This window comes from Kitasatospora sp. NPDC088264 (assembly GCF_040685715.1).
Classification (GTDB): Bacteria; Actinomycetota; Actinomycetes; order Streptomycetales; family Streptomycetaceae; genus Kitasatospora.
This window is the reverse complement of record NZ_JBFBIR010000012.1, coordinates 113,225-169,256: the sequence shown is the minus strand read 5'-3', so window position 1 is coordinate 169,256 and position 56,032 is coordinate 113,225. Positions and strand designations below refer to the sequence as shown.

General features: G+C 73.0%; 52 protein-coding genes and 3 riboswitches (1 of these 55 only partly in view). Of the genes, 31 read left to right on the top strand and 21 right to left on the bottom strand.

Annotation, left to right across the window (positions count from 1 at the left end; genetic code table 11):
- On the top strand, positions 1-574 hold the 3' portion of the coding sequence (locus AB0O82_RS13000) for a carbohydrate kinase family protein (RefSeq protein ID WP_363583016.1). 404 nt of this gene lie to the left of the window's left edge; the window shows 574 of its 978 coding nt (coding positions 405-978); its start codon lies beyond the left edge, outside the window; the stop codon is at positions 572-574.
- Here AB0O82_RS13000 and AB0O82_RS12995 read toward each other — a convergent pair.
- Positions 567-1,967 (bottom strand): aminotransferase class V-fold PLP-dependent enzyme, encoded by a 1,401-nt coding sequence (locus tag AB0O82_RS12995; protein ID WP_363583014.1) that lies wholly within the window; start codon positions 1,965-1,967, stop codon positions 567-569. The two genes, AB0O82_RS13000 and AB0O82_RS12995, sit on opposite strands and share 8 nt — an antisense overlap.
- A 368-nt stretch (positions 1,968-2,335) precedes the next feature.
- Between AB0O82_RS12995 and coxB the strand changes: the two genes are divergently transcribed.
- From coxB to AB0O82_RS12975, 4 genes are all read left to right on the top strand, one after another.
- Entirely contained in the window at positions 2,336-3,190 is an 855-nt protein-coding gene (gene coxB / locus AB0O82_RS12990; protein WP_363583012.1) for a cytochrome c oxidase subunit II, read from the top strand.
- Positions 3,187-4,962: a cytochrome c oxidase subunit I gene (gene ctaD, locus AB0O82_RS12985; RefSeq protein ID WP_063347291.1), complete on the top strand. Its 1,776-nt coding sequence runs from the start codon at positions 3,187-3,189 to the stop codon at positions 4,960-4,962. Before coxB ends, ctaD begins: the two co-directional genes overlap by 4 nt.
- Positions 4,962-5,378: a cytochrome c oxidase subunit 4 gene (locus tag AB0O82_RS12980; RefSeq protein ID WP_063347290.1), complete on the top strand. Its 417-nt coding sequence runs from the start codon at positions 4,962-4,964 to the stop codon at positions 5,376-5,378. Before ctaD ends, AB0O82_RS12980 begins: the two co-directional genes overlap by 1 nt.
- A 179-nt stretch (positions 5,379-5,557) precedes the next feature.
- Entirely contained in the window at positions 5,558-6,820 is a 1,263-nt protein-coding gene (locus tag AB0O82_RS12975; protein ID WP_363583010.1) for an Ig-like domain-containing protein, read from the top strand.
- A gap of 19 nt (positions 6,821-6,839) precedes the next feature.
- Here AB0O82_RS12975 and AB0O82_RS12970 read toward each other — a convergent pair whose 3' ends face one another.
- The 5 genes from AB0O82_RS12970 to AB0O82_RS12950 form a co-directional block, all read right to left on the bottom strand.
- Positions 6,840-7,211 (bottom strand): GntR family transcriptional regulator, encoded by a 372-nt coding sequence (locus AB0O82_RS12970; protein ID WP_063347288.1) that lies wholly within the window; start codon positions 7,209-7,211, stop codon positions 6,840-6,842.
- Positions 7,212-7,317: 106 nt separating this feature from the next.
- A complete protein-coding gene (locus AB0O82_RS12965) occupies positions 7,318-8,970 on the bottom strand; it encodes a ubiquinol-cytochrome c reductase cytochrome b subunit (protein ID WP_363583008.1) in 1,653 nt (550 codons plus the stop codon).
- The gene (locus tag AB0O82_RS12960; protein ID WP_363583006.1) at positions 8,967-10,019 is read right to left on the bottom strand and encodes a Rieske 2Fe-2S domain-containing protein; all 1,053 of its coding nucleotides are present in this window, start codon (positions 10,017-10,019) and stop codon (positions 8,967-8,969) included. Before AB0O82_RS12960 ends, AB0O82_RS12965 begins: the two co-directional genes overlap by 4 nt.
- Positions 10,020-10,027: 8 nt before the next feature.
- Positions 10,028-10,837 (bottom strand): c-type cytochrome, encoded by an 810-nt coding sequence (locus tag AB0O82_RS12955; protein ID WP_063347285.1) that lies wholly within the window; start codon positions 10,835-10,837, stop codon positions 10,028-10,030.
- 187 nt (positions 10,838-11,024) lie between these two features.
- Positions 11,025-11,645, bottom strand: a complete 621-nt coding sequence (locus tag AB0O82_RS12950) for a heme-copper oxidase subunit III (protein ID WP_063347284.1) — start codon at positions 11,643-11,645, stop codon at positions 11,025-11,027.
- 394 nt (positions 11,646-12,039) lie between these two features.
- Between AB0O82_RS12950 and AB0O82_RS12945 the strand changes: the two genes are divergently transcribed.
- From AB0O82_RS12945 to AB0O82_RS12935, 3 genes are all read left to right on the top strand, one after another.
- Positions 12,040-12,465, top strand: coding sequence for a hypothetical protein (locus AB0O82_RS12945; RefSeq protein ID WP_350886353.1), 426 nt, complete (start codon positions 12,040-12,042; stop codon positions 12,463-12,465).
- A 120-nt stretch (positions 12,466-12,585) separates the two neighbouring features.
- On the top strand, positions 12,586-13,662 hold the full coding sequence (trpD, locus tag AB0O82_RS12940) for an anthranilate phosphoribosyltransferase (RefSeq protein ID WP_363583004.1): 1,077 nt from the start codon (positions 12,586-12,588) through the stop codon (positions 13,660-13,662).
- Positions 13,663-13,769: 107 nt separating this feature from the next.
- A riboswitch (SAM riboswitch) is annotated at positions 13,770-13,887 on the top strand.
- Between the two features lie 53 nt (positions 13,888-13,940).
- Positions 13,941-15,320 carry an aminotransferase class V-fold PLP-dependent enzyme gene (locus AB0O82_RS12935; RefSeq protein WP_363583002.1) on the top strand — a complete coding sequence of 460 codons (1,380 nt, stop codon included), beginning with the start codon at positions 13,941-13,943 and terminating at the stop codon, positions 15,318-15,320.
- Positions 15,321-15,347: 27 nt separating this feature from the next.
- Here the strand turns inward: AB0O82_RS12935 and AB0O82_RS12930 are convergent, their stop codons facing one another.
- Positions 15,348-15,629, bottom strand: a complete 282-nt coding sequence (locus AB0O82_RS12930; protein WP_063347281.1) for an Lrp/AsnC ligand binding domain-containing protein — start codon at positions 15,627-15,629, stop codon at positions 15,348-15,350.
- Positions 15,630-15,670: 41 nt separating this feature from the next.
- Entirely contained in the window at positions 15,671-16,453 is a 783-nt protein-coding gene (locus tag AB0O82_RS12925; protein ID WP_363583000.1) for a rhomboid family intramembrane serine protease, read from the bottom strand.
- 201 nt (positions 16,454-16,654) lie between these two features.
- Between AB0O82_RS12925 and AB0O82_RS12920 the strand changes: the two genes are divergently transcribed.
- The 6 genes from AB0O82_RS12920 to AB0O82_RS12895 all read left to right on the top strand — a co-directional run bounded on the left by AB0O82_RS12920 (position 16,655) and on the right by AB0O82_RS12895 (position 23,960).
- The gene (locus tag AB0O82_RS12920) at positions 16,655-16,918 is read left to right on the top strand and encodes a hypothetical protein (RefSeq protein WP_363582998.1); all 264 of its coding nucleotides are present in this window, start codon (positions 16,655-16,657) and stop codon (positions 16,916-16,918) included.
- A 302-nt stretch (positions 16,919-17,220) separates the two neighbouring features.
- Positions 17,221-18,567: an NYN domain-containing protein gene (locus AB0O82_RS12915; protein ID WP_363583030.1), complete on the top strand. Its 1,347-nt coding sequence runs from the start codon at positions 17,221-17,223 to the stop codon at positions 18,565-18,567.
- 200 nt (positions 18,568-18,767) lie between these two features.
- Complete coding sequence (locus AB0O82_RS12910; protein ID WP_363582996.1) at positions 18,768-19,802, top strand: NlpC/P60 family protein; 1,035 nt, start codon at positions 18,768-18,770, stop codon at positions 19,800-19,802.
- 338 nt (positions 19,803-20,140) lie between these two features.
- Positions 20,141-20,290: riboswitch (cyclic di-AMP (ydaO/yuaA leader) on the top strand.
- Between the two features lie 10 nt (positions 20,291-20,300).
- Positions 20,301-21,446 (top strand): NlpC/P60 family protein, encoded by a 1,146-nt coding sequence (locus AB0O82_RS12905; RefSeq protein ID WP_363582994.1) that lies wholly within the window; start codon positions 20,301-20,303, stop codon positions 21,444-21,446.
- Positions 21,447-21,672: 226 nt separating this feature from the next.
- On the top strand, positions 21,673-22,719 hold the full coding sequence (locus AB0O82_RS12900; RefSeq protein ID WP_363582992.1) for an NlpC/P60 family protein: 1,047 nt from the start codon (positions 21,673-21,675) through the stop codon (positions 22,717-22,719).
- Between the two features lie 209 nt (positions 22,720-22,928).
- A complete protein-coding gene (locus tag AB0O82_RS12895; protein WP_363582990.1) occupies positions 22,929-23,960 on the top strand; it encodes a hypothetical protein in 1,032 nt (343 codons plus the stop codon).
- Between the two features lie 64 nt (positions 23,961-24,024).
- Here the strand turns inward: AB0O82_RS12895 and AB0O82_RS12890 are convergent, their stop codons facing one another.
- Positions 24,025-25,464, bottom strand: a complete 1,440-nt coding sequence (locus tag AB0O82_RS12890) for a glycosyltransferase 87 family protein (protein WP_363582988.1) — start codon at positions 25,462-25,464, stop codon at positions 24,025-24,027.
- Between the two features lie 244 nt (positions 25,465-25,708).
- Between AB0O82_RS12890 and AB0O82_RS12885 the strand changes: the two genes are divergently transcribed.
- Positions 25,709-26,845, top strand: coding sequence for a glycosyltransferase family 4 protein (locus AB0O82_RS12885; protein WP_363582986.1), 1,137 nt, complete (start codon positions 25,709-25,711; stop codon positions 26,843-26,845).
- A 61-nt stretch (positions 26,846-26,906) separates the two neighbouring features.
- Here AB0O82_RS12885 and AB0O82_RS12880 read toward each other — a convergent pair whose 3' ends face one another.
- The gene (locus AB0O82_RS12880) at positions 26,907-28,700 is read right to left on the bottom strand and encodes a long-chain fatty acid--CoA ligase (RefSeq protein WP_363582984.1); all 1,794 of its coding nucleotides are present in this window, start codon (positions 28,698-28,700) and stop codon (positions 26,907-26,909) included.
- 325 nt (positions 28,701-29,025) lie between these two features.
- On the opposite strand from AB0O82_RS12880, the gene AB0O82_RS12875 reads away from it, so the two are divergent.
- The 5 genes from AB0O82_RS12875 (at position 29,026) to AB0O82_RS12855 (ending at position 33,174) form a co-directional block, all read left to right on the top strand.
- A complete protein-coding gene (locus AB0O82_RS12875) occupies positions 29,026-29,487 on the top strand; it encodes an SRPBCC family protein (RefSeq protein ID WP_350884431.1) in 462 nt (153 codons plus the stop codon).
- Positions 29,488-29,511: 24 nt separating this feature from the next.
- Complete coding sequence (locus AB0O82_RS12870; RefSeq protein ID WP_363582982.1) at positions 29,512-30,684, top strand: ArsA-related P-loop ATPase; 1,173 nt, start codon at positions 29,512-29,514, stop codon at positions 30,682-30,684.
- 85 nt (positions 30,685-30,769) lie between these two features.
- Positions 30,770-31,147: a DUF5304 family protein gene (locus AB0O82_RS12865; protein ID WP_363582980.1), complete on the top strand. Its 378-nt coding sequence runs from the start codon at positions 30,770-30,772 to the stop codon at positions 31,145-31,147.
- A gap of 193 nt (positions 31,148-31,340) precedes the next feature.
- The gene (locus AB0O82_RS12860) at positions 31,341-32,285 is read left to right on the top strand and encodes an ROK family glucokinase (protein ID WP_363582978.1); all 945 of its coding nucleotides are present in this window, start codon (positions 31,341-31,343) and stop codon (positions 32,283-32,285) included.
- Between the two features lie 133 nt (positions 32,286-32,418).
- A complete protein-coding gene (locus tag AB0O82_RS12855) occupies positions 32,419-33,174 on the top strand; it encodes an endonuclease/exonuclease/phosphatase family protein (protein ID WP_363582976.1) in 756 nt (251 codons plus the stop codon).
- Here AB0O82_RS12855 and AB0O82_RS12850 read toward each other — a convergent pair.
- Positions 33,171-33,947 (bottom strand): hypothetical protein, encoded by a 777-nt coding sequence (locus tag AB0O82_RS12850; RefSeq protein ID WP_363582974.1) that lies wholly within the window; start codon positions 33,945-33,947, stop codon positions 33,171-33,173. The two genes, AB0O82_RS12855 and AB0O82_RS12850, sit on opposite strands and share 4 nt — an antisense overlap.
- Positions 33,940-34,734, bottom strand: coding sequence for an alpha/beta fold hydrolase (locus tag AB0O82_RS12845; protein WP_363582972.1), 795 nt, complete (start codon positions 34,732-34,734; stop codon positions 33,940-33,942). Before AB0O82_RS12845 ends, AB0O82_RS12850 begins: the two co-directional genes overlap by 8 nt.
- A gap of 256 nt (positions 34,735-34,990) precedes the next feature.
- On the opposite strand from AB0O82_RS12845, the gene AB0O82_RS12840 reads away from it, so the two are divergent.
- Genes AB0O82_RS12840 through AB0O82_RS12830 form a run of 3 tightly spaced genes read left to right on the top strand, consistent with a single transcriptional unit; the run spans position 34,991 to position 37,777 of the window.
- Positions 34,991-35,824 carry a lysophospholipid acyltransferase family protein gene (locus AB0O82_RS12840; protein ID WP_363582970.1) on the top strand — a complete coding sequence of 278 codons (834 nt, stop codon included), beginning with the start codon at positions 34,991-34,993 and terminating at the stop codon, positions 35,822-35,824.
- Positions 35,825-35,859: 35 nt separating this feature from the next.
- Entirely contained in the window at positions 35,860-37,119 is a 1,260-nt protein-coding gene (locus AB0O82_RS12835; RefSeq protein ID WP_363582968.1) for a DUF5931 domain-containing protein, read from the top strand.
- Entirely contained in the window at positions 37,097-37,777 is a 681-nt protein-coding gene (locus AB0O82_RS12830; RefSeq protein WP_063347264.1) for a response regulator transcription factor, read from the top strand. The genes AB0O82_RS12835 and AB0O82_RS12830 overlap by 23 nt, the downstream gene beginning before the upstream one ends.
- Positions 37,778-37,859: 82 nt before the next feature.
- Here the strand turns inward: AB0O82_RS12830 and AB0O82_RS12825 are convergent, their stop codons facing one another.
- On the bottom strand, positions 37,860-39,794 hold the full coding sequence (locus AB0O82_RS12825) for an anthranilate synthase family protein (RefSeq protein ID WP_363582966.1): 1,935 nt from the start codon (positions 39,792-39,794) through the stop codon (positions 37,860-37,862).
- Between the two features lie 301 nt (positions 39,795-40,095).
- Here AB0O82_RS12825 and AB0O82_RS12820 point away from each other — a divergent pair, with 301 nt between their 5' ends.
- Positions 40,096-41,445 carry a class II 3-deoxy-7-phosphoheptulonate synthase gene (locus AB0O82_RS12820; RefSeq protein WP_063347262.1) on the top strand — a complete coding sequence of 450 codons (1,350 nt, stop codon included), beginning with the start codon at positions 40,096-40,098 and terminating at the stop codon, positions 41,443-41,445.
- Between the two features lie 209 nt (positions 41,446-41,654).
- Positions 41,655-41,948, top strand: a complete 294-nt coding sequence (locus AB0O82_RS12815; RefSeq protein ID WP_363582964.1) for a (2Fe-2S)-binding protein — start codon at positions 41,655-41,657, stop codon at positions 41,946-41,948.
- Positions 41,949-41,952: 4 nt separating this feature from the next.
- Here AB0O82_RS12815 and bfr read toward each other — a convergent pair whose 3' ends face one another.
- Positions 41,953-42,432, bottom strand: a complete 480-nt coding sequence (bfr, locus tag AB0O82_RS12810) for a bacterioferritin (protein ID WP_363582962.1) — start codon at positions 42,430-42,432, stop codon at positions 41,953-41,955.
- Positions 42,433-42,653: 221 nt separating this feature from the next.
- Here bfr and AB0O82_RS12805 point away from each other — a divergent pair, with 221 nt between their 5' ends.
- Positions 42,654-43,283 carry a molybdopterin-dependent oxidoreductase gene (locus tag AB0O82_RS12805; protein ID WP_063347259.1) on the top strand — a complete coding sequence of 210 codons (630 nt, stop codon included), beginning with the start codon at positions 42,654-42,656 and terminating at the stop codon, positions 43,281-43,283.
- Positions 43,284-43,311: 28 nt separating this feature from the next.
- Here AB0O82_RS12805 and pknB read toward each other — a convergent pair whose 3' ends face one another.
- The 4 genes from pknB to thiO form a co-directional block, all read right to left on the bottom strand.
- On the bottom strand, positions 43,312-45,099 hold the full coding sequence (pknB, locus tag AB0O82_RS12800) for a Stk1 family PASTA domain-containing Ser/Thr kinase (RefSeq protein ID WP_363582960.1): 1,788 nt from the start codon (positions 45,097-45,099) through the stop codon (positions 43,312-43,314).
- A 119-nt stretch (positions 45,100-45,218) separates the two neighbouring features.
- Positions 45,219-46,016 (bottom strand): thiazole synthase, encoded by a 798-nt coding sequence (locus tag AB0O82_RS12795; protein ID WP_363582958.1) that lies wholly within the window; start codon positions 46,014-46,016, stop codon positions 45,219-45,221.
- A 1-nt stretch (position 46,017) separates the two neighbouring features.
- Positions 46,018-46,272 carry a sulfur carrier protein ThiS gene (gene thiS, locus AB0O82_RS12790; protein ID WP_363582956.1) on the bottom strand — a complete coding sequence of 85 codons (255 nt, stop codon included), beginning with the start codon at positions 46,270-46,272 and terminating at the stop codon, positions 46,018-46,020.
- Entirely contained in the window at positions 46,269-47,444 is a 1,176-nt protein-coding gene (thiO, locus tag AB0O82_RS12785; RefSeq protein WP_363582954.1) for a glycine oxidase ThiO, read from the bottom strand. The genes thiS and thiO overlap by 4 nt, the downstream gene beginning before the upstream one ends.
- Before the next feature lie 3 nt (positions 47,445-47,447).
- Positions 47,448-47,560: riboswitch (TPP riboswitch) on the bottom strand.
- A gap of 84 nt (positions 47,561-47,644) precedes the next feature.
- On the opposite strand from thiO, the gene AB0O82_RS12780 reads away from it, so the two are divergent.
- The 3 genes from AB0O82_RS12780 to thiE are packed head-to-tail and all read left to right on the top strand — an operon-like array spanning position 47,645 to position 49,911.
- The gene (locus AB0O82_RS12780; RefSeq protein WP_363582952.1) at positions 47,645-48,853 is read left to right on the top strand and encodes an FAD-dependent oxidoreductase; all 1,209 of its coding nucleotides are present in this window, start codon (positions 47,645-47,647) and stop codon (positions 48,851-48,853) included.
- Between the two features lie 42 nt (positions 48,854-48,895).
- Entirely contained in the window at positions 48,896-49,261 is a 366-nt protein-coding gene (locus tag AB0O82_RS12775; RefSeq protein ID WP_350884398.1) for an Rv2175c family DNA-binding protein, read from the top strand.
- Positions 49,261-49,911, top strand: coding sequence for a thiamine phosphate synthase (thiE, locus tag AB0O82_RS12770; protein WP_363582950.1), 651 nt, complete (start codon positions 49,261-49,263; stop codon positions 49,909-49,911). Before AB0O82_RS12775 ends, thiE begins: the two co-directional genes overlap by 1 nt.
- Positions 49,912-49,967: 56 nt before the next feature.
- Here the strand turns inward: thiE and AB0O82_RS12765 are convergent, their stop codons facing one another.
- Entirely contained in the window at positions 49,968-51,074 is a 1,107-nt protein-coding gene (locus tag AB0O82_RS12765; protein WP_363582948.1) for a polyprenyl synthetase family protein, read from the bottom strand.
- A gap of 220 nt (positions 51,075-51,294) precedes the next feature.
- Here AB0O82_RS12765 and metF point away from each other — a divergent pair, with 220 nt between their 5' ends.
- Complete coding sequence (gene metF / locus AB0O82_RS12760) at positions 51,295-52,215, top strand: methylenetetrahydrofolate reductase [NAD(P)H] (protein ID WP_363582946.1); 921 nt, start codon at positions 51,295-51,297, stop codon at positions 52,213-52,215.
- 218 nt (positions 52,216-52,433) lie between these two features.
- Complete coding sequence (locus tag AB0O82_RS12755; RefSeq protein ID WP_363582944.1) at positions 52,434-53,336, top strand: hypothetical protein; 903 nt, start codon at positions 52,434-52,436, stop codon at positions 53,334-53,336.
- Positions 53,337-53,354: 18 nt separating this feature from the next.
- Here the strand turns inward: AB0O82_RS12755 and AB0O82_RS12750 are convergent, their stop codons facing one another.
- Together AB0O82_RS12750 and AB0O82_RS12745 are read right to left on the bottom strand one after the other, a co-directional pair.
- Positions 53,355-54,851, bottom strand: a complete 1,497-nt coding sequence (locus AB0O82_RS12750) for an NAD(P)/FAD-dependent oxidoreductase (protein WP_363582942.1) — start codon at positions 54,849-54,851, stop codon at positions 53,355-53,357.
- 55 nt (positions 54,852-54,906) lie between these two features.
- Positions 54,907-55,548, bottom strand: a complete 642-nt coding sequence (locus tag AB0O82_RS12745) for a DUF4126 domain-containing protein (protein WP_363582940.1) — start codon at positions 55,546-55,548, stop codon at positions 54,907-54,909.
- Between the last annotated feature and the right edge of the window lie 484 nt (positions 55,549-56,032).

Sequence of the window (56,032 nt, the reverse complement as noted above, 5' to 3'; positions counted from 1 at the left end):
CGTCGGCGGCCTCGACCTCGTCCTGATCGGCGCCGACGACCCGCAGGGCATGGTCCGCCACACCCAGGAGTGCCGCACCCGCGGCTTCGCCTTCGCCGCCGACCCCTCCCAGCAGCTGGCCCGCCTGGAGGGCGACGACATCCGCGACATCGTCGACGGCGCCGCGTACCTCTTCACCAACGAGTACGAGGCCGCGCTGATCGAGAGCAAGACCGGCTGGGACGCCGAGGAGATCCTCACCCGGGTCGGCACCCGGATCACCACCCTGGGCAGCAAGGGCGTGCGGATCGAGCGCAAGGGCGAGGCGGCGATCCTGGTCGGCTGCGCCGCCGAGGAGGCGAAGGTCGACCCGACCGGCGTCGGCGACGCCTTCCGGGCCGGCTTCCTGACCGGCCTGTCCTGGCAGCTCGACCTGGAGCGCGCCGCCCAGCTCGGCTGCATGCTCGCCACCCTGGTGATCGAGACCGTCGGCACCCAGGAGTACGAGCTGCGCCCGACCGCCTTCCTGAAGCGCTTCGAGGGCGCCTACGGCGCCGAGGCCGCCGCGGACATCCGCGCGCACCTGGTCAAGTAGTCCGCCGGACGACGAGGTAGGCCGAGCCCCGGTCGCCGCCGTAGTCGGCGGCCGGGGCCTCGCCCGCGTACTCCTGGCCGCGCATCCCGCACCAGGCCGGGATGTCCAGCCGGGCCGCCTCGTCGTCCGCGAGCACGGCGACCGTGCCGCCCTCCGGCACCTCGCCGATCCGCTTCGCCAGCTCGATGACCGGCAGCGGGCAGCGCTTGCCCAGCGCGTCGATCACCAGCAGGGGCCCGGCCGCCGGCTCCGGCTCCGGGGCCGACAGGTCCAGCCCGAACGGCGCCCGGACGCCCGCCACCAGCTCCGGCAGCACGGTGAGGAAGCGTTCGACGTCGGCCTCGGCCGTCCCGGGCGGCAGCGAGACCCGGACGTTCCCCTCGGTGAGCACCCCCATCGCGGCCAGCACATGGCTCGGCGTCAGGGTGGAGGAGGTGCAGGAGGAGCCGGAGGAGACCGCGAAGCCCGCCCGGTCCAGTTCGGTGAGCAGCACCTCGCCGTCCACGTACAGGCAGGAGAAGGTGACGATGTGCGGCAGCCGCCGCACCGGGTCGCCGACCACCTCCACCTCGGGCACCAGCTGCGGCACCCGGGCCCGGATGCGTTCCACCAGCGCGTGGAGCCGGGCGTTCTCCCGCGCGGCCTCGGCCCGGACGGCCCGCAGCGAGGCGGCCGCGGCGACGATCGCCGGGACGTTGACGTAGCCGGGCACCCGCCCGCCCTCGCGTTCGTCGGCCGGCAGCGGCGAGGCGTACCGGACGCCCTTGCGCACCGCCAGCACCCCGACGCCGGGCGGCCCGCCCCACTTGTGCGCGCTGGCGGTCAGCAGCGACCAGCCGGCCGGGACGTCCACCCGCCCGACGCTCTGCGCGGCGTCGACCAGCAGCGGGACACCGGCCTCGCGGCAGTGTCCGGCGACCTCGCCGACCGGCTGGACCGTCCCCACCTCGTGGTTGGCGCTCTGCAGGACGGCCAGCGCGGTGTCCGCGCGCAGCAGCGCGGCGAACACGTCCGGGTCGACCCGGCCGGCGCGGTCCACCGGCGCCACCGAGACGGTGCCGCCGCCCGCCTCCTGACGTTCGGCGACGTGCAGCACGCTGGAGTGCTCGACCGCCGAGTGCACCAGGTGGCCGCCGCGCCGCCGGTGGCCGGCCAGCGCGCCCAGCATGCCCAGGTGCACCGCCTGCGTCCCGCTCGCGGTGAAGGCGATCTCGTCCGCCCGGGCTCCCAGGGCCTCGGCCACCGTCTCGCGGGCGGCGTCCAGCAGCATCCGGGCCTGCCGGCCGGAGCGGTACAGCCGGGCCGGATCGGCCCAGCCCTCGTCCAGGGCGGCGGTCAGCGCCTGTCGTGCGACGGGGTGCAGAGGGGCCGTCGAGGCCGCATCGAAGTACACGGTCACATTTAACGACACACCCGGAGGCTTTCCGGTCCGACGACGTCGCTTACCGGCCGTCAGTCGATCACCCCGAATGTCCGCTTCGTCCGCGTCCGACGGACCGTCACCCGCGTGGTTCGAGGTCATCCCCCGATCGGGCGTAAGGACCTCGAATGCCTACGATGACCTGCGGCGCAGCCCCTGCCGGGCCTGATCGGGCGACCGGGCGGCGCGTTACCGGGGGCTGCCCGTCAGGAGCGCATAAGGCTGGAGTAGGGTTTGGCCCGCATAAGCATTCAAACCGTGCCCGTGGACGGGTCGCCGGGGAGGCTCACAATCCTCCGCGGGGCGACGCGAAGGCGGGCGAGACTTCGGGAAGGCGCTACGTGAGTCCCAACGGCTCCGACCGCTCGCCGCGGCGCACGATGCGGCGGAAGCTGCCTCAGGCGCTGGCACTGGGCCTCGTCATCGCGACCGCCACCGGCTGCTCGGCCAACGACCTCCCCAGGCTTGGCCTCCCGAGCCCCGTCACCAAGGAAGGGCCGATGGTCCTCCAGATGTGGCAGGGCTCCTGGATCGCGGCTCTGGTGGTCGGCGTACTGATGTGGGGTCTGATCATCTGGAGCGTGATCTTCCACCGGCGCAGCCGCACCGGCGTGGAGGTCCCCCCGCAGACCCGGTACAACGTGCCCATCGAGGCGCTCTACACCGCGGTCCCCATCATCATCGTGTCGGTGCTCTTCTACTTCGTCGCCCGCGACGAGTCGAAGCTGATCGCCGTCTCCGAGAAGCCGCAGCACACGGTCAACGTGGTCGGCTTCCAGTGGAGCTGGGCGTTCAACTACGAGAACACCGAGAACCCCGACCCGGCCAACAAGGACGCCGCGTACGACGTCGGTACGCCCAAGGAGGTTCCGACCCTCTGGCTGCCGGTCGACGAGTCGGTGCAGTTCCGGCTGACCTCGCGTGACGTCATCCACGACTTCTGGCCCGTCAACTTCATGATGAAGATGGACGTCGTGCCGGGCGTGGTGAACCGGTTCGAGGTCACCCCCACCGTCAAGGGCGAGTACATGGGCAAGTGCGCGGAGCTCTGCGGCACCGACCACTCGCGCATGCTGTTCAACGTCAAGGTCGTCGACCGCGCCGACTACGACAAGCACCTGGCGGACCTCCGGGCCAAGGGCCAGACCGGCGCGTTGCCCTCCGGCATCACGACCATGGGAAGTGAAGAGAAGTGACCATCCTCAACGAGCCCGCCGCGGCCGGCGGGGGCGCCGGGGCCGTCACGGTCGGGGCGCAGCGGACCCGCAAGCCGGGTTCGACCATCATCAAGTGGCTGACCACCACCGACCACAAGACGATCGGCACCCTGTACCTGGGCACGTCGTTCGCCTTCTTCCTGATCGGCGGCATCCTCGCGCTGGTCATGCGCGCCGAGCTGGCTCGTCCCGGGACCCAGATCCTGTCGAACGAGCAGTTCAACCAGGCGTTCACGATGCACGGCACGATCATGCTGCTGATGTTCGCGACGCCGCTGTTCGCCGGCTTCGCGAACTGGATCATGCCGCTCCAGATCGGCGCCCCGGACGTGGCGTTCCCGCGTCTGAACATGTTCGCGTACTGGCTGTACCTCTTCGGTTCGACCATCGCGGTGGCGGGCTTCCTGACCCCGAACGGCGCGGCCAACTTCGGCTGGTTCGCCTACTCCCCGCTGTCGGACGCGGTCCGTTCGCCGGGCGTCGGCGCCGACATGTGGATCATGGGTCTGGCCTTCTCCGGCTTCGGCACGATCCTCGGTGCGGTCAACTTCATCACCACGATCATCTGCATGCGCGCCCCCGGCATGACGATGTTCCGGATGTCGATCTTCGTCTGGAACGTCCTGCTGACCGCCGTGCTGGTCCTGCTGGCCTTCCCGGTCCTGGCCGCCGCGCTGTTCGCCCTGGAGGCGGACCGAAAATTCGGGGCCCACGTATTCGATCCCGCCAACGGCGGGGCGATGCTGTGGCAACACCTGTTCTGGTTCTTCGGCCACCCCGAGGTGTACATCATCGCGCTGCCGTTCTTCGGCATCGTGTCGGAGATCATCCCGGTCTTCAGCCGCAAGCCGATGTTCGGCTACTCCGGCCTGATCGCGGCCACCATCGCGATCGCCGGTCTGTCGGTGACGGTGTGGGCGCACCACATGTACGTCACCGGGCAGGTGCTGCTGCCGTTCTTCTCCTTCATGACCTTCCTGATCGCGGTCCCGACCGGTGTGAAGTTCTTCAACTGGGTCGGCACCATGTGGAAGGGCTCGCTGAGCTTCGAGACGCCGATGCTCTGGACGGTCGGCTTCCTGGTCACCTTCCTCTTCGGTGGTCTGACCGGTGTGCTGCTGGCCTCCCCGCCGATCGACTTCCACGTCTCGGACTCGTACTTCGTCGTCGCCCACTTCCACTACGTGGTCTTCGGCACCGTCGTCTTCGCGATGTTCGCCGGCTTCCACTTCTGGTGGCCGAAGATGACCGGCAAGATGCTGGACGAGCGCCTCGGCAAGATCACCTTCTGGACGCTGTTCTTCGGCTTCCACACCACCTTCCTGGTCCAGCACTGGCTCGGCGCGGAGGGCATGCCCCGCCGCTACGCCGACTACCTGGCCTCGGACGGCTTCACCACGCTGAACACCGTCTCGACCATCGGGTCGTTCGTGCTCGGCGCCTCGATGCTGCCGTTCCTCTACAACGTGTGGAAGACGGCCAAGTACGGCGAGAAGGTCGAGGTCGACGACCCGTGGGGTTACGGCCGTTCGCTGGAGTGGGCGACCTCCTGCCCGCCGCCGCGGCACAACTTCCTCACCCTGCCCCGGATCCGCTCCGAATCCCCGGCCTTCGACCTCCACCACCCGGAGATCGCCGCGCTGGACTACCTGGAGAACCACGGTGAGCCGGCCAAGCACCTCGCCGGCGTGACCCCGGCGAAGTACGACGCCCCGAAGCTGGACAAGGGCAAGAAGGAGGGCGACGTCTGATGAAGGAACAGGGAAAGATCTTCCTCGGCCTGGCCGTCTTCGTCCTCGCGATGGCCGTCACCTACGGCCTGTGGACCAACCACTCGGAGCACGGGATCGAGGCGGCCGGCACCACGGCGCTGTTCCTCGCCTTCGCGCTCTGCGCCTTCATCGGGTACTACCTCGCCTTCACCGCCCGCCGGGTGGACAGCGGCGCGGGGGACAACCCCGAGGCCGAGGTGGCGGACGACGCCGGCGAGCTGGGCTTCTTCGCCCCGCACAGCTGGCAGCCGCTCTCCCTGGCGATCGGCGGTTCGCTGGCGTTCCTCGGAGTGATCTTCGGCTGGTGGCTGCTGTTCTGGTCGATCCCGATCATCCTGATCGGCCTCTTCGGCTGGGTCTTCGAGTTCTACCGGGGCGAGAACCAGAACCAGTAGGTTCCCGGGTTCCGCCGACGACGACAGGGCCGGTCCTCCCGCACGGGGAGGACCGGCCCCGTTGCGTCTCCAGGGTGACGAAACCACTCACCCGGGTGAACGCGGGGTCGCTCCGATGTCGCTTCGGCCAGCCTCGTTCCTACGATCTGAGCAATCGTGCGGACCCTCGGAGGCGTTTCATGGCCGACAGGCGCGGAATCGCAGGTATCGGCGGCATCTCGCTGACCCTCGCAGTACTGGCCCCGCTGGCCGCCTGCTCGTCCGGCGGCGGCGAGGCGGTCGGCCCCCACCGGATCGACGCGGCCGCGTTCGTCCACCTCTCGGCCGAGGGCGGGGGCAAGGTCGACCCCTCCAAGCCGCTCACGGTGACGTCCGTGCCCGGCAGCCGGCTCACCGACGTCACCGTGACCGGCCCGGACGGCCGGGTGGTGGCCGGTCAGCTCGCCGAGGACCAGCACAGCTGGCAGACCACCGGCCGGCTGAAGGCCGACACCGACTACTCGGTGCGGATCGCCGCCGACGACGGCAAGGGCGGCCGCGGCGACACCACGGCGGACTTCAGCACCCTCGCCGCCCAGCGCCTGCTCACCGCCAAGCTGGGCCCGGACTCCTCCGGCAGCGGCATCTACGGCGTCGGCCAGCCGCTCACCGTGCAGCTCTCCGAGGCGGTGCAGGACCCGCAGGCCCGCCAGGAGGTCGAGCGCGTCCTGACCGTCAGCTCCCAGCCCGCCGTCACCGGCGCCTGGTACTGGGTGGGCGACAAGGAACTGCACTTCCGCCCGCAGGAGTACTGGCCGGCCGGCACCACCGTCTCGCTGGCCTTCGACGGCACCGGCGTCCGGATCGAGGACGGCCTCTACGGCGGCGACCGCAGCACGCTGGGCCTGCGGATCGGCGCACGGGTCGAGACGGTGGTCGACGCGGCCGCCCACGTGCTCACCCTCAGCCGTGACGGCGAGCTGGTCCGGAGCATCCCGGTGACCACCGGCAAGCCCGGCTTCGACACCCGCAACGGCGTCAAGGTGGTGCTCGGCCAGGAGCGGTCCGTCCGGATGAACGGCGAGACGATCGGGATAAAGGCCGGGAGCTCGGAGTTCTACGACCTCAACGTGGAGTGGGCCACCCGCGTCACCTGGAGCGGCGAGTACGTCCACGCGGCGCCCTGGTCGGTCCGCTCGCAGGGCCTGGAGAACGTCAGCCACGGCTGTACCGGCATGAGCACCGAGAACGCCAAGTGGTTCTTCCAGAACACCAGGGTGGGGGACCTGGTGACGGTGGTGAACAGCCGCGGCGCCACCATGGAGCCGTTCGGCAACGGCTTCGGGGACTGGAACATCTCCTGGACGGACTGGGTCAAGCACAGTGCCCTCGGAGAGCCCGTCAGCACCACCGCGCCGGCCTCCCAGGCCCACGCCTCGGGGATGATCCGCCCGGAGGCCTGAGGGCCCCTGGAGCGCCTTCTCAGGCCTCCTGGTAGGCCAGCCGCAGGGCGGCGTCCACCGCGGCCAGCGCATCCGCCCGCGGGAGCCCGAGCCGGGTCGCCCGCTCGGCGTACTCGGCGGCGGCCGCGGCGGCCAGCCGGTGCGCGGTGTCGCCGGTGGCCGCGATCAGCGTGCCGCGCCGGCCGTGGGTCTCCACCACGCCGTCCGCCTCCAGTTCCCGGTACGCCCGGGCGACCGTCCCGGCGGCCAGCCCCAGCTCCTCGGCCAGGGCCCGGACGGTGGGCAGCCGCAGCCCGGTCGGCAGTTCGCCGGAACGGGCCCGCTCGGCGATCTGGGCCCGGATCTGCTCGTACGGGGGAGTGGCGGCGGCGGGGTCGACGGACAGCTGCACGGGAGCTCCTGGAGGGTGCGGACGGGGGACGGGAAAGCCCGAGGGCCGCTGACCAGAAGAACTCTGGTCAGCGGCCCTCGGGTGTGACGCTGCGGGGCGTACGGGATCAGTGGTGGCCGTGGCCGCTGGTGATCTCGTGGTGCTCCTCGGAGGTCGGCTTGGGGATCTGGGCGCTGCCGCCGTAGAAGCCGCGGGACAGCTTGGCCCGGGTGCGGCCGAGCAGGCCGGCCTTGCTGGCCACGCCGTTCTCGTCCGTCTGGGCCGGCAGCTCGACCGGCTGGACCTGCTCGTGCGCGGTGAGCTTGTACAGGTCCTTCTGCGGCAGCTGGGCGTGCACCTCGACGAACTCGCCGTGCGGCAGGCGCTTGATGACGCCCGTCTCGCGGCCGTGCAGCACCTTCTCCTTGTCCCGGCGCTGGAGGCCGAGGCACCAGCGCTTGGTGACGATGAAGGTGATGACCGGCACCGCGAAGAAGCCGACGCGGACGAAGTAGGTGATCGAGTTGATCGACAGGTGCAGGTGGGTGGCGAACAGGTCGTTGCCACCACCGACCAGCAGCACCAGGTACAGGCTGATCCAGGCGGCGCCGAGCGCGGTGCGGACGGGCGCGTTGCGCGGGCGGTCCAGGATGTGGTGCTCGCGCTTGTCGCCGGTGATCCAGCCCTCGATGAACGGGTAGACCGCGATCGAGACCAGGACCAGCGGGAAGATCATCAGCGGGATGAAGACACCCAGGTTCAGGGTGTGGCCCCACAGGCCGACCTCCCAGCCCGGCATGACGCGGATCAGGCCTTCGGAGAAGCCCATGTACCAGTCGGGCTGGGCGTCCGTGGACACCTGGTCCGGGCGGTACGGGCCGTACGCCCAGATCGGGTTGATCGTGGCGATCGCCGAGATGGCGGCGATCAGACCGAACACCAGGAAGAAGAAGCCACCGGCCTTGGCCATGTAGACCGGCATCAGCGGCATGCCGACGACGTTCTTCTCGGTCTTGCCCGGGCCCGCCCACTGGGTGTGCTTGTGGTAGAAGACCAGGATCAGGTGCGCCACCAGCAGGCCGAGCATGATGCCCGGGATCAGCAGCACGTGGATCGTGAAGAAGCGCGGCACGATGTCGTGGCCGGGGAACTCGCCCCCGAACAGGAACATCTGGATGTAGGTGCCGACCAGCGGGACGGCGAGGATCGCGCCTTCCATGAACCGGATACCGGTACCCGACAGCAGGTCGTCCGGCAGCGAGTAGCCGAAGAAGCCGTCGAACATGCCCAGGATCAGCAGCAGGAAGCCGAAGACCCAGTTGATCTCACGCGGCTTGCGGAACGCGCCGGTGAAGAACACGCGCATCATGTGCACGAGCATCGCGGCCACGAAGACCAGGGCGGCCCAGTGGTGGATCTGCCGGATCAGCAGACCGCCGCGGACCTCGAAGCTGATGTCCACCGTCGAGGCGTACGCCTCGGACATCCCGATGCCCTTGAGCGGCACGTACGAGCCGTTGTAGACGACCTCGGCCATCGACGGCTTGAAGAACAGCGTCAGGTAGACACCGGTCAGGATGATGATGACGAACGTGTAGAGGCAGATCTCGCCCAGCATGAAGGACCAGTGGTCCGGGAAGATCTTGCGCAGGTTGGCCTTGGCGAGGGAGTAGATCCCCACCCGGCCGTCCGTCCAGTCAGCAGCGGCCTCCCACTTGTTGGCGGGCTTGGCGCGCGTGCTGGCGGGCTTGGCGGCACCGGTGGTGCTGCTCGTACTCATCGAGCACGCTCCCAGTAGCTCGGGCCGACGGGCTCGTCGAAGTCGCCGGTGGCGACCAGGTAGCCCTTCTCGTCAGTGATGATCTTCAGCTGCGGCAGCGGGTGGCCGGCCGGGCCGAAGATCACGCGCGCGCCGTCCGCCAGGTCGAAGGTCGACTGGTGGCAGGGGCAGAGCGCGTGGTGGGTCTGCTGCTCGTACAGGCTGATCGGGCAGCCGACGTGGGTGCAGATCTTGGAGTAGGCGAGGATGCCCTCGAAGGCCTTCTCCCGCGACCGGTCGTCCTTGATGTCGTCCGGCGCGATGCGCACCAGCATCAGGGCGTCCTTGGCGATCGCCTGCTGGAAGTCCTCGTCGTGGACGTGCAGACCCTCGGGCATGGCGAAGGTCAGCGAGCCGATGACGATGTCCTCGGCCTTCATCGGCAGGTTGGTGCTCATGTTGATGAGCTGCAGGGGCTTGGCCGGGGTCGCCTCGTTCCAGCCCGTCTCCTTCAGCTTCTTCTCGGGCAGCGGCCCGAGGTCGCGGAGCAGGACCACGCCGGAGAGCGGGACCAGCGCCATGGAGCCGATGAGGGTGTTGCGGATCATCTTGCGGCGGCCGAAGCCGGACTCGGCGGCACCGGTCTTGAACTGCTCGATGACGTCCGCGCGGACCTCGTCGTCAGCCTCGATCGGGTGGCGCTCGGCCGGCAGCTCGACGTCCGACATCAGCGTGCGGGCCCAGTGGACCGCACCCGCGCCGATCATGAACAGCGCGACGCCCAGGGTCAGGCCGAGCGCGAAGTTCAGCGCGCTGACGTGACCGAGCGGGAAGATGTAGACGATCTTGTCCGGGTCGATGGCCACGTACGAGGCGATGAAGCCGATGGTGGCGAGCATCGAGACCACGAACATCAGCGAGACCTGACGCTCGGCCCGCTGGGCGGCCCGCTCGTCGATGTCGGTGCGGCGGGGCTCGTGGGCCGGAAGGCCCGGGTCGGCGAACGGGTCGCCGTGCGCGGCGACGTCACCGGCGGAGCCGTGTGACTCCGGAAGCTTCTCTTCTGACATGTCGTGGCTCATGACTTCTTGGCCTTGGTGGTGTGGGCGGCGACCCAGATCGCGACCGCGATGAGCGTGCCGAGACCGAAGATCCAGCCGAACAGACCCTCGGTCACCGGACCGAGGCTGCCGAGCGTGAGACCACCGGGGTTGGGCTCATCGGAGGTGGTGTGGCGGACGAAGGCCACGATCTGCTTCTTCTGCTCCTCGGGCATGGTGGTGTCCGGGAACGACGGCATGTTCTGCGGGCCGGTCTGCATGGCCTCGTAGATGTGCTTGGCGTCCACGCCCTCCAGCGACGGGGCGTACTTGCCCTTGGTCAGGGCACCGCCCTGGCCGGCGAAGTTGTGGCACTGGGCGCAGTTGGTGCGGAACAGCTCGCCACCCTTGGAGATGTCGTCCGGGTTGGTCGAGGTGTACTGCTCCGGGGTCGGCGTCACCGGGCCGGGGCCGAGCGAGGCGACGAAGGCGGCGAGCTGGTCGATCTCCGCCTGCGAGTAGATGTTCTTCTTGCGCGGCACCTGGGCGCCGGGCTGCTGGGCCGGCATGCGGCCGGTACCGACCTGGAAGTCGACAGAGGCGGAGCCGACGCCGACCAGGCTCGGACCGTCGCTGCTGCCCTGGCCGTTCAGGCCGTGGCACGAGGAGCAGCCCACGGCGAAGAGCTTCTTGCCCTCATCGATCGCGAGCGACTGCGCGGCGACGTCGGCCTGCGCCTTGTCGGCGGGCGCGAACGCGGCGTACAGCCCCCCGGTTGCCGCCAGGGCGAGAAGTAGGACGACCAGCGCCGCCAATGGGTGGCGCCGTCGTGCGGAGAGCTTTTTCACGGAATAACCCCGGTGTCAGGATCTGGTCGACTGGTGGGTGCACCCGGCGGCCGGTCTGGCCGGCACGAGGCTGCCTGTCTAGGGCTGCGCGCGCGGTCGGTCGGTGGGAGCGTCGCCACCGGCAGAATCGGCCCGACGCCGGTGAGGGCGGGGACCGAAGCCGGTGGCCAGCGACCTGATCAGCTGGTTACTTGATCAGGTAGATGGTCGCGAACAGGCCGATCCACACGACGTCGACGAAGTGCCAGTAGTACGACACGACGATCGCGGCGGTGGCCTGCTCGTGCGTGAAGCGCTTGGCTGCGTACGTCCGTCCCAGGACCAGCAGGAAGGCGATCAGACCACCCGTCACGTGCAGACCGTGGAAGCCGGTGGTCAGGTAGAACACCGTGCCGTACGGGTCGGAGGACAGCGAGAGGCCGTCCTTCTTGACCAGCTCGGTGTACTCGAAGATCTGGCCGCCGATGAAGATCGCGCCCATCACGAAGGTGATGACGAACCACGAGCGGAGCTTCTTCACGTCCCCGCGCTCGGCAGCGAACACGCCGAGCTGGCAGGTCAGCGAGGAGAGCACCAGGATCGTGGTGTTGACCGAGGAGAAGGGCACGTTGAGGGCGTGCGCCTTCTCGGTCCAGAACTCGGCTCCCTTGACGGAGCGGAGCGTGAAGTACATCGCGAAGAGGGCCGCGAAGAACATCAACTCGGAACTGAGCCAGACGATCGTTCCGACGCTGACCATGTTCGGCCGGTTGACCGATCCGTGCGCGTGCCCGGTTTCTACTGCTGTTGCTGTCGCCACGACGGACATTATGTCGGTCCCTTATTCCGTCTTCACGCCGGGGGGTGTCCCTCGGAGTGTCCGGTGCGTGCGGTATGCCCCCCTGGAGGGCGGTGGGGGGCCCCAATGGCGGCTGAGCAGCGGCGTGTCCCTTTTCTGACGGTTCCTCGAAGGGGCCCGCGACCCCGTTGCCCAGCGCGTCGTTGCACGCTTGGCGGAGCCTCCGGGGGTAATGCGCGGGCCCCTTATCGGCCGTACGGGTGGTCTGGACGGGTCCGGGTGACGGGCCGTCCTCCGGGCGGGTGAGTCGCGGGCGCGGCGGCTGAGGAGGAAGGTCCGCGAGGGGGACTCGGCGACGGGTGATCGGGAGTAGCATCCGGATCAGGCGAACGTGGTCCGGATCACACTTGAGGGAGCAGGGCCCATGGCGTACACGACCGACGAGACGCTCACCGTCCTCGTCTACAGCGATGACCGCAACACCCGAGAGCAGGTGCTGACGGCACTCGGCCGCCGGCCCGTCGAGGACCTTCCGGAACTGTCCTACCTGGAGTGCGCAACCACCCCCGCGGTGCTGAAGGCACTGGAGAAGGGCGGCGTGGACCTCTGCATCCTGGACGGCGAGGCGGTGCCGGCCGGCGGGCTCGGGCTCGGCCGCCAGCTCAAGGACGAGATCTACGGCTGCCCGCCGGTGCTGGTGCTGATCGGCCGGCCGCAGGACTCCTGGCTGGCCGCCTGGAGCCGGGCCGACGCCGCGATCTCGCGCCCGGTGGACCCGGTGGCGCTGGCCGAGGCGGTCGCCACCCTGCTGCGGGCGCGGCTGGCCAAGCGGGCGCCCGTCAGCCGCTGAGCGGTGCCGTCTCAGGACTAGAGAAGACGCCGCCGCGGGAACCCCGCCGGTCGATAGGCTGACTCCATCCGTACGGACGTCCCCCCGACGCGGGGAACCCGACAACAGCTGGAGTCAGCCATGGTGAACGTGAACCCTGCGAACGGTGGTACCGCACCCGCGCAGGTGGTCCGCACCTGGCCGGACGTCCTGGCGGCGCTGTTGAAGGGGGAGGACCTCGACCGCTCGGCCACCGCGTGGGCGATGGACCGGATCATGAGCGGCGAGGCGTCCCCCGTCCAGGTGGCCGGGTTCATGGTGGCGCTGCGGGCCAAGGGCGAGACGGTCGACGAGATCACCGGCCTGGTGGACGCGATGTACGCGCACGCCGAGCCGCTGGACATCCCCGGCCCGGCCGTGGACATCGTCGGCACCGGCGGCGACCGGGCCAAGACCGTCAACATCTCCACCATGTCGGCGATCGTCGCGGCCGCGGCCGGCGCCAAGGTGGTCAAGCACGGCAACCGGGCCTCCTCCTCGGCCAGCGGCTCCTCGGACGTGCTGGAGAAGCTCGGCGTCCGCCTCGACCTGTCGGCCCGGCGGGTCGCCGAGATCGCCGAGGAGGTCGGGCTGACCTTCTGCTTCGCGGCCAAGTTCCACCCGTCGATGCGGCACGCCGCCACCGCCCGGCGCGACCTCGGGGTGCCGACCGCGTTCAACATCCTCGGCCCGCTGACCAACCCGGCCAAGGTCACCTCGCACGCGATCGGCTGCTTCGACACCCGGCTCGCCGGACTGATCGCCGGCGTGCTCGCCCGGCGCGGCTCGACCGGCCTGGTCTTCCGGGGCGACGACGGCCTGGACGAGCTGACCATCACCACCACCTCGCAGGTGTGGATCGTGCGGGACGGGACCGTCACCGAGACCGCCTTCGACCCGCGGGACGTCGGCGTCGAGCTGGTCGGCATCGAGGCGCTGCGCGGGGCGGACCCCTCGTACAACGCCGAGGTCGCGCGGCGGCTGCTGGCCGGCGAGCGCGGGGCGGTGAGGGACGCCGTCCTGATGAACACGGCGGCGGCGCTGGTCGCGCTCGACCTGGGTGAGGCGCCGCTCACCGAACAGCTCGCGGCGGGCATGGCGCGGGCCGAGCGGGCCATCGACTCGGGCGCGGCGCAGGAGCTGCTGCGGCGTTGGTCGGAGGCCACCAGCCGGGTGTGAGGCGGTACTTGGGAGCCCGTGCCGGAACGCCGGCGCGGGCTCCTCGGCTGTCCGGATGGTGGATGCCTGTTTGACCACTCGCTGGGCGCGACCTAGAGTCTTGGCCAGGTCATGAGTGACAGCGTCAAGCCCCAGCTTGCTGTCCGGCAACCCTCCGTCCGTGGCGGGGTGCCCTGGGTGAGGACCGGGTCGCTCGGCGAATCGTCCGTGCGGCAAGCGCGGACGCCCGACGACTTAGCACTCCCGGGGTCCCACACCCCCAGAAGGAGTGCATCCTCATGTCGATCGCCACCGAAATCTGCGCCCCCCTCGCCGTCCTCGGCCACGACGTCCAGGTCCCGCTCGCCAGCGGCGAGAAGGTCGGGTACGCGGCCCTCGACTACGCGGCCAGCTCCCCGGCGCTCCAGCGGGTCTGGGACGACGTCTCCGCCTACGCCCCCTACTACGGCAGCGTGCACCGCGGCGCGGGGTACCTCTCCCAGCTGTCCACCGACCTGTTCGAGCAGAGCCGCCGCACCGTCGCCGAGTTCCTCGACCTGCGCGAGGGCGACCAGGTGGTCTTCACCCGGGCCACCACCGACTCGCTGAACCTGCTCGCCTCGGCCGTCCCGGCCGGGACCCGGGTGTTCGCCTTCGAGACCGAGCACCACGCCTCGCTGCTGCCCTGGGCGCACGCCGGGCTCGACGTCCACTACCTGCGCGCGCCGCGCTCGCACGCCGAGGCGGTCGCCGCCCTGGACGCCGCGCTCGCCGAGGCGCCCGAGGGCCCCAAGCTGCTCTGCGTCACCGGAGCCTCCAACGTGACCGGCGAGCTGTGGCCGGTCGCCGAGCTGACCGGGACCGCGCACCGGCACGGCGCCCGGGTGGTGCTGGACGCCGCCCAGCTGGCCCCGCACCACCGGGTCTCGGTGCGCGAGCTGGACGTCGACTGGATCGCCTTCTCCGGCCACAAGATCTACGCGCCCTTCGGCGCCGGCGTGCTGGCCGGCCGGGCGGACTGGCTGGACGCGGCCGACCCGTACCTGGCCGGCGGCGGGGCGACCCGGACGGTGGCCCGGGGGACCGACGGCTCGGTGGCCGTCCAGTGGCACTCCGGTCCGGCCCGGCACGAGGCCGGCTCGCCGAACGTCATCGGCGCCTACGCGATCGCCTCGGCCTGCCGGGCGCTGAGCGAGGCGGGCTTCGACGTGCTGGAGGCCCGGGAACGGCAGCTGATCGCCCGGCTGACCGCCGGGCTGGCGGAGATCCCGCAGGTCAAGGTGCTGACCCTGTTCGGCGCCGAGGCGGCCCGGGTGGGCGTGCTGTCCTTCGTCGTCCAGGGCTGGAACAGCTCGCACTTCTCGGCCGCGCTGTCCGCCGAGTACGGCATCGGGGTCCGCGACGGCCTGTTCTGCGCGCACCCGCTGCTGCGCACCCTGCTCGGGGACGAAGAGGTCTCCCCCTCCGAGTGCGGGGCGCCCGAGCCGTCGCTGCCCGGCGAGCGCAGCCTGAACGCGATCCGGGTGAGCTTCGGGGCCGGGACCCCGGACGAGCACGTCGACCGCTTCCTGACCGCCGTGCGCGAGCTGGTCACGGACGGTGCCGCGTGGAACTACCGCAACGAGGGCGGGCGCTGCGTCGCCACCGTGCAGGTCGACCGGGGGCGTCAGCAGGGCTGAGGGGCCCGGTCTGCGGGGCCGAGGGGCCTACTCGTCCAGGCCGAGGGCGAAGGCGGCCTCGAGGTCGTGCTGGGAGTAGGTGCGGAAGGCGATCTGGGTCTCGGTGTGGGCCACGCCCGGGACCTTGTTCAGCCGGCCCGGGATGACCGCGGCCAGATCGTCGTGCCGGCGCACCCGGACCATCGCCACCAGGTCGTAGCCACCGGTCACCGAGTACACCTCGCTGACGCCCTCGATGGCCGCGATGGCTTCGGCGATCTCCGGGATGCGGTCGACACTGGTCTTGATCAGGACGATGGCGGTGATCACTGTTCGGGCTCCTTTGTGGGGTGCCGCCAGCGTATCGGGCGTCAGCCGGGTCGTCTCGGGGGGTGGCTGACCGCCGTGCAGGCGTAGAGGAAGCCCGCCGAGAAGCCGATCACGTGAACCAGATAGGCCACCCCGGGCCCGGCCGAGTGGACCGACCACCACTGCAGGGCGAACCAGAGGCCGAGCACCAGCCAGGCCGGGAAGCGCAGCGGCAGGAACAGCAGCAGCGGGACGAGCGTCGTCACCCGGGCGCGCGGATGGAAGCGCAGGTAGGCGCCGAGGACGGCGGAGATCGCGCCGGAGGCGCCGATCAGCACCCGGGTGGAGCCCGGGGAGTGCGCCTCGGCGAGGGCGAAGCCGTACGTGGCCAGGCTGCCGGCGGCCAGGTAGAAGACGGCGAACCGGGCCCGGCCCAGCCGCCGTTCGACGGTGGGGCCGAAGACGTGGAGGAAGAGCAGGTTGCCCAGCAGGTGCAGCCAGCCGGCGTGCACGAAGAGCCCGGTGAGGACGGACAGCGCCGGGTGCTTGCCCGGGGTGGGCGCGGCCGGGCAGCCCGGGGCCGGGTCGGGGGCCTGGGCCAGCTGCTCGGCGGTCAGCGGGCGGCCGGCCAGCACCTCGGTGGGGATGACGCCCCAGCGCTGCTCGTACCGCTGCTCCGCGCAGAGCCGGGACTGGCCGGTGCCGTACAGCGGGTTGAGCCCGGCGGCCGGGCCCAGCAGGAACACCAGGGTGTTGACCGCGATCAGGGCGTAGGTGACCGCCGGGGCGGGCACGGACGGGTGCTCGCCCCGCGCGTCGGTGTGCCCGGGGGCCGTCAGTGCCATGCGGCCAAGCATCCCTCCGTGTCGGGCGTGTGACACGGCCTTGTACGGCAGGTGGACTAGCCCGCTCGTTCTCCTGACTGGTGGCCGGGATGGTTGCCTCAGGCAATAGGCTTGGGGCGGGCAATCCCGCCTCCCGCCGCCGACGCCGGGGCTCCGGGGGGAGCGCCTAGCCCACCCAGGGACCACCCGAGAGGACCCCCGATGACCGTCCCCGCCCTGACCGCCGAGACGCGCTGGCGCTGCACCCTGTGCGGAAACCTCACCCGCTTCGACGTGACCCGCACCGCGCGGGTCACCGAGTTCCTGCACTTCGACCTGGCCGGCGAGTCCAAGGTCGAGGAGACCGAGGTGCTGAGCGAGACGATCGAGTCGGTGCGCTGCCGCTGGTGCAACGCCGTGGACCAGGTCGAGCTGGTGGCCCGTCCGGGCGCCGAGAACGCGGAGGCCTCCGCCGACCAGGGCTGACGCCCGACGGCGCGGGGGCGGGTGCGCGGCGCGCCTGCCCGCCGCGCTGGGACAATACAGACAGGACGCACGGAGCGTGACGACAGGGCGGCGGCCGCGGGCCGTGACCCCGTAGGACCAGGATCGGAGCCGAGGACGTGGTGGACGCAGCGAGGGAGCCCGCCGAAGCGCAGGGGCTTCAGCCCGCTGCGGCCGTGCAGGCGCGGGCCGCCGACGCGGCTCCGTCCGAGCCCGCGGCCGTCGGCGGGGCGGCGGGTTCCGATGAGTCGGTGGGCTCCGGCGGGGCGGCGGGTTCCGGCGAGGTGGCGGGTTCCGGCGAGGTGGCGCCGGAGCGTGGTGCCGAGAAGCTGGACCGGCCGCTGCCCGAGGGCGTGCGCCGGCGCGTGGTCGGCCTGGCCTCGGACGCGCTCGGCGGGCTGCCGCCCGGCGAGCTGCCGCAGAGCCTGCGCCAGTACGTCAAGTTCACCCCGGCCCGGCGGGCCAAGTACGCGGCCACGGCGCTGGCCGCGGCGCTGGAGTCGGAGCCGGCGTTCCGGGTGCGGATAGCGGAGCGGCTGAGGCTGGGCCAGCCGGACCTGGTGAAGGCGTTGGAGTCGGGCAGCGTTCCGGGCGCCGCCGATCCGATGGACGTCGCGGCCGCCGCCTACCTGGTGCGGTCGGCCGGCTGGAGCCGGCTGGTGGCCGAGGCCGGGGAGGAGGCCGAGCGGGCCGGCGCCGAGGGCGCGGCCGCCGAGGCCACCCGGCTGGCGGAGAAGTTGCAGGCGGAGCTCGCCGAGCTGCGGTCCGCCGCCCGGGCGGACCTGGAGCGGCAGCGCGCGGAGTCCGAGGACGTCCGCCGGGAGGCCGAGTCGCTGCGGAAGAAGGTGCGCTCGCTGGAGAGCGACACCCGCCGGGCGCAGGCCGAGACCAGGCGGCTGACCGCCGAGCTGGAGGCCGCGAGGGCGCAGGCGGCCGCCGAGCGTGGCGCCGCGGAGTCCGAGGCGCGGCGGCTGCGGCACCGGGTCGGCGAGCTGGAGACGGCGGCCGAGCAGGGCCGCCGGTCGGCCCGCGAGGGCCGCAGCGTCGAGGACATGCGGCTGCGGCTGCTGCTGGACACGGTGCTGCAGTCGGCGCAGGGGCTCCAGCGGGAGCTGGCGCTGCCGGTCTCCCAGATCCGGCCGGGGGACCTGGTGGAGGCGGTGGTGCCGGGTGCGGCCTCGCCGCACGACGTGGCCCGGCGCGGTCTGGCCGACGACGATCCGGCGCTGCTGGACCAGCTGCTGGCGATCCCGCAGGTGCACCTGGTGGTGGACGGCTACAACGTGACCAAGACGGGCTATCCGACGCTGCCGCTGGAGCAGCAGCGGATCCGGCTGCTGGGCGGGCTGGCGATGCTGGCCCAGCGCACGCAGGCGGAGGTCACCTGCGTGTTCGACGGGCAGGACCTGGACGTTCCGGTGATCATGGCGCCACCGCGCGGGGTGCGGGTGCGGTTCAGCCGGACCGGCGAGACCGCGGACGAGCTGATCCGCCGTCTGGTGCGGGCCGAGCCGCAGGGTCGTCCGGTGGTGGTGGTGTCCACCGACCGGGAGGTCGCGGAGGGCGTGCGGAAGGCCGGCGCGCGCCCCGTGGCTTCCGTTCTGCTGCTGAACCGGCTGGCGCGGCCCTGACGGCTGCCGCGGTGGGATGAGGCCTGGTCAGCGCCCGGTTTGCGGCGGTGTGCACATCCAGTGAAGCCTGCGGGGGAAGTGGAGTTCACGCCTTCGGGGGAGTGGCAAAACCCGTGGATCTTCCCTAGGGTGTGGCGTCAAACCTATTTTCCGGATTCTCACCTGATCGGGTGAGGCCGATGGAAGAAGGAGCAATTCCCTTGGCCTCCCACCGCCGTCCCAAGCAGCCGAGCCGCGCCCGGGTCTCCGTGCTCACCGCTGCCGCGGCGACCGCGGTCGCCCTCTCCGCGCAGGTCGCCGCGCACGCCGCGCCCCAGCCGAGCAAGACCGACGTCAAGGCGCAGATCGACCAGCTCCAGCAGGACCAGGAGCAGGCGGCGGAGAAGTACAACGGCGCCAAGGAGCGGGCCGACCAGCTCCGCAAGCAGTCCGACCAGCTGCAGGACAAGGTGGCCCGCAGCCAGGACGAGATGACCCAGCTCCAGACCGGCCTGGCCGGCGTGGCGGGCGAGCAGTACCGCACCGGCGGCATCGACCCGTCCGTCCAGCTGATGCTCTCCTCGGACCCGTCGGGCTACCTGGAGAAGGCGTCCAGCGCCCAGCAGGCCAGCGCCAGCGAGTCGGAGGCGCTCAAGGGACTGCTGGACCAGCAGCGCCGGCTGGACCAGGAGAAGTCCGAGGCCGCCGCCGTCCTGGCCTCGCTCGACTCCACCACCAAGGACCTGAACCAGGCCAAGACGGACGTCAACCAGAAGCTGAAGGCCGCGCAGGACCTGCTGAACTCGCTCAGCGCCTCCGACCGCGCCGCGCTGCGGGCCCAGCAGCAGCAGGACGACCGCGCCTCGCGCGGCAGCGACCGTGCCGACCTCGGCAGCCTCCCGCAGGCCGGCGGCTACGCGGGCGTGGCCGTGGCCAAGGCGATGAGCAAGCAGGGCTCGCCGTACGTGTGGGGCGCCACCGGCTCGACCACCTTCGACTGCTCGGGCCTGATGGTCTGGGCGTACGGCCAGGCCGGCGTCTCGCTGCCGCGCACCTCGCAGGAGCAGGGCAACGTCGGCACCAAGGTCTCGCTGGACCAGGCCCAGCCGGGCGACCTGGTCATCTACGGCGCCGACCGGCACCACGTCGGGATGTACATCGGCAACGGCATGGTGGTGCACGCGCCGCACACCGGCGACGTGGTGAAGGTGATGAAGGTCGACGCGATGCCGATCAACACGATCCGCCGGGTCTGACGGCCCGACACGCCCGAAGGGCCCCGTCCGGGCCTGTGATCCACGCCACCCTCCGACCGGGGGTGGCGTTCGGGTTTTGTCCGCAGCGCGAGTCCCCGGTGAAGAGTGATCAGCTTTGCGTACGGCGGTGATCACTATGTGTCATATTCACAAAAGAACTTTGGTCTTCTTCCGTCTTTTTTCTGACAAGGATTTGAACGGATCACGGTTCAGTTACTAGGGTCGTGCCCCGAACCACCGCACTCCCGATCGCCCAGCCAGGGTGACGGCGGTGGTTTCCGTCGAGTTCGTGACGCAGCGGGGCGGGCCCAGTGCCTGCCCGACGGGGAGCCCAGCAGTCGGGGGTGCTGTCGAACGGAGCCGGGGAACCACGTTCCTCCGGGGTGAATCGGCGCCAGGTCGGCCGGTGGAACGGCCGTGAGGCGTCGTAGGGCACGCTTCCGGCCCGAACCCGTCAGCTCACCCGGTAGACGGCGTAGGAAGAAGGAGTCCGCCTTCGTGGCGTCCCATCGTCGTCCCAAGCCCGCCAGTCGCACCCGGGTCTCGATCCTGACCGGCTTCGCCGCGGCGGCCGTCGCGCTGTCCGCGCAGTCCGGCGCCCACGCCGACCCGCAGCCGACCAAGGACCAGGTCAAGGAGCAGGTCGACCAGCTCAACGAGCAGGCCGAGGTCGCGACCGAGAAGCTCAACGCCGCCCAGGAGAAGCAGCAGCAGCTGCAGAAGCAGGTCACCGACCTGCAGGACCAGGTGGCGCGGCAGCAGGGGCAGGTGACCGACCTCCAGGGCGGCCTGGCCGAGATCGCCGGCGAGCAGTACCGCAACGGCGGCATATCCCAGACCGTCCAGCTGATGTTCTCCGCCAGCCCGGACACCTTCCTGAGCCAGGCCGACACGCTGAACCAGGCCGGCGGCACCCAGAAGGGCCAGCTCAAGCAGCTCCAGGACGAGCAGCGCAAGCTCGACCAGGTGCGCTCCGAGGCCCAGGGCAAGCTCGCCGAGATGGAGACCACCACCCAGCAGCTGAAGAGCGCCAAGGACGAGGTCCAGGGCAAGCTCAAGGCCGCGCAGGACCTCTTCAACACCCTGTCCGAGCAGGAGCGCCAGGCGATCCGCGCGGCCGAGGAGAAGGCCGCCGCCGAGGCCAAGGCGAAGGCCGACGCCGCCGCGAAGGCCGCCCAGCAGCAGGCGGCGGCCCAGCAGGCCGCCGACCGCTCCTCCCGCGACAACAGCCGCACCGACCTGAGCGCGTCGCAGGCCCCCGCCGCGCCGGTCACCAAGCCGAGCGCCGGCAGCTCGCGCGGCGCCGCGGCGCTGTCCATCGCCGCCTCCAAGATCGGCAGCCCGTACGTCTACGGCGCCTCCGGCCCCGGCTCCTTCGACTGCTCGGGCCTGATGGTCTGGGCGTTCAACCAGGTCGACGTCTCGCTGCCGCGCACCTCGCAGGAGCAGGCCCACGCCGGTACCCGGATCGGCACCGACCTTTCCCAGGCCCAGCCCGGCGACCTGCTGATCTTCTACGGGGACGCCCACCACGTCGGCATCTACGCGGGCAACGGCCAGGTGCTGCACGCGCCCAAGCCGGGCGCGTCGGTCCGCTACGAGGCCGTCGGCAACATGCCGCTGACCTCCATCGTGCGGGTCTGATCCCCGCTCAGGCCCTCCCAGGCCCGGCCTTCCACCACGGAAGGCCGGGCCTGCGGCTTTTCCGGCGCATCGGACTGATGTCCGATTGCGGGTCAAATATTCGGGTTGGCAGGGGTTTGGACTCGGTTGCCCGGACTCGCTAACGTCTGCCACCGGACTCCGCTTCCAGGGCCGCCCGCGTTGGGGCGGCGGCGGGGCCCACCGCCGGATCGGAGCCGCTGCCGCCATGCCCGTGCACCGTCGTTCCCAACTGCTCGCCCGTGCGCTGGTGCTGACCGCGGCCGCCGCCACCGCCCTGGGTGTGACGACGGGCGGCAGCGCCCAGGCCGCCCCCGCCGCGCCGGACACGCCCACCCGCAAGGACGTCAAGGCGCAGGTGGAGCAGCTCTACGGCGAGGCCGAGCAGGCGTCCGAGAAGTACAACGCCGCCCAGGAGGCGCAGCAGCGGCTCCAGGGCGAGACGACCGTCCTCCAGGGCGAGATCGCCGTCGCCCAGGACCAGCTCAACCAGTTGCGCGGCGACCTCGCCACCGTGGCCGGCGCCGAGTACCGCGGCGGCGGCATGGCCCAGACCGTCCAGCTGATGCTCTCCACCGACCCGGAGGGCTACCTGTCCCGGGCCCGCACCCTCGACCAGGCCGCCGAGCGGCAGCAGGAGACCCTGCACGAACTGGCCACCCGCCAGCGCCGGCTCGACCAGCGCCGCACCGAGACCGCCGGCAAGCTCGCCGAACTCGACCAGGCCCGCCGCTCGCTCGCCGACAGCAAGCAGCAGATCCAGCAGCGGCTCACCGAGGCCCAGCGGCTCCTCAACAGCCTGGGCGTCGCCGAGCGGGCCCGGATGGCCGCCCAGGACGCCCGGGAGGCCGAGCAGCGCGCCACCCGGGGCACCGACCGGCTGGACCTCGGCACGGCCCCGCCCGCCTCCGAGCGCGGGGCGGCCGCGCTGGCGGCCGCGGTGCGGATGATCGGCTCGCCCTACCTCTACGGATCCACCGGGCCCCGCGCCTTCGACTGCTCCGGTCTGATGTACTACAGCTGGCGGCAGGCCGGAGTGACCCTGCCGCGCACCTCGCAGGCCCAGGCGTACGCCGGGCAGCGGGTCAGCCTCTCCGAAGCGCGGCCGGGAGACCTGGTGATCTTCTACCGGGACATGCACCACGTCGGGATGTACGCCGGCGGCGGGGTGATCGTGCACGCCCCCTACCCGGGCGCCAAGGTCCGCTACGAGAGCGTCAACGCGATGCCGGTCGCGGGGGTGGTCCGGCTCTGAGCCCGGCACCGTCCGACCCCGACGCCCCCCACCCGATAGACGATGCCCCCCACCCGATAGACGGCGCCCGCCGGACGCTGTCCCGGCGCGGTGCGCTGCTGCTCGCGGCCGGCGGGCTGGCCCAGCTGTCGCTGCCGCCGGCGGCCCCGGCGGCCCCCTCCGCGGCCGGGCGGGCGTCGGACCGGTGGGCGTCGGACCGGCGGGCCGAGGTGGCCGCGCTGCTGGACGCGCGGGCCCGGGCGTTGCCCTCCTGGTCCGGACCGGCGGCGATCGAGGCCGGCTACCGCAACCTGGTGCTCGGCGCGGACGCCGGACCGGAGCGGCTCACGGCCGCCGCCGACCTGGCGGTCCGGATCACCGGGTACGACGACTACCCGGTGGTGTACCCGCGCCGGATCGACCTGGTCCTGGCCGGCGGCGGCTGGCGGGTCGACCGGGAGGAGAGCGCGAGCGGGCCCCCGGCGCTCTGGGACCTCGGCTCCGCCCGGTCCGCGGCGGGCGCGCACTGCCTGGTGCTCGGACTGGCCGACGGGCCCGACCCGGCCGGTCTGGTCGCGGTGGCCGACCGGGCCGCACCCGCCGTGAGCGAGGTCTGGGGCACCGGCTGGGCGGGCCGCCTGCTGCTCGAAGTACCCGCCACCGCCGAGCAGTTCGCCCGGCTGCTGGAGGTCGACCCGGCGGGCTGGGCGGGCATGGCGGCGGTCACCTCGGCCGCCCCCGGCGCGCCCTGGCACACCCCCGCCGACCGGGTGCTGGTCAACCCCGGCACGTTCGGGCGGCTCAGCGACTTCGGCCGGCAGGTGGTCGTCACCCACGAGGCCACCCACGTCGCGACCAGGGCCGACACCCGGGCCTGGACACCGCTCTGGCTCTCCGAGGGCGTCGCCGACTGGACCGCCTACCGGGGCTCCGGCCGGCGCCCGCAGCAGATCGCCCCCGAGCTGGCCCGGGACGTCGCCGCCGGCCGGCTGCCCACCGCGCTGCCCGCCGACCGGGACTTCACCGCGGGGGCCGACGGCATCGCCCAGGCGTACGAGCAGGCCTGGCTCGCCTGCGAGCTGCTCGCCCGGCGCTACGGGCCCGAGCGGCTCGTGGCGTTCTACCGGGCGGTCGGCGCGGCCGACGGGGAGGGGGCGGACCGGGACCACCGGCTGGACCGGCTGCTCCGGGCCGGACCGGGCGTCGGCCTGGCCGAGTTCACCCGGCTCTGGCTGGACGAGGTGGCCGCGCTGCGCGATTAGGTCCTGTCCGGCGTCGCGGGCCCGGCAGGATCGGCCGGACAGAGCCTGACGGCGCGCGCGGCGTTCAGCGCCGCTGCCTGGCCGGGGTGCCGGGCCGCTGCCTGGCCGGGGTGCTGGGCCGGTCGATGCCGTCCAGCAGGTCCTGCTCGTAGGCGATGCCGGGGCGCACCGGGTAGGCGCCGGCGGGCACCGGCTCGGGCTTGGCCAGCACCACCGTCGCCGGGAGCTGTGCCGGGCCGCGGGTGGCGCGCCAGAGCCGGACGCAGGAGAGCACGGTGGCGGCCAGCAGCAGCAGGTTGCGCAGGCTGAGCACGGTGACGCCCCAGGGTTCGCTGGCGAGGATCCGGCTGAACATCAGCGGGAACTCGGCCAGCGTCAGCGGGCAGGCGAGCAGGATCAGCAGGGCCACCGGCCGCTGGCTGCTGTTGCGCACGGTCAGGCAGACGGCGGCGACGCCGATCAGCCAGACCAGGTACTGCGGGCTGATCACCCGGCTGGTGACGGTGAAGATGAGCAGCGCGCTGAGCGCCGCGTCGTACATGGTGGCCGCGTTGCGGCGCTTGGCGGTGAAGCGCCAGAGCAGCAGCCAGGCGAAGCCCAGCACGGTGCCGGCCATCATCACCTTGCTGATCACGGGGACCCACGGCCCGAGCATCTCCGGGGAGCCGTAGTTCATGGTGACCCTGCCGTCCCAGGCGTCCGCGAGCCGGGCGAAGTGCAGCGGCAGCGCGCCGAGCGACTCCACCTCGATGCCGCGCTCCTTCTGGAAGGCGAGGAAGCCGAAGGCGCCGTTCATCCCGGCCGCGAGCAGGAAGCCCACCGAGACGGCGGTGGCCGCGGCCAGCGTCCAGGCGCGGCGGGTGCGGCGGCCGGAGGGGGTGCCGATCAGGGCGAGCAGCGGCCAGATCTTGATGATCCCGCCCAGGCCGAGCAGCATCCCGCCGATCGCCGGGCGGCGGATCAGCGCCAGCAGGCCGGCCAGGGCGATCGCGGTGACGATGATGTCCAGCCGGTTGTAGACCATCGGGCCGAGCAGCGGCACGGCCACCACCCACATCCAGGCGCCGGTCAGTGCCCGGCCCCGGCGCAGTCCGGTGCGGACCAGCAGGGCGGTGGCGGCGACGTCGGCGATCCCGCAGATCACCCAGAAGGAGACCAGGTACGACCAGGGCAGCAGGCCGGGCAGCAGGATCACCAGGGCCGCGCCGGGCGGGTACTGCCAGGTCACGTCGTCGAACGGGAAGGTGCCGGTCTGCAGGACGCCGTACCAGGCGTGGTAGATCATCCAGACGTCGGCGGTGATGTCCCCGCCGAGCCCCTTGACCACGCCGGTCATCAGCAGCACCAGCACCGTCCGGGTGGCCACCCAGGTGGCGCCGAGTGCGGCGAGCGCCCCGAACGGCCGGCCGGGGGCACGGGCCGGCTCCTGCCGGGCGGCCGGCGTCGGGCCGGGGCCGGCGGCGCCGCTGGGTGTACCGGACTCGGTGGCCGGGGCCAACTCCACTGCGCTCCCTCGTTCGTCTCGGACGTCCCACCGGAGGCGCCGCGCGACGGACGCCCGGGCGGTCGGAGGGGCGGGCACGGCACGCTGGGCCGGGCCGCCACCGGCCGCCTAGGTTCTAGGACTGACCCGGGGGTGAAACGGTTGCCGTGCGCGGATCCGTTCCCGGCGGGTCATGGTGTTGACCTATCGTACGGATCACCCAGCGGTACACCGAGCACCCCCCGACAAGCGAGCCGTGGCCTGAATGCACCGAACCTTGATCGTCACCAACGACTTCCCGCCCCGCCCCGGCGGCATCCAGGCCTTCGTGCACAACATGGCTGTGCGTCAGCCCGCCGGGAGCATCGTGGTGTACGCCTCCACTTGGCGGGACGGCAGCGAGGTGGCCCGCTTCGACGCCGAGCAGCCGTTCCCGGTGATCCGGGACCGGACGAAGGTGATGGTTCCCACACCGCGGGTCACCCGGCGGGCCGCCGAGATCCTGCGGGCGGAGAAGTGCGACTCGGTCTGGTTCGGCGCCGCCGCCCCGCTCGGGCTGATGGCGCCCGCGCTGCGCCGGGCCGGTGCGGCGCGGCTGCTCGGCATGACCCACGGGCACGAGGCCGCCTGGGCCCAGCTGCCGGCCGCCCGGCAGCTGCTGCGGCGGATCGGCGCGGGCACCGACGTGCTGACCTACCTGGGGGAGTACACCCGGTCCCGGATCGCGGGCGCGGTCGGGCCGCAGGCCGCGGCCCGGATGGTGCAGCTGCCGCCGGGCGTGGACGAGACGACCTTCCACCCGGGCTCGGGGGGCGCCGAGGTGCGTCGCCGGCTCGGGCTGGCGGACCGGCCGGTGGTGGTCTGCGTCTCCCGGCTGGTGCCGCGCAAGGGCCAGGACACGCTGATCGAGGCGATGCCGCAGATCCTCGCCGACGTGCCGGACGCCGTGCTGCTGATCGTCGGCGGCGGCCCGTACCGGGCGGACCTGGAGAAGCTGGCCGACGCCAAGGGGGTCCGGGCCTCGGTGCGCTTCACCGGCTCGGTGCCGTGGGAGGAGCTGCCCGCCCACTACGGGGCCGGGGACGTCTTCGCGATGCCCTGCCGGACCAGGCGCGGGGGGCTGGACGTCGAGGGCCTGGGCATCGTCTACCTGGAGGCCTCGGCGACCGGTCTGCCGGTGGTCGCCGGCGACTCCGGCGGCGCGCCGGACGCGGTGCTGGAGGGCGAGACCGGGTACGTGGTGCCGGGCGGCTCGGCCGCCGCGGCAGCCGAGCGGATCGTCCGGCTGCTGGGCGACGAGGAGCTGCGGCGGCGGATGGGCGAGGCCGGGCGGCGCTGGGTGGAGCGCTCCTGGCGCTGGGACCTGCTGGCCGGGCGGCTGACCTCGCTGCTGGCGGCCTAGACCGGGCTCGGACCCGTGAGCGGGCCCCGTCTCCTTCGCCGGAGGCGGGGCCCGCACCCGGCTACTTCTGGTAGATCGCCTCGATGTCGGCGGCGAAGTCCTTCAGCACGAGGTTGCGCTTGAGCTTGAGGGAGGGCGTCAGGTGGCCGCTCTCCTCGGAGAACTCGGTGTCCAGCAGGCGGAACTTCTTGACCGCCTCGGCGTGCGAGACGGCCGCGTTGCCGTCGTCCACCGCGGCCTGGAGGGCGGCCAGCAGGTCCGGATCCTGGCTCAGCTCGGCCACCGTGGCGGTGGCGGGCTTGCCGTTGAGCTCCTTCCACTTGGGGAAGAAGTCCGGGTCGACGGTGACCAGGCAGGCCACGAAGGGCTTGCGGTCGCCGACCACCATGACCTCGCCGACCAGTGCGTGCGCCCGGATGCGGTCCTCGATCACGGCCGGGGCGACGTTCTTGCCGCCCGCGGTGACGATGATCTCCTTCTTGCGGCCGGTGATGGTCAGGTAGCCCTCGGAGTCGAGCGAGCCGAGGTCGCCGGTGGCGATCCAGCCGTCCTTGAGGGTGTCGGCGGTGGCCTGCGGGTTGTTCCAGTAGCCGGTGAAGACGTGCGGGCCCTTGAAGAAGACCTCGCCGTCCTCGGCGATCCGCACCGAGGCACCGGGGACCGGCTGGCCGACCGTGCCGATCTTCGGCTTGTCCCACGGGTTGAAGGCGGTGGCCGCGCAGGTCTCGGTCAGGCCGTAGCCCTCCAGGACGGTGAAGCCGATGCCCCGGTAGAAGTGGCCCAGCCGCTCGCCGAGCGGGGCGCCGCCAGAGATGGCGTGGGTGGCCCGGCCGCCGAGGGCCGCACGCAGCTTGCTGTAGACCAGCTTGTCGAAGACCGCGTGCTTGATCCGCAGGCCCAGGCCCGCGCCGCCGGCGTCCAGCGCCCGGCTGTAGGCGATCGCGGTGTCGGCGGCCTTGTCGAAGATCTTGCCCTTGCCGTCGGCCTGGGCCTTGGCGCGGGCGGTGTTGTAGACCTTCTCGAAGACTCTCGGCACGCCCAGGATCAGGCTCGGCTTGAAGGCGGCCAGCTCGGTGGTGACGTCCCTGACGTCGGAGACGTGGCCCAGCTTGATCGGCGCCATCGCGGTGGCGATCTCGGCGATCCGGCCGAGTACGTGGGCCAGCGGCAGGAACAGCAGGACGGAGCTGTCGCCGGTGCGGAACAGCGGGGCCAGGCGCTCCACCACGTTGCCGCACTCGGCGAGGAAGTTGGCGTGCGTCAGCTGACAGCCCTTCGGGCGGCCGGTGGTGCCCGAGGTGTAGACGATGGTGGCGATCGAGTCGGCGGTCGCGGTCGAGCGGCGCTCCTGCACCGTCTCGTCCGGGACGTCCTTCCCGGCCTCGGCCAGCGCGGCGATCGCGCCGCCCTCGATCTGCCAGGTGTGCTTCAGCCCGGTGAGCCGGCCGCGGACCTCGTCGACCACCTTGACGTGCTGGTCGGTCTCGGTGACGACGGCGACCGCGCCGGAGTCGCCGAGGATCCACTCGACCTGCTCGGCGGAGGAGGTCTCGTATACCGGGACGGTGATCGCGCCGGCCGTCCAGATCGCGAAGTCCAGCAGCGTCCACTCGTACCGGGTGCGGGACATGACGCCCACCCGGTCGCCCGGCTCGATGCCCGCGGCGATCAGGCCCTTGGCGGCGGCGTGCACCTCGGCCAGGAACTGCACCGCGGTCAACTCCTGCCAGCGGCCGTCCACCTTCCGGCTGAGCACCGCGACGTCCGGGTGCTCCGCCGCGTTCCGGTGCACAGGGTCGGAGAGATTACCGCCGCCGGGTACCTGATAGAGAGCCGGAAGGCTGAAGTCGAGCAAGACTGCTCCTCGTTCGCGACGCTGCGGGACGGCAGGACGTTACTGCCCGGTAGGCAGCTTCGACCAGGGGGGTCGGCTCCGGTGTTCGAAGTGTCACACCCGGCCGGGTCCGACCAGGCCGTGACCGGGTCGTTCGAATGGCACCCTACGACAGCCCCGAGGTGACCGGCCGGTAGCATGCCCCGCCGACCGGCGCCGGGCCCCCGCCGAGCCGCGGCCCGCGCGGCCGAGCCGATCGCTGGTCGCGGTAGCCTGCTCCGGGCGGACAAGGCCGAGCACGCTCGACCGGACCGGCAGGCAGAGGGACGACGCGGAGGGCCATTCCATGGCGGAGCACACCAGGTCGAGCATCACCATCGACGCGACCCCGGCCACGGTCATGGCCGTGATCGCCGACTTCGCCGCCTACCCGGCCTGGACCGGCGAGGTCAAGGAGGTCGAGGTCCTGGAAGCCGGCGAGGACGGCCGCGCCGCCCAGGTCCGCCTGCTGCTCGACGCCGGCGCCATCCGCGACGAGCACGTCCTCGCCTACACCTGGGACGGCGACCGCGAGGTCGGCTGGACCCTCGTGCGCAGCCAGATGCTCCGCTCGCTGGACGGCTCCTACTCCCTCGCCCCGCTCTCCGGCAGCCGCACCGAGGTGACGTACCAGCTCGCCGTGGACGTCAAGATCCCGATGCTCGGCATGATCAAGCGCAAGGCCGAGAAGGTCATCATCGACCGCGCCCTGGCCGGTCTGAAGAAGCGCGTCGAGGACGCCGACGGCAAGAAGCCCGTCCAGGGCTGACGCGGCGGAACGGGGGCCGACGGCATGACGGCGACACGCACCATCCTGGTCAGCGGCGACGCGGGCGCGCCCGTGGTGGCCGCCGCCACCGCCCTGCACGCCGCCCGGCGCGGCCACCGCACCTGGCTGCTGGCCGCCGACGACCCGCACCGCGCCCTGGACGGCGTCCTCGGCACCCGCCTGGAGCCCGAACCGGCCCGCTACGCACCCGGCCTGACCGTCTCCCGGATCGACGAGCAGGCCGCCTTCCGGTACGCCGCCGGCGAGCTCACCAGCCGGCTCAAGCCCGCCCTCGACCTGCTCGGCGCCGAGCAGCTCGACCCCGAGGAGCTGACGGCCCTCCCCGGCATCGCCCGGATCGCCCTGCTGCGTGCCCTGCCCGCCGCCGACCAGGACGTCCTGGTCGTGCTCGCCCCGCCGCCCGCCGAGCTGATCGCCACCCTCGCCCTGCCCGAGCAGCTGGAGCGCTACCTGGACCGGCTCGTCCCCGAGCAGCGGCAGGCCGCCCGGGCGCTGCGCCCGCTGCTGGCCGGCCTGGCCGGCGTGCCGATGCCCGCCGAGTGGCTGTACGAGGGGCGGACCAAGGCCGCCGCGGTGCTCGCCGAGTCCCGCGCCGCGATCGCCGCGCCCGGCACCAGCGTGCGCCTGGTCGTGCCCGCCGACGGCCACCCGTACCGGGAACTGGGCTGGATCCGGGCCGGGTTGGCCCTGCACGGCCACCGGCCGGACGCCGTCGTGGTGCACGGAGTGCTGCCCGAGGGCGCGGCCGACTCGCCGGACCCGTGGCTGGCCGCGCTGGCCCGCCGCCGCCGGGAGGAACTGGCCGAGCTCGCCGCCGAGACCGACGCCCCGGTGCTGGCCACCGGACTGGCCGAGGCCACCCTGGAGGCCGTCGCCGACCGCCTGTACGGGGGCGGGCCCGGCCCGGAGCGGCTGGCCCCCGAGCCCTGGCCGGTCGAGGACCGCCTCGCCGAGGATGGCCTGCTGGTCTGGCATCTCGCGCTGCCCGGCGCCGACCGGGCCGAGCTGGACCTCGTCCGGCGCGGCGACGAACTGGTCGTCGGCCTCGGCGCCCACCGCCGGGTGCTCACCCTGCCGTCCGCGCTGCGCCGCTGCACGGTGGCCGGCGCGAGCCTGCACGATGGGGCGCTCTCGGTACGGTTCGCGCCCGACCCGGCGCTCTGGCCCCGGGGCTGAAGCCCTTTCGGGGCCCCTACCGGCTGTCCGGTAGCGTCGGGCCCGAGGGCCGCGGGGTGCGGCCACGGCTGAGGAGGCGCCCGCGATGACCAGCACCGACGACCGGACCGAGCCCACCGCCGAGCCGGGCGGCCCGCAGGCCCACCCGTTCGGGCCGGAGCTGGGCCCGCTGGTGGACGAGGTGCGCAAGCTCGCCTCCGCCGTCGGCCAGAAGGCGCAGGAGGCGAGCGCCGACACCCTGATCACCCTCTCCGGGCTGGCCGACCGGCTGCGCACCCAGCAGCCCGAGGTCTACTCCCACCTCGCCGCTGCCGGCTCCGGACTGGCCGCCGCGGGCACCGAACTGCTGGCCGCCTACCGGGCCGCGGTGGCCGGCCACGAGCACCGCTGGACGGCTGGCGAGGGCTCCCCCACCGAGCGGATCGACCTCGACACGCCTGACGAGGCGTCCGCCAAGCAGTGAATCCGTAACCTTCGAACCGTGATCGCGTTGCTCTGGTGCGTGACGAAGCGGGCGATTAGATACGACTTTTGAAGCTTGGCGGCCCGGTTGGTCCATGATTGTCTTCGGTTAATGTATGCGAGGCTGTGTACGGGGGGCAGGGTTGGGCGGTACCGTTCCGCCCAGCGGGAACGAGTGAATAGCTGAGGGACACATGGCTCTGACCATCGGCGTCGATGTCGGCGGGACCAAGATCGCGGCAGGCGTGGTCGACGAGGCGGGCGCGATCCTGGCCCGGACCAGGGTGCCCACCCCGGCCGACCCGCAGTGGGCGGTCGATGCCATCGCGCAGGCCGTGCGCGAGCTCAAGGAGCAGCACCCCGACGTCACCGCCGTCGGCGTCGGCGCCCCCGGCTTCGTGGACAGCAACCGTTCCACGGTGATCTTCGCTCCCAACATCGACTGGGAGAACGAGCCGCTGCGCGGCCGCATCGAGGAGCTCGCCGGCCTGGACACCGTCGTCGAGAACGACGCCAACTGCGCCGCCTGGGCCGAGTTCCGCTTCGGCGCCGCCGCCGACCACCGGGACATGGTGCTGATCACCGTCGGCACCGGCATCGGCGGCGGCATCGTCCTCGACGGCCGGCTGCACCGCGGCCGGTTCGGCGTGGCCGGCGAGATCGGCCACCTCAACATGGTCCCCGACGGCCTGGCCTGCGGCTGCGGCGGCAAGGGCTGCTGGGAGCAGTACGGCTCCGGGCGGGCGCTGCGCCGCTACGGCCGGGAGAAGGCCGCCGCCGACCAGGTGCGCGGCCGGCGGATGCTGGAGCTCAACGACGGCGTCGCCGAGACCATCCGCGGCATCCACATCACCGAGGCGGCCGAGGAGGGCGACCCGCTCGCCCTGGAGTGCTACGCGGAACTGGCCGACTGGCTCGGCCGCGGCATGGCCGACCTCGCCGCGCTCTTCGACCCGGGCGTCTTCGTCCTCGGCGGCGGCGTCTCCGACTCCGGCCGCCTGCTGCTCGACCCGGTCGCCAAGGCCTTCGAGCACTACCTCACCGGCGGCATCCACCGCCCGCGCGCCGAGGTCGTGCTGGCCTCGATGGGCTCCGCCGCCGGCATCGTCGGCGCCGCCGACCTGGCCCGCACCGCGTAGCCACCCCCCGAACCCGCCGGCGGCGGTGCGACCGGACCCCGACCAACCCCGGACGCGCCGCCGCCGACGCACGCCCCCGGCCCTGCCGTACGGTCGTCCCACGCACCACGTACGTACGGGGAGGACCAGGACCATGACCACGGCACCCGCCGAACCGCCGCCGCCCGGCCCGCGCCGACTGCGCCTGCTCAGCTACAACATCCGCTCGCTGCGGGACGACCGGCGGGCGCTGGCCCGGGTGATCCGGGCCTGCGCGCCCGACCTGGTCTGCATCCAGGAGTCGCCGCGCTACTGGCGGCCCGAGGGCCAGGCCGCCTGGCTGGCCCGGAGCACCGGGACGGCCGTCCTGGCCGGCGGCGGCCGGACCGCCGCCGGGCCGCTGCTGCTCGGCCGGCCCGGCGCGGCGCAACTGCTGGGCGTGCACGACCGGCTGCTGCCCAAGACCCGCGGCCTGCACGCCCGGGGCTTCGCCACCGCGCTGCTGCGACTGCCCGGAGCGGCGCCGTTCACCCTCACCAGCTGCCACCTCAGCCTGGACGCCGACGAGCGGTACGGCCAGTTCGAGCTGCTGCTCGACCAGCTCGGGATCGCCGAACACGGCATCGTGGCAGGGGACTTCAACGAGCACCCGGACGGCAGGGGCTGGCAGCTGCTGGCCGCGCGGCTCCAGGACGGGTACCCGACCGCGCCCTGGGGCGGCGAGTTCACGTCCGTCCCCGAGCGCCCCTACCAGCGGATCGACGCCGTGTTCGCCACGCCCGGGATCACCGTCCTCGGCTGCGGGGTGCCGCACGGGCTGCCCGGCGTCACCGAGGCCGACCTGCGCGCCGCGACCGACCACCTGCCGGTGCTCGCGGTGCTGGAGCTGCCGGAGGCTCCGGCAACCTAGACGACCGCGCCGTTGTCCGGGTCCTCGGGCTCGTCCTCGTCGCGGTCCTTCATCCGGGTCACCAGGGTGACGAAGCCGCCGAGGAAGGCGGTGATCCCGACCCAGGCCGGCCAGCCGGCGATCTCCCGCCACACCACCGCGTCGAACAGCAGCAGGGCGGGGCCGCCGAGCACCGCGAGCCAGGCGAACTTCGCGGTGACGTCGGCGGTCGGCAGCGGCGGGGGCTCCGGCGGGACGTAGTGGTCCTCGTCGGTCTCCTCGGCCAGCTCGAAGTCACGCGGGCCCGAGCCCGCCGCCGGCATCACCGGCCGACCGGAGCGGGGGCGGGGCTGCGGGGCGAGGTCGGCGAGGTCGTCCGGGTCGGTCCGGGAGCCGGGGGCGTCCTTGAGGCCGCCCTTCAGCTCGCTCTGCGCCCGGAGGTTCTCGACCTCCGGCCAGTTGGGATTGGTGAGGTCCACGGGGTCGTCGAACTGGGCGACCAGGGCGGCGAAGATCTCGTCCTGCTCGGCCTGGCTGCGCTCGGGGGCGCGCCGGGTGCGGGGCTCCGCGGGCGCGGTGGCGTCCGGTTCGGCCGGGCGCCGGTCGGCGGCCGTCGCTTCGGGGGCCTCCGCGGCCGGGGCGGTGACGCCGTCCGCCCCCGGACGGTCCGCCGGGGCGCCGCTCTGCGCGGTGCCGTCCTTCGCCGTGCCGTCCTTCGTCGCGCCGTCCTCGCGGGGTGCCTCGTCCCCGCCGCCCGCCGTGCTGCTCTCGTGCACTTCCGGCCCTTCAGCCATGGTGATCGTCGGATTCGACCCCGGTGACGCCCACCGCGTGCGCGGGGGCCAGCCGTCGGATGAAGTCCTGGCTGGCCGCGAATATTTCCGCCGCGTCGTGGTCCAGCGTCGCGACGTGGAAGCTGCGCTGGCACAGCCGCTCCGTCACGTCGGTCGAGGATATCCGGGCCAGCACCAGTTCCGAGTTGGCCGGCGAGACGACGTGGTCCTGCGGACTGCGGAAGAGCAGCACCGGCTGGGTCACCTGCGGCAGCCGCCGTCGGACGTCCCGCCACAGCCGGCCCAGCGACCAGGCGGCGTTCAGCGGCGTCCGGTCGTAGCCCAGCTCGACCGCGCCGGGCTTGGCGATGTCGTCGGCGATCCCGGGCACGCTCGGCACGAGGTGCCGCAGCACCGGCAGCAGCACACTCGCGGGGTTGTCCGAGCGCACCGACGGGTTGACCAGCACCAGCCCGGACACCGCCGGACCGTGCAGCGCGGCCAGCCGCAGCGCCAGCGCGCCGCCCATCGACAGCGCGCAGACGAAGACCTGCTCGCACTCGGCGGACAGCGTCAGCAGTTCGTGCTCGACCTCGGCGTACCAGTCCTCCCAGCGGGTGACCTGCATGTCCCGCCACCGGGTGCCGTGTCCGGGCAGCAGCGGCAGCGACACGCTGAACCCGGCCGCGGCCAGTTCCTCCGCCCAGGGCCGCAGCGACTGCGGCGACCCGGTGAAGCCGTGGCACAGCAGCACCCCCACCGGTCCGCCGCGGTGGCGGTACGGTTCGGCACCGGGCAGCAACGGCATGGCGGACTCCTTCGCGGGCGGGTGGCGCTGGGGGAGGGACGCTGGAGGGGGAGGCTGCGGGAATCCGCATCGTCCCACGGCCCCGCCCGGGACGTACACCCCTCATGGCGGCTCCCGCGCGGGCCGCACACCCCTCGCGACGGCCCCCGCGCGAGTGTCTGCGGGAGTCCGGCGGCGGCCCGCCGGGGCGGGGCGGGGCGCGGGCCGAGCCCACGGGGCATTAGGATCGACCGGTCCGCATAACAGGAGGCCCGGGTTGTTCTACCGACTGATGAAGATGATCGTCGCGCCACTGCTTCGGATCTTCTTCCGGCCGTGGATCGAGGGTGAGGAGAACATCCCCACCGAGGGCGCGGCCATCATCGCGAGCAACCACCTGTCCTTCTCGGACTCCTTCTTCTTCCCCGCGCTGATCAAACGCCGGGTGACCTTCATCGCGAAGGCCGAGTACTTCAACACCCCGGGCATCAAGGGCCGGCTGACCGCCGCGTTCTTCAAGGGCGTCGGCCAGCTGCCGGTGGACCGCTCGGGCGTGCGCGGCGCGGGCGAGGCCGCGATCCGCAGCGCCATCGCGGTGCTGGACGGCGGCGAGCTGTTCGGCGTCTACCCCGAGGGCACCCGCTCGCCCGACGGCAAGCTGTACCGCGGCAAGGTCGGCGGCCTGGCGCGCGTCGCGCTGGCCACCGGCGCGCCGGTCATCCCGGTCGCCATGATCGACACCGAGAAGGTCCAGCCGCCCGGTCAGGTGATCCCCAACTTCGGTACCCGCCCCGGCATCCGGATCGGCCGCCCGCTGGACTTCTCCCGCTACCACGGCATGGAGAACGACCGCTTCATCCTCCGTTCGGTGACGGACGAGGTGATGTACGAGATCATGCGGCTCTCCGGCCAGGAGTACGTGGACATCTACGCGACCGCGGCCAAGCGGCAGATCGCCGACGACAAGAAGAAGGCCGACGCCGAGCGCAAGGCCGCCGCCAAGGCGGAGAAGGCGGAGGCGGAGGCCGAGAAGGCCGCCGCCGACAAGGCCGCCGCGACGGAGAAGGCCGAGCAGTCCGGGCAGGAGCCGAAGGAGACCGGGTCGGCCTGACGACCGCGGGCGCGGCCCAGGGGAGGGGCGGAAGGATGACGGACGGCGAGAGAACCGGGGCAGTCGGCGGCGCGGTCGCGGCCGGGGGCATGTCCGTCGAACTGCCGTTGTGGAAGGCCATCTCCTACTTCCGGCTGCTGGCCCTCTGCTACGCCCTGCTGCGCTACCTCAACTCCTACCTGGACTTCCTGCACCCGGTCGCCGGCTGGATCTTCCTCGGTACGCTCACCCTCTGGACGCTCGCCAGCACCCGGGCCTTCGCTGGCCCGCAGCGCTGCACCTGGTACGTGCTCGGCACCGACCTCACCCTCGCCGTCACCGGCATCGTGATGAGCGGCCTGACCGACGACCCGGTGCGGATCAGCCACGGCGCGCCCACCCTGCCGACCATCTGGGCCGCCGGTACGGTGCTCGGCTTCGCCGGCAAGGGCGGCTGGCGCTGGGCGGCCGCCGCGGGCACGGTGATCGGCGTCGCCAACATCCTCGGCCACGGCGGCGCGACCGGCGACAACGTCCACAACATCATGCTGCTGATGGTGGCCGGCTGCGCCATCGGCTACGTCATCGAACTGGCCCGCGCCAGCGAGGCGACGCTCACCCGGGCACTCCAGGTCGAGGCGGCCACCCGGGAGCGCGAGCGGCTCTCCCGCGACATCCACGACGGCGTGCTCCAGGTGCTCGCCCTCGTCCAGCGCCACGGCGCGGAACTCACCGTGCGGCCGACCGAGGGCGCTGCGGCCGTGGCCGGTGGACGCCCGGGCGGCGACGCCGACTTCGCCGAACTCGGCCGGCTGGCCGGCGAGCAGGAGCGCGCCCTGCGGGCGCTGATGACCGGCGGCCCGATCCCGGGGCAGCGCCCGCCGGAGCGCGGGGCCGGGGAGCCGCAGGACCTCACCGCGCTGCTGCGCCCGTACGCCGACGAGCGGATCACGCTGTCCGCCCCCGGCGGGCCGGTGCTGCTGTCCGCCGGGGCGGCCGGCGAACTGGCCGCGGCGGTCGGCGCCGCCGTCGACAACGTCCGCCGGCACGCCGGGGAGCGGGCCCGGGCCTGGATCCTGGTGGAGGACGAGCCGCAGGCCGTCACGGTCAGCATCCGCGACGACGGCCCCGGCTTCGCCCCCGGCCGCCTCGGCGAGGCGGAGCGGGCCGGGCGGCTGGGCGTCTCCCAGTCCATCCGCGGCCGGCTGCTGGACCTCGGCGGCACGGCCGAGCTGTACTCGGCGCCCGGGGAGGGCGTCGAGGTCGAACTCCGCGTCCCGCGGAAGGGGTCTGATGACCGATCAGCCGACGACTGACCGGCCGATACGGGTGATGGTCGTGGACGACCACCCGATGTGGCGCGACGCCGTCTCGCGGGACCTCGCCGAGGCCGGGCTGGACGTGGTGGCCACCGCGGGCGACGGCGAGGAGGCCGTGCGCCGGGCCCGCGCCTGCTCGCCGCAGGTCGTCGTGCTGGACCTCAACCTGCCCGGTCTGCCCGGCGCCGAGGTGTGCCGCCAGGTGGTCGCGCAGGACCCGGCGGTGCGGGTGCTGGTGCTCTCGGCCAGCGGCGAGCACCAGGACGTGCTGGAGGCGGTGAAGTCCGGCGCGACCGGGTACCTGGTCAAGTCGGCCGGGCGGGAGGAGCTGCTGGACGCGGTGCGGCGCACGGCCGTGGGCGACGCCGTGTTCACCCCGGGCCTGGCCGGCCTGGTGCTGGGCGAGTTCCGCCGGCTGGCCGCCGAACCGGCCCCGGCCTCCGCGCCGGCCGTCCCGCAGCTGACCGCCCGGGAGACCGAGGTCCTGCGCCTGGTGGCCAAGGGCCTGTCGTACCGGCAGATCGCCGACCGGCTGGTGCTGTCGCACCGGACGGTGCAGAACCACGTCCAGAACACGCTCGGCAAGCTGCAACTGCACAACCGGGTGGAACTGGTGCGGTACGCGATCGAGCAGGGGCTGGACGACGACATCTGACGGCTCCGGTGGGATCCGGCCGCCTCGGCGATCCCGCGTGCGGCGGGGGCCGGTCTCCCGGGACCGGCCCCCCACCGGCTGCTCAGCCGCGGACGGCCGCCGCCTCGCGCAGCAGGCCCGCCACGATGCCGACGCCGTCGCGGGTCAGCACCGACTCGGGGTGGAACTGGAGGCCGGCGAAGCCGGGCCCGCGCAGCGCGTGGACGTCCCCGGTGACGGCGTCCCGGGCGACCTCGACGCCCCGCGCGGCGAGCCGGGCCGCGTCGGCGTCCGAGCAGCGCGCGGTGAACGTGTTGTAGAAGCCGACGGTGTGCTTGGTGCCGAACAGATCGATGCTCTCCTGCGCGCCCTGGTACGGGACGTCCTTGCGGCCCAGCGCCAGCCCGAGCTCGCCGCAGAGCAGCTGGTGGCTGAGGCAGACCGCGAGCAGCGGCGCGGTGCGGGCCCCGGACCGGACGGCTGCCAGGGCGTCCGCGACGACCGGCCGCAGCAGGGCCATCTTGGGGTCGTCGGCGAGCGCCGGGTCGCCGGGCCCGGGGCCCAGCACCAGCGGTCCGCGGTGCGCCGCCAGCAGGGCGGGCAGCCCGGGCGCGTCGTAGCGGACGACGCTGACCTGGTGGCCGATCGAGGTGAGCAGGTGGGCGAGCATCGAGGTGAAGGTGTCCTCGCCGTCGACCACCAGGGTCGGCGCGGGCTCGGTGACCACGGTCGGTGTCTGCATCCGCAGCCAGAACGGGGCGAGGTCGGCCCGCCGGGCGTCCAGGGCGGCCTGGACGCGGTGGTCGTCGGCCAGCCGGGGGCCGGTGGGGCCGGGCAGCCGGGCGGGCGCGGGCCGGGCGCCGATCGCGGTGAGCACCCCGGCGGCCTTGGCGTGGGTCTCGGCGACCTCGGACTCGGGGACGGAGTGGCGGACCAGCGTGGCGCCGACCCGGACGACCAGGCGGCCGGTGGCCGGGTCGATGTCGGCGGTGCGGATGCAGATCGGCGAGTCCAGCAGCTGTCCGCCGCTGGCGGAGCGGCCGATCAGGGCGAGCGCGCCGGAGTAGTAGCCGCGCCCGCCGGGCTCGTACCGCTTGATGACCCGGGTGGCGTTCTGGACCGGGCTGCCGGTGACGGTGGCGGCGAACATCGTCTCGCGGAGCACCTCGCGGACGTCCAGCGAGGTGCGTCCGCGCAGCTCGTACTCGGTGTGGGCGAGATGGGACATCTCCTTGAGCCGGGGCCCGAGCACCTGGCCGCCGAGGTCGCCGACCGTGCACATCATCTTGAGCTCTTCGTCGACGACCATCGTCAGTTCCTCCAGTTCCTTGGGGTCGTGGAGGAACCGGAGCAGCGAGTCGATGTCCGAGCCGCCGGTCGGATAGCGGTAGGTGCCGGAGATCGGGTTCATCACGACGGTGCCGCCGCTCTGGCGGACGTGCACCTCGGGGGAGGCGCCGACCAGGACGCGTTCTCCGGTGTGCACCAGGAAGGTCCAGTAGGCGCCGCGCTCCTGCTCCAGCAGCCGCCGGAACAGGGTGAGCGCGAGTGCGGGCGAGAAGTTCTCCAGGGTGGCGCCGAAGTCGCGCCGGATCACGAAGTTGGCGCCCTCGCCGTTGCCGATCTCCTCCTCGATCACCCGGCGGACGATCGCGGCGTACGCCTCGTCGTCGATGTCGAACGAGCCGCCGGTGAGCGAGACCGGCGACTGCGGCAGGGCGGCGGTGAGTTCGGCCAGCGGCAGGGTGTGCTGTTCGGCCACCGAGAGGGCCTGCAGCGGGGTCCCGTCGTCGTGCGCCTCGAAGCCGCGCTCGCGGATCTGCCGGTACGGGACGAGCGCGAGCAGGTCGTGCACGGGGCCGTCGGCCGGGACGCCGGTGCGGACCGGCAGGTCGGCGAGGTTCCGGTAGCTGTCGACGGTGCCCATCAGCACCTCGACGGTGTCCGGGGCGAGCCGGGGGGTGCGGCGGTGCAGCAGGGCGAACGCGGGCGCGTCGGGAGCGGTGAGGCGGGCGAGCAGGTCGGCGGTGGCGGTCACGGAGCGGCTTCCTTCCGGGGGACTGGTGAGGTGCGGTGCTGGGATCCGCTCCCGGAGGGCCGTCTGCGCATACGCCGACGGCCGCCCCGAGGGGCGGCCGTCGTGTTCGTCTAGGAACGCGCGATCGGTGGGCCACCCTTGGGGGAGGCCCACCACCAGGAGTGGGTGTGGGGCGCGTGCATGGTTCGAGCGTAGCGGATCGTGCGGGGAGGGTGAGCCCGGTCACGTGTTTGTCCGAGTTATGTCTCACCCCTCGGGCAATGGTCACGAATCGCTCGGGTCACCCCGTAGCCTTGGTGGTGTGACCGTGACGACTGAGACATCGAGGACTGGCCACTCCTGGCAGTCCCTGCCCGCGGCGCAGCAGCCTGAATGGCCGGACCAAGAGGCTCTGCGCAAGACCCTTGCCGAGCTCGCCTCCTATCCGCCGCTCGTGTTCGCCGGCGAGTGCGACCAGCTGCGCGCCCGGCTCGGCGCCGTGGCGCGCGGGGAGGCCTTCCTGCTGCAGGGCGGTGACTGTGCCGAGGCCTTCGACGGCGTCTCGGCGGAGCACATCCGCAACAAGCTGAAGACCCTGCTGCAGATGGCCGCCGTGCTGACGTACGCGGCCTCGGTGCCGGTCGTGAAGGTGGGCCGGATCGCCGGCCAGTACTCCAAGCCGCGCTCCAAGTCGACCGAGACCCGCGACGGCGTGACGCTGCCGGTCTACCGCGGCGACTCGGTGAACGGCTTCGACTTCACCCCCGAGTCCCGCATCCCGGACCCGGAGCGCCTCAAGCGGATGTACAACGCGTCCGCCGCGACGCTGAACCTGGTGCGCGCGTTCACCACCGGTGGCTACGCGGACCTGCGCCAGGTGCACGCCTGGAACCAGGACTTCGTGCGCAACTCGCCGGCCGGCCAGCGCTACGAGCAGCTCGCCCGGGAGATCGACAACGCCCTGGCGTTCATGAACGCCTGCGGTGTGGCGCCGGAGGAGTTCAAGACCGTCGAGTTCTTCTCCTCGCACGAGGCGCTGATCCTCGACTACGAGACCGCGCTGACCCGCGTGGACTCGCGCACCGGCGAGCTGTACGACGTCTCCGGCCACATGGTGTGGATCGGCGAGCGCACCCGCCAGCTGGACCACGCGCACATCGAGTTCGCCTCGAAGGTCCGCAACCCGATCGGCGTCAAGCTCGGCCCGACCACCTCGGTCGACGAGGCACTGACCCTGATCGAGAAGCTGGACCCGGAGCGCGAGCCCGGCCGCCTCACCTTCATCACCCGGATGGGTGCGGGCAAGGTCCGCGACCACCTGCCCACCCTGGTGGAGAAGGTCACCGCGTCCGGCGCCCAGCCGGTGTGGATCTGCGACCCGATGCACGGCAACACCTTCGAGGCCTCCAGCGGCCACAAGACCCGCAGCTTCGACGACGTGCTCGACGAGGTCAAGGGCTTCTTCGAGGTGCACCGCGCGCTGGGCACCCACCCGGGTGGCATCCACGTGGAGCTGACCGGCGACGACGTGACCGAGTGCGTCGGCGGTGGCGACGAGGTGCTGGTCGACGACCTGCACCAGCGCTACGAGACGGCCTGCGACCCGCGGCTCAACCGCAGCCAGTCGCTGGACCTGGCGTTCCTGGTGGCGGAGATGTACCGCGGCCAGTGAGCTGCCACGGGAGCTGCCACGGGTGAGCCGCCGCCGGCGGGTCACCGGTGAACGAATGTGACGAAAGCCCCTCCGGATTCGGGGTCCCCGAGCCCGGAGGGGCTTTTTCGTGCCCGGATCGCCGGGTAAGGTGAGGCTTAGTGAAGTAAGGCAAGCCTTAGTCAAGATCGTTCCGCCGGTCGGCGCCGCACCACCCTGGAGAGTCCGCGATGTACGTGTGCATGTGCCATGCGGTCACCGAGGACCAGGTGAAGAAGGCGATCGACGCCGGGGCCGGCACCCCGCGCCAGATCGCCCGGGGCTGCAAGGCCGGTACCGACTGCGGATCCTGCGTCCGCCGGATCCAGGCCCTGCTCGGCGAGCACGGCGCCCGGCCCTGCCCGACCGCCCGCCTCGCCGCGAAGCTCGGCCTGGCCGACCCGCAGGACCAGGCCGCGTCCGCGCCGGCGGCCACCGTGACTCAGGCCGCCCCGACCCCGGTCGCCCCGCTGCGCGCGGCCTGAGGGCTCAGGAGTCCGGCTGCTCGATCACCTGGGCGAGGTAGAGGGCTTCGCCGAGCTTCTCCAGGAGCTCCAGCTGGGTGTCGAGGTAGTCGATGTGGTGCTCCTCGTCGGCCAGGATGTCCTCGAAGATGTTCGCCGAGGTGACGTCGTTCTTGGCGCGCATCACCACGATCCCGCGCTTCAGCCGGTCGATCGCCTCGACCTCGATCTGGCGGTCCGCCTCGAACATCTCCTTGACCGTCTGGCCGATCCGGACGTGGAACAGCCGCTGGTAGTTCGGCAGCCCGTCCAGGAAGAGGATCCGGTCGGTGAGAGTCTCGGCGTGCTTCATCTCGTCGAAGGACTCGTGCCGGGTGTACTTGGCGAGCTTCGTCCAGCCGAAGTTCTCCTGCATCTTGGCGTGCAGGAAGTACTGGTTGATCGCGGTGAGCTCCGCGGTGAGCTGCTCGTTGAGGAACTCGATGACCTCTGGGTCGCCCTGCATGGCTGGTGCCTCCCTGCGCTACGGCCTGTTGTGACTCCTGCGCTGCGCATCCTGGCATCGAAATGGGAGAAAATTCCAGTAAGTTCACACTCACTAGGACATGTTTTGGAATATCCGATTTGAGCCGATACGGGCCCGATCACCGGTTCTTGGGGGCGGGGCGTGTGGTCGCGCGAAGGGGCGCGCACGGCGCGTCGGCCGCCGTCTGTCACCATGGAGTCATGGGTCAGTCCGAACAAGAACCGCTTCCGCCGTCTGACCCGAGGCTCCCCCCGGGGCAGCGCGTGCAGCGCGGCTGGCCCGCCCTGCACTACGGGCCCGTACCCCGCTTCAAGCCGCTGACCTGGGACCTCCAGGTGTTCGGCGCCACCGCCTCGGCGGAGAAGCACAGCTGGGACTTCGAGGCCTTCCACGCCCTGCCGCGCACCACCGTCGTCGCCGACCTGCACTGCGTCACCAAGTTCACGCTGCTCGGCAACGAGTGGTCGGGCGTGCCGGCCGCCGCCCTCCTCGACCTGGAGCCCCCCGCGCCCGGCGTCACCCACGTGATGGTCTGGGCCGAGTACGGCTACAGCGCCAACCTGCGGCTGGCCGACTTCGCCGACCCGCGGACGATCTTCGCCACCCACCGCAACGGCGAGCCGCTGACCGCCGAGCACGGTTTCCCCGTCCGGCTGATCGTCCCCGGGCTGTACGCCTGGAAGGGCCCCAAGTGGGTCCGCGCGGTGGAGTACATGCGGGCCGACCGCCGGGGCTTCTGGGAGGAGCGCGGCTACCACAACCTCGCCGACCCGTGGCGCGAGCAGCGCTACTCCCACCAGGAGGAGCCGGGCGACGGCCCGCTGCGCTGAGGGTGGGCCGACGTTCGGAGGAATCCCCTTAGAAGAAGGGGAAGTTGACCGTCACCGCGGTGTGCTGCGGGCGCCGCTCGCCGGCCGCCGGGGACTGACTGGACACCTTGCCGGTGCCGAACAGGTTGACCCCGCTGGTCTGCATCGTGAAGCCGGCCGCCTGGAGCGCCTTCGCCGCGTCGTCCTTGCTCATCCCGGTGACGTCCGGGACGGGCACCATGCCCTTGCTGACCACCAGCGAGACCGCGGTGTTCTCCTGGAGCAGCTGCCCGGCCGCCGGCGAACTGCTGATCACCACGCCCTCCGGCACGGTGTCGTCGTACGTCCCGGTCACGCCGCCCCTGGTCAGCTGGGCCGCGGTCAGCGCGTCGGCGGCCTGGTCGGCGGTCTTCCCGGCCAGGTCCGGCACCGCGATCCGCTTGGGGCCCCTGGAGACGGTCACCGTCACGGTGTCGCTCTTGCGGGTCCGCGCGCCCACCCCGGGGTCGGTGGCGATCACCTGCCCGGCCGGGACGCTCTCGCTGAACGCCTCGACGAAGCGGCCGTGCATGCCGTCCTTGTCCAGGATCCGCTGCGCCTCGGCCCGGTCCTTGCCGAGCACGCCGGGCACCGGCCCGTACAGCCCTTCGGACAGCCCGTACGTCGCACCGCCGACCGCCAGCACCAGGGCGGTCAGCGCGGCGACCCAGATCAGCGGCTTGCGGGGGAGGCGGCGCAGCAGGCCGGGCCGGCGCCCGCGCACCGGGGTCGGCTCGTCGTACGGGCGCGGCTCGACCAGCAGCTGGTCCAGCAGCTCCGCCGGCACGTCCAGCACGCTGGTGGGCTCCGGCGCCCCGGCTGCGGGCCCCGCCGGCTGCTGGATCACCGAGGTCGGCTCGCTGGTCGGGTAGCGCGGGCTGGGCCGGGTGGAGGCCGGCGGCTCCGCGTCCAGCTCGGCCGGGGTGAGCGTGCGGCGGATCCGCTGGAGGGCGGCGAGCAGTTCGACCGCGTCGTACGGGCGGGCCTCGGCCGTCCGGGCGCAGGCGCCGGCCACTATGGCGTCCAGCCCGGGGCCGACGGCCGGGGCGATCAGCGAGGGGGCGGGGACGTCCTCGTGCAGGTGCTTGTACATCACCTGGACGGGGTTGTCGCCGGTGTGCGGGCGGCGGCCGGTGAGCATCTCGTAGAGCAGGATGCCGGCCGCGTAGACGTCGACCCGCTGGTCGGTGGGGGCGTCCGGGAGGATCTGCTCGGGGGCCAGGTAGGAGACGGTGCCGAGGACCGTGCCGCCGGTCGCGGTGCTGGTCGAGGTGCTGGTCGAGGTGGGCGCGCCGTCGGCGGTGCCGAGGACCCGGACCAGGCCGAAGTCGGCGACCTTGACCAGCCCGTCCTCGGTGATCAGCACGTTCTCCGGCTTGACGTCCCGGTGCACCAGCCCGGCCCGGTGGGCGGCGCCGAGGGCGGCCAGCACCGGCTCCAGCACGTCCAGCGCGGCCCGCACGGACAGCGCGCCGCGGTCGCGCAGCAGGTCCCGCAGGGTGCGGCCGGGCACGTACTCCATGGCGAGGAAGACGTTCGCGCCGTCCGCGCCCTGGTCGAAGACGTTCACCACGTTCGGGTGGGAGAGCCGGGCGACGGCCTTGGCCTCGCGGATGAACCGGGCGGTGAAGCCGTCGTCCCCGGCCAGCGCGGGGTGCATCACCTTGAGGGCGACGACCCGGTCCAGCCGGGTGTCGGTGCCCTTGTAGACGGTGGACATCCCGCCGGTCGCGATGCGCTGCTCGACCCGGTACCGGCCGTCGAGCAGGGTACCGATCAGGGGGTCGTGCAGTGCCATGTCCACCCGGAGAGTCTAGGGCCGCAGGCGGCAGCCGGACCCGGAGGACATCGCCTCCGGGCCCGGCTGTGCCCGGTTTGTGACACGGCACACGCGGGCGGGTGCCGTGCGCCAGGGCGTCAGAACGCCGGGTGCTCGCGGGTGTCCAGCTCCGCCCGGCCGGCCATCGCCGAGGAGGCCTCGGCGTGGAACCGGCGCGGGATGCGGCCGGCCCGGTGGGCGAACCGGCCCGCCTCGGCGGCGTGCCGCATCGCCTCGGCCATCAGCACCGGGTCCTGCGCCCTGGTCACCGCGGAGGCGAGCATCACCGCCGCGCAGCCCAGCTCCATCGCCAGCGCGACGTCCGAGGCGGTGCCGGCGCCCGCGTCCAGGATCACCGGGACGCCCGCGTCCTCCACGATCAGCTGGAAGTTGTGCGGGTTGCGGATGCCCAGGCCGGAGCCGATCGGCGAGCCCAGCGGCATGATCGCCGCGCAGCCGACGTCCTCCAGCTTGCGTGCCAGCACCGGGTCGTCGTTGGTGTACGGCAGCACCGTGAAGCCGTCGTCGACCAGGGTCTCGGCGGCGTCCAGCAGCTCGATCGGGTCCGGCAGGAGGGTCCGCTCGTCGGCGATCACCTCCAGCTTCACCCAGTCGGTGCCGAGCGCCTCGCGGGCCAGCCGGGCGGTCAGCACGGCCTCCCCGGCGGTGAAGCAGCCCGCCGTGTTGGGCAGCACCCGGATGCCGTTGCGGGTCAGCACGTCCAGGACGGAGCCCTGGGTGCCGGCGTCGACCCGGCGCATCGCCACGGTGGTCAGCTCGGTGCCGGAGGCCAGCAGCGCCCGTTCCAGGATCTCCAGGCTGGGTGCGCCGCCGGTGCCCATGATCAGCCGGGAGCCGAAGGACTCCCCGGCGATGGTCAGCAGGTCGTCAGCCATGTCAGCCTCCCTGGACGGCGGTGAGGATCTCGATCCGGTCGCCCGCCGACAGTTCCGTGGCCGGCCACGAACTGCGCGGCACCACGGCCTCGTTGAGGGCGGCGGCGACGCCGCTGTGGGCGGCGCTGAGGGTGGCCACCACCTCCGCGAGGGTGGTCGTGGCGGACACCCGGCGGGGCTCGCCGTTGACGGTCAGCCCGATCTCGGCCGGTGTGGTCTGGGCCGGTGTGGTCTGGGGTGGTGCGATCTCGGTCATGCGGAGGCCTTCGTGGTGGAGCGGTCGGGGGAGAACCGGGTGGGCGTGAACGGCTTTGCAAGCTCGGGGAGTTCGCCGGTCGCCAGGTACTCGGCGAGCAGGTCGGCGGTCACCGGGGTGAGCAGCACGCCGTTGCGGTAGTGGCCGGTGGCGGCGACCAGCCCGGGCAGCGCGGTCGGGCCCAGCAGCGGGGCGTTGTCCGGCGAACCGGGACGCAGCCCGGCCGAGGTCTCCAGCAGCGGGAGTTCGGTGATGCCCGGCACCAACTCGTGGGCGTCGCGCAGCAGTTCGTACACCCCGCCGGCGGTGACCGTGGTGTCGTAGCCCTGCTCCTCGGTGGTCGCGCCGATCACCAGCTCGCCGTTCTCCCGGGGCACCAGGTACAGGTGCTGTCCGCGCACCACCGCGCGGACGTTGCGGGACAGGAACGGCCGGTACGCCTCGGGGATTCGCAGCCGCAGGATCTGCCCCTTCACCGGGCGGACGGCCGGCAGCACGCCCTCCGGCAGCCCGGGCAGCCGGTGGCTGTGCGGGCCGGCCGCGAGCACCACCTGGTCGGCCCTCGGTGTCTCGCCGGTGCCGAGCCGGGCGCCGACCGCGCGGCCGTCCTCGACCAGCAGCCCGACGGCCTCGGCCCGGTGGAGCACGACCCCGGCGAGCTCGCAGGCGGCCACCAGGGCGGTCAGCAGCCGGCGGGGATCCACCTGGTGGTCGTCCGCGACGTGCAGGCCGCCGCGCACGCCGGGGGCGAGCATCGGCTCCAGCCTGCGGGCCTCCCGGCCGGTCAGCCAGGCCGAGTCCAGGCCGAGCCGCTGGTGGAAGGCGTGCAGCTCGCGCAGTTCCTCGCGGTCGTCGGAGTCCAGCGCGACGGCGATCGTGCCGCACCGGCGGTACCCGGTGTCCAGGCCGCCGCTCGCCTCGGTGAGCTCGGCGGCGAAGTCCCCGTACCGCTGGTTGGAGGCCATGCCGAGGCGCAGCAGCGGCTCCTCGCCGTACTGCAGCTCGGTGACCGGGGCGAGCATCCCGGCCGCGACCCCGGCCGCCCCGCCGCCGGGGGAGGGGTCGACCACGACGATGTTCCCCAGCCCGCGCTGCGCGGCGCGCCAGGCGACGGCGAGGCCGATGATGCCCCCGCCGATCACCAACACGTCGGCGTGGGTTTCCTCGGGCAAGCGTGACAAGGCTGCTCTTCTCCCTTCGCCGGAATGACCCGGATCAGGTTCGGACGGTCGCGGGCCGTGCCAGCCCGCCTCTCAGCCCGGTACGCCGGGCTCCCGTGATGGTGCCCCCACCATAACGCCGGGGGCGGGCCCGGCCGAAGGCCCGTACGTGGGGTGGACGGGCCGGTGGCCCCGGCAGGGCGCTGAGTACAGTGACGGGCGTGGCAGAGCTGAACGGAACGGATCAGGTGGTCGTCGTCGGGGCCGGGCTGGCCGGGGCGCAGTGCGCCCTGAAGCTGCGGCAGGGCGGCTGGCGGGGGCGGATCACGCTGGTCGGGGAGGAGCCGCACGCGCCGTACGACCGGCCGCCGCTCTCCAAGGACGTGCTGCTCGGCAAGGCCGACGCCACCACCCTGGACATCGACTACCCGCACCTGGGCATCGAACTGCTCACCGGCCGCCGCGCGACCGGCCTCGCCCCCGGAGTGCTGCACACCGACGCCGGCGACCTCCCGTACGACGCCCTGGTGATCGCCACCGGCGCCACCCCGCGCGCCCTGCCCGGCGCCGAGCGCGCGCACCTGCTGCACACCCTGGACGACGCGCTGGCGCTGCGTGCCCTGCTGCGGCCCGGCCTGCGGCTGGTGCTGGTCGGCGCGGGCTGGATCGGCGCCGAGGTGTCCACCGCCGCCCGCGCGGCCGGCTGCGAGGTGACGGTGGTCGAGGCGGGCCCGGCGCCCGTCCCCGGCGCGCTGCCGGCCGAGGTCGGTTCGGCGATGGCCGCCTGGTACGCCGAGGCCGGTGTCGACCTGCGCTGCGGGGTCGGCGTGGCCGCCGTCGAGGAGGGCGCGGTGCTGCTGGCGGACGGCTCGCACCTGCCCGCCGACGAGGTCGTGGTCGGCGTCGGCGCCCGGCCCGCGACGGGCTGGCTGGCCGGTTCCGGCGTCGAGCTGGACGGCACCGGCGCCGTCCTGGTGGACGGGCGGCTGCGCACCGGCCTGCCCGGCGTCTTCGCGGCCGGGGACTGCGTCAGCTACCCGTCCGCCCGCTCCGGCGCCCGGCTGGCCGTCCAGCACTGGGACCACGCGTTGCAGTCCGGCGAGGCCGTGGCGGCCGCCGTCCTCGGCGCGGACGCGCCGCCGTACGACCCGGTGCCGTACTTCTGGTCGGAGCAGTTCGGGCGGATGGTCCAGTACGCCGGGCGGCACGCCGAGGGCGACGAACTGCTGTGGCGCGGCGGCCCGCAGGACGCCTCCTGGACGGCGCTCTGGCTGCGCGACGGGGTGCCGAGCGCGCTGCTGGCCGTCGACCGGCCGCGCGACCTCACCCAGGGCCGCCGGCTGATCGAGCGCGGCACCGCGCTGGACCGGGCCCGCGCGGCGGACCCCTCGGTGCCGCTGAAGTCGGCGGTCGCGGGGTAGCGGCTGGTGCGCGGGGGGCTGTGGAGGTGGCAGTCTGGTGGCGTGAGTGAGATTGAAAGCAAGATCGAAGCCCTGGTTTCCGAGTGGATGTACCTGCCCGACATCTCGGAGCAGTGGGGGGTGCGCGTCACCGAGGTGCGCGACCTGGTCCGCAGCGGCGGGCTGATCGCCGTCCGGCGGGGCCCCAACAAGTCGCTGCAGGTCCCTGCGGCGTTCATCGACGGCCAGGGACTGGTCAAGCACCTGTCCGGCACCCTGACCGTGCTGCGCGACTGCGGGTACAACGACGTGGAGATCCTGGAGTGGCTCTTCACCGAGGACCCGTCGCTGCCCGGCAGCCCGATCCAGGCGCTGCAGGAGAACCGCGGCACCGAGGTCAAGCGGCGCGCCCAGGCGATGCTGATCTGATGGCGGCGGACACACCGCGCCGGCGGCTGGCCGACGCCCGGCTGTACCTGTGCACCGACGCCCGCCGGGAGCAGGGCGACCTCGCCCAGTTCCTGGACGCGGCGCTGGCGGGCGGGGTGGACATCGTCCAGCTCCGGGACAAGGGCCTGGAGGCCAAGCAGGAGCTGGCGGCCCTGGAGGTCTTCGCGGACGCCTGCCGCCGCCACGGCAAGCTGCTGGCCGTCAACGACCGCGCCGACGTCGCGCACGCGGCCCGGCCGGACGTGCTGCACCTCGGGCAGGACGACCTGCCGGTGCCGGCCGCCCGGGCGATCCTCGGCGACGAGGTGCTGATCGGCCGGTCCTGCCACGCCGAGTCCGAGGTGGACGCGGCGCTCGCCGAGCCCGGCGTGGACTACTTCTGCACGGGCCCGGTCTGGCCGACCCCGACCAAGCCGGGCCGCCCGGCGCCGGGCCTCGGCCTGGTCTCGTACGCGGCGAAGCAGAGCACCGACCGGCCGTGGTTCGCCATCGGCGGCATCGACCTCGGAAACCTCGACGAGGTGCTGGCCGCCGGCGCCCGCCGGATCGTCGTGGTCCGTGCCATCACGGCCGCCGACGACCCGCAGGCCGCCGCCGCCGAGCTCGCCCGGCGGGTGCGCTCGGCCTGACGGCCCCGGGGGCCGTCACCGTTCCCCGTACCTGCGGATCCCCCTGCGTGCGGATCTCAGTACTTGCGGACGGTGGCGGCCTCGGCCAGGGCCAGCAGCACCGTGCGGGCCTGCTCGTCGGCCAGCGGCGCCGCCTCCAGCGCGGCCAGGGACTGCCGCATCAGCTCGTCGATCCTGCGCTCCACCCGCTCGGGCGCGCCGCTGCGGGCCACCAGGTCGCGCAGCCCGGCGACCTCCTCGGGCACCAGGTCCGGCGCGCCGAGCCGCTCGTCCAGGTGCCGGGCGTCGGCGGCCGGCAGGCCCCGCATCGCGTGCGCCACCAGCAGGGTGCGCTTGCCCTCGCGCAGGTCGTCCCCGGCCGGCTTGCCGGTGACCGCCGGATCACCGAAGACGCCGAGCAGGTCGTCCCGCAGCTGGAAGGCCTCGCCCAGCGGCAGCCCGAACGCCCCCAGCGCCGCCACCAGCTCCGGGCCGGCCCCGGCCAGCAGCGCGCCGACCTGGAGGGGCCGCTCGATCGTGTACTTCGCCGACTTGTAGTGCAGCACCGTCTGCGCCCGGTCGAGCGCGCCCTCGTCGGCGGAGTCGCCGGCCACCGGCTCCAGGACGTCCAGGTACTGGCCGACCATGACCTCGGTGCGCATCAGGTCGAACACCGGCTTGGCGGCCAGCACGGCGGCCGGCTCCAGGCCCGAGCGCAGGAACAGCTCGTCGCACCAGATCAGCAGCAGGTCGCCGAGCAGCACCGCCGCCGAGGCGCCGTACTGCTCGCGGTCGCCGCGCCAGCCGTTCGCCCGGTGCAGCGCCTCGAAGCGGCGGTGGATCGAGGGCAGGCCGCGGCGGGTGTCGCTGCGGTCCATCAGGTCGTCGTGCACCAGGGCGCTCGCCTGGAGCAGTTCCAGCGCGGCCGCCGCGTTCGCGATGCCCTCGCCGCCGGCCGGGCCGCCGGCACTGCGCCAGCCCCAGTAGCAGAAGGCCGGGCGCAGCCGCTTGCCGCCGTCCAGCAGGAAGTCGCGCAGGGCGTCGGCGGCGGGCACGAGCTGCGGGGAGATCTTGTCCAACAGGGCGGACTGGCCGTCCATGAACGCGGCGAGGGCGGCGTTGACGCGCGCGCGGACGTCCTCCACGTCTATGGGGTTGGCCGGCCGGTTGCTGGACGAGGTCACGATGAGGCTCCGCTGGTTCGCTGGGGTGCAGCAAGCGTAGCGGGGTAGCCGGGAACGAATGTGCGAGCGGGCGTGCGCGCGGGCGTGCGGGCACACCCGGCGCGGGCCCCGAACGCCGGTCGGAATTCGACGGACCACCGGACGGAGTATCGTCCACCGCTTGTCTCAATCCGTGGTACCGAGTTGTCCGGCCCCTTCGAACGCCGGATAACCTGCCAGCATGGCACTCGGCATCGCTTCCACCAGACCGGACCGCGCACTGACGGTCCGCGAACTCCTGGCAGCCGGAAAGCGGTCCTTCTCCTTCGAGTTCATGCCCCCGCGCACCGAGGTCGGCGAGCAGAGACTCTGGGACGCCATCCGTCGGCTCGAACCGCTGGACCCCAACTTCGTCTGCATGACGTACGGCGCCGGCGGCTCCTCGCGCGAGCGCACCGTCAACATGGTCGGCCGGATCGCCACCGAGACCACGCTGACCCCGGTCGCCCACCTGACCGCCGTCGACCACTCGATCGCCGAACTGCGCAACATCATCGGCCAGTACGCCGACCAGGGCGTGCGCAACGTCCTCGCGGTCCGGGGGGACCCGCCCGGCGACCCGATGGGCGAATGGGTCAGGCACCCCGACGGCGTCACGTACGCGTACGAGCTGGTCGAGCTGATCAAGGGCATCGGCGACTTCTGCGTCGGCGTCGCCGCCTCGCCGAACATGCACCCGCGCTCCACCGACTGGGACGAGGACATCCGGCACTTCGTCGGCAAGGTCCGGGCGGGCGCCGACTACGCGATCACCCAGATGTTCTTCGAGGTCGACGACTACCTGCGGCTGCGCGACCGGGTCACCGCCGCCGGCTGTGAGACGCCGATCATCCCGGAGATCATGCCGGTCACCAACGCCAAGCAGCTGGAACGCTTCCCCCAGCTGAGCGGCTCCGCCTTCCCCGCCGACCTGGAGGCCCGGCTGCGGGCCGCCGTCGACGACCCGGCGGCGCTGCGCGCGATCGGCATGGAACACGCCACCGCGATGGCCGAACGCCTCCTCGCCGAGGGTGCGCCCGGCCTGCACTTCATCACGCTCAACCACTCCACGGCGACGCTGGAGATCTACCAGAACCTCGGCCTGCACCAGCGCCACGCGTAGGCCCCGTCCGGCGCCCCGTCGGGGGTCCTGCGCCGGGCCGATCGGGCCCGCGGGCCCGGACGTTCACCGGCCCGTCACCGCCCCGACGGTGACGGGCTCGGTCGTGTGGGCCCCGGCCGCGACCGGCGGGAACGCGATGCGGTACCCCGGCCGTTGAACCGGTACAGTCGCCGCACACGCGCGGCGAGCGCGGGCACGCGACTGGAGGTAGCGGGCGGATGGGCATCGGATACCTGCTGCTGTACGTCGCGTTGGCGGTGGTGGCGCTCTGGCTGGTCGCCGAGGTCCTGCTGCAGAACCGGGCCCCGCTGCACTGGCGGGCCCTCGCCCTGGTCGGCTTCCTCGCAGTGGCCGCCGGCATGGTGCTCGGCTCCGTCCCGGTGATCGGCGCCGGCGCCGCCCTCTTCGCGGCCGGCCAGACCTTCGTCACCCTCTCCGTCAAGCGCGGCTACCGGGCCGGCTGGTCGCTGCGCAAGGCCGACGGCTCGCTGCCCGGCCCGCTCGCCAAGGTGCCCCTGCTCGGCGCCCTCACCGGCGGCGCGGCCGCCGTGGCCGCGGTCGAGGCCACCGACAAGCGGATCGGTGAGGTCAGCGCCGTCGAGGAGGCCCCGGTCGCCGCCCCCGCCCCGGTTGCCGAGGACGTCCCCGAGGTCGAGCAGACCGCCGCCTTCGAGATGCAGGAACTCGCCCAGGACGGCGTCTACGCGCCCGCCTACTACGAGCAGCAGCAGGCGCAGGCGCCGCACGACCCCTACGCCGAGGCCTACCAGTCCGGCTACGACAACGCCGCCCAGCCGCAGCCGGCCTACGAGCAGCAGCAGTGGCAGAGCCAGCAGCAGCCGGCCTTCGCCTACGACCAGGGCTACGGGGCCTACCCCCAGCAGTCCGACCCGTACAACGGCTACCCGCAGCAGGACCAGTACCAGTCCTACCCGCAGCAGCAGCCCGGCTGGGAGCAGCACCCCCAGCAGCAGTGGCAGACCCCGCAGCAGCACCCCGAGCAACACCTGGAGCAGCACCCCGGCCAGCAGCCGGGCCAGCACCCCCAGGGCATCCCGCAGCAGCAGTCCTACGACCACACCTACGGCTACCAGCAGCAGAACACCTGGCCCCAGGGCTGAGGTCCGGCGCCAGGGCCGCTACGCCGGGCCGATCAGGTTGGCGGCGATGCAGGCGGACATCCCGGCCCGGGCCAGTCCGCCGCCGGGGTGGGCCGCTCCGCCGATCAGGTAGAGGCCGGGGACGGGCGACTCGTTGGCGGGCTGGAGCCATCCGCCGCCGTCTCCGGCGAGCGCGGGGCGGGGGACCGACCCGCCGAGGGCGCCGGTCTCCCGGCGGGTGTCGTCCGGGGTGCGCACGACCCGCCACAGCACCCGTTCGCGCAGGCCCAGGCCGGCGGCGTCGGCGTGCGCCAGCAGCCGGTCCGCGTGGCGCTCGGCGACCCCGGGCGCCGTCCAGTCGACGTCGCCCTGGGCGGGGACGGTCGCGGTCAGCACCACGCTCTCGTGCGCGTCGTCGGGGCGCAGCGAGGGATCGTCCGGGCGCAGCACCTGGAGGGTGGGGCGCTCGCAGGGCGGGGCCGGGAGGGTCAGGGCGTTCTGCTCGGCCGCAGGGTCGGCGGCGTGCACCACCGTCCGGTGCGGGGTGCCGGCCGGCCGGGCGCCGCGCAGCGCGAGCAGCACGCTGAACCGGCCGGGCACCTCGGACGGCTCCCCGTGGTCGGGCCCGAGCTCCGGCCACCGGGCGAGACCGTCACGGAACAGCGCCCTGGTGTCCATCGAGGAGACCACCAGGTCCGCGTCGATCCGCCCGCCCGGGGTGTCGACGCCACGGGCCCGGCCGTCCTCGACCAGCACCTCGGTGACCGGGGTGTCGAAGCGGAACTCCACCTTGCGCAGCTCGCAGCGCCGGTGCACCGCGTCCGCCAGGGCCCGCAGGCCGCCCCGGACGTACCAGACGCCGAAGGACTGCTCCATGTACGGCAGCACGGTGGCCCCGGCGGGGGCGGACCCGGGGGGCAGGCCGAAACGCAGGGCGTGCTCCGCCAGCAGGGCGGTGAGGCCGGGGTGGCCGCCGAGTTCGCGGGCGGCGACGTCGGCGAGGGTCCACGGGCGGGGCCGGCCGAGCCGGGCGAGCAGGCCGCGCCGGGGCGGGACGGGGTAGGGGTCGGTGTGCAGCGGCGACCGGTCGGCCGGGAGCGGCTCCTCCAGGAGCGGGCGGCGGGTGGCCTCCCAGACCGTCCGGCCGTGGTTCATGACCGCGCTCCAGCGGGCGCCCGAGCCGGCGCCGAAGGCGGCGTCCAGGGCCTGGCTGACGCCGCCGCGGGAGGCGTTGGGCAGGCTGACGGCGGTGCCGTCCGGGAACAGGTGCCGGCTCTCCGGGTCCACCGGGGCGAGGTCGACGAGCTGCTCCAGCGGCTCCTTGCCGGTCTTCAGCGCGAGGTCGCGGTAGACGGCCGGGAGGGTCAGCAGGCCGGGACCGGTGTCGAAGGCGAATCCGTCGCGCTCGTACCGGCCGACCATGCCCCCGTACGTGCCGCCGGCCTCGCAGACCGTCACCCGGTGTCCGAGGGTGGCCAGCCTGGAGGCCGCCGCGAGCCCGCTCATTCCTGCGCCGATGATGACGATCCGTGCCATGGCACCTGATCCTAGGCCGTGACCTGGGCCGGGCCGGACCGGGCGGGCGCCGTCCTCAGCGCCGCGGGACGTACGGCCGGTCCGCCTCCTGCTCGCGGGCGGCGGACCCGGCGTCGCGGGCGGCGCGGCGTTCGCGGCGGCGGGCCCGGAAGGCGCGGATCCGGTTGACCGCGAACCAGACCAGCAGCAGGCCGACGGCGAGCAGGACGGCGGCGATCGAGGCGGCCAGCCAGGGGTGGAAGATCGCCAGGGATACCAGCCCGGCCACCGACAGGTCCTCCGCCATGCTGACCGCGATGTTGCTGGCCGGTTCGGGCGAGGTGTTGACCGCCATCCGCAGCGAGGCCTTGACCAGGTGGCTGACCAGCGCCGTGGTGCCGCCCATCGCGCCCGCCGCGACCTCGCCGAGCGAGCCCGGGTCGGTGCTCGCGATCAGCGCGCCGACGGTGGCGCCCGCGATCGGCCGGATCACGGTGTGCACGGAGTCCCAGAGGCTGTCGACGAACGGGATCTTGTCGGCCACCGCCTCCAGCAGGAACAGTACGGCGGCCGCGACCAGCACGTCGGTGCGCTCCAGTGCGGGCGGTACCGAGTCCGCGCCGCCGAAGCGGCCCAGCAGTCCGAGCAGCAGCACCACCGCGTAGGCGTTGATACCGCTGGCGAGTCCGCTGGTGAAGATCAGCGGCACGATCGTCATGGCTTCCCCCTCCTCATCGCTTTCCCCCTCCTTCTCGTGGCCGTGGCCGGTCCGCCCCGGCCACGGCCGTACCGTACCCGGACGTGCCGGGTCGGCCCGCCGGTTCCGGCCACGGCCGGGTCCGGGGCCGACGGATCTGAGTACGCGTACTCAGATCCGGGGTTGAGTACGTCAGCGGATGGCCCGCCGACCTGCCGGGACGGGAGAGTGGTGGCACCGGGAAGGCGGCGCGTCGGGCGCCCCGCCCCGGGTGGCGGATCCGTCCGCCCAGCCGGCAGATGAGGGGTCGGCGGGGCGGCGGCGGAGGTCCGCCGCGGGAGCCGGTCACGGGCCTCGCACCGCCGACACGGGGCGGCGGAGCGGGCCGGGGGGAGACCGGCCACCGGAAGGGGGAGCTGGCCACCGCCGCCTGTGGGGAACGGCGGAGCGGCGGCGTACGGCGGCGGCACAGGACCTGGGGGGACAGGCCGGTGCCCGCCGCCGC

Bases quoted from the DNA above. Each gene is read 5' to 3' on its own strand.
- AB0O82_RS12980 (WP_063347290.1), top strand. From the start codon at position 4,962: ATGAAGGAACAGGGAAAGATCTTCCTCGGCCTGGCCGTCTTCGTCCTC.
- AB0O82_RS12975 (WP_363583010.1), top strand. From the start codon at position 5,558: ATGGCCGACAGGCGCGGAATCGCAGGTATCGGCGGCATCTCGCTGACC.
- AB0O82_RS12965 (WP_363583008.1), bottom strand. From the start codon at position 8,970: ATGAGTACGAGCAGCACCACCGGTGCCGCCAAGCCCGCCAGCACGCGC.
- AB0O82_RS12960 (WP_363583006.1), bottom strand. From the start codon at position 10,019: ATGTCAGAAGAGAAGCTTCCGGAGTCACACGGCTCCGCCGGTGACGTC.
- AB0O82_RS12950 (WP_063347284.1), bottom strand. From the start codon at position 11,645: ATGTCCGTCGTGGCGACAGCAACAGCAGTAGAAACCGGGCACGCGCAC.
- AB0O82_RS12945 (WP_350886353.1), top strand. From the start codon at position 12,040: ATGGCGTACACGACCGACGAGACGCTCACCGTCCTCGTCTACAGCGAT.
- trpD (WP_363583004.1), top strand. From the start codon at position 12,586: ATGGTGAACGTGAACCCTGCGAACGGTGGTACCGCACCCGCGCAGGTG.
- AB0O82_RS12935 (WP_363583002.1), top strand. From the start codon at position 13,941: ATGTCGATCGCCACCGAAATCTGCGCCCCCCTCGCCGTCCTCGGCCAC.
- AB0O82_RS12925 (WP_363583000.1), bottom strand. From the start codon at position 16,453: ATGGCACTGACGGCCCCCGGGCACACCGACGCGCGGGGCGAGCACCCG.
- AB0O82_RS12920 (WP_363582998.1), top strand. From the start codon at position 16,655: ATGACCGTCCCCGCCCTGACCGCCGAGACGCGCTGGCGCTGCACCCTG.
- AB0O82_RS12900 (WP_363582992.1), top strand. From the start codon at position 21,673: ATGCCCGTGCACCGTCGTTCCCAACTGCTCGCCCGTGCGCTGGTGCTG.
- AB0O82_RS12885 (WP_363582986.1), top strand. From the start codon at position 25,709: ATGCACCGAACCTTGATCGTCACCAACGACTTCCCGCCCCGCCCCGGC.
- AB0O82_RS12875 (WP_350884431.1), top strand. From the start codon at position 29,026: ATGGCGGAGCACACCAGGTCGAGCATCACCATCGACGCGACCCCGGCC.
- AB0O82_RS12870 (WP_363582982.1), top strand. From the start codon at position 29,512: ATGACGGCGACACGCACCATCCTGGTCAGCGGCGACGCGGGCGCGCCC.
- AB0O82_RS12865 (WP_363582980.1), top strand. From the start codon at position 30,770: ATGACCAGCACCGACGACCGGACCGAGCCCACCGCCGAGCCGGGCGGC.
- AB0O82_RS12860 (WP_363582978.1), top strand. From the start codon at position 31,341: ATGGCTCTGACCATCGGCGTCGATGTCGGCGGGACCAAGATCGCGGCA.
- AB0O82_RS12855 (WP_363582976.1), top strand. From the start codon at position 32,419: ATGACCACGGCACCCGCCGAACCGCCGCCGCCCGGCCCGCGCCGACTG.
- AB0O82_RS12850 (WP_363582974.1), bottom strand. From the start codon at position 33,947: ATGGCTGAAGGGCCGGAAGTGCACGAGAGCAGCACGGCGGGCGGCGGG.
- AB0O82_RS12845 (WP_363582972.1), bottom strand. From the start codon at position 34,734: ATGCCGTTGCTGCCCGGTGCCGAACCGTACCGCCACCGCGGCGGACCG.
- AB0O82_RS12835 (WP_363582968.1), top strand. From the start codon at position 35,860: ATGACGGACGGCGAGAGAACCGGGGCAGTCGGCGGCGCGGTCGCGGCC.
- AB0O82_RS12830 (WP_063347264.1), top strand. From the start codon at position 37,097: ATGACCGATCAGCCGACGACTGACCGGCCGATACGGGTGATGGTCGTG.
- AB0O82_RS12815 (WP_363582964.1), top strand. From the start codon at position 41,655: ATGTACGTGTGCATGTGCCATGCGGTCACCGAGGACCAGGTGAAGAAG.
- bfr (WP_363582962.1), bottom strand. From the start codon at position 42,432: ATGCAGGGCGACCCAGAGGTCATCGAGTTCCTCAACGAGCAGCTCACC.
- AB0O82_RS12805 (WP_063347259.1), top strand. From the start codon at position 42,654: ATGGGTCAGTCCGAACAAGAACCGCTTCCGCCGTCTGACCCGAGGCTC.
- pknB (WP_363582960.1), bottom strand. From the start codon at position 45,099: ATGGCACTGCACGACCCCCTGATCGGTACCCTGCTCGACGGCCGGTAC.
- AB0O82_RS12795 (WP_363582958.1), bottom strand. From the start codon at position 46,016: ATGGCTGACGACCTGCTGACCATCGCCGGGGAGTCCTTCGGCTCCCGG.
- thiS (WP_363582956.1), bottom strand. From the start codon at position 46,272: ATGACCGAGATCGCACCACCCCAGACCACACCGGCCCAGACCACACCG.
- thiE (WP_363582950.1), top strand. From the start codon at position 49,261: ATGGCGGCGGACACACCGCGCCGGCGGCTGGCCGACGCCCGGCTGTAC.
- metF (WP_363582946.1), top strand. From the start codon at position 51,295: ATGGCACTCGGCATCGCTTCCACCAGACCGGACCGCGCACTGACGGTC.
- AB0O82_RS12755 (WP_363582944.1), top strand. From the start codon at position 52,434: ATGGGCATCGGATACCTGCTGCTGTACGTCGCGTTGGCGGTGGTGGCG.
- AB0O82_RS12750 (WP_363582942.1), bottom strand. From the start codon at position 54,851: ATGGCACGGATCGTCATCATCGGCGCAGGAATGAGCGGGCTCGCGGCG.
- AB0O82_RS12745 (WP_363582940.1), bottom strand. From the start codon at position 55,548: ATGACGATCGTGCCGCTGATCTTCACCAGCGGACTCGCCAGCGGTATC.